General features: G+C 55.4%; 51 protein-coding genes and 6 pseudogenes (1 of these 57 cut by a window edge). 23 read left to right on the top strand and 34 right to left on the bottom strand.

All coding sequences use genetic code 11. From position 1 onward, the window contains the following. Positions 1-182 precede the first annotated feature (182 nt). Genes lptM through WH299_RS11185 form a run of 6 tightly spaced genes read left to right on the top strand, consistent with a single transcriptional unit; the run spans position 183 to position 4,768 of the window. The gene (lptM, locus tag WH299_RS11210) at positions 183-353 is read left to right on the top strand and encodes an LPS translocon maturation chaperone LptM (protein WP_010207449.1); all 171 of its coding nucleotides are present in this window, start codon (positions 183-185) and stop codon (positions 351-353) included. A 9-nt stretch (positions 354-362) separates the two neighbouring features. Then, on the top strand, positions 363-1,610 hold the full coding sequence (gene lysA, locus WH299_RS11205; RefSeq protein ID WP_122687027.1) for a diaminopimelate decarboxylase: 1,248 nt from the start codon (positions 363-365) through the stop codon (positions 1,608-1,610). 3 nt (positions 1,611-1,613) lie between these two features. Continuing rightward, positions 1,614-2,444, top strand: coding sequence for a diaminopimelate epimerase (dapF, locus tag WH299_RS11200; RefSeq protein ID WP_122729838.1), 831 nt, complete (start codon positions 1,614-1,616; stop codon positions 2,442-2,444). Positions 2,445-2,457: 13 nt separating this feature from the next. Beyond that, positions 2,458-3,174 (top strand): DUF484 family protein, encoded by a 717-nt coding sequence (locus tag WH299_RS11195; RefSeq protein WP_122729840.1) that lies wholly within the window; start codon positions 2,458-2,460, stop codon positions 3,172-3,174. 2 nt (positions 3,175-3,176) lie between these two features. After that, complete coding sequence (gene xerC / locus WH299_RS11190; RefSeq protein ID WP_028618449.1) at positions 3,177-4,076, top strand: tyrosine recombinase XerC; 900 nt, start codon at positions 3,177-3,179, stop codon at positions 4,074-4,076. Continuing rightward, positions 4,073-4,768: an HAD family hydrolase gene (locus tag WH299_RS11185; protein ID WP_339550296.1), complete on the top strand. Its 696-nt coding sequence runs from the start codon at positions 4,073-4,075 to the stop codon at positions 4,766-4,768. Before xerC ends, WH299_RS11185 begins: the two co-directional genes overlap by 4 nt. Positions 4,769-4,937: 169 nt before the next feature. Here WH299_RS11185 and sutA read toward each other — a convergent pair whose 3' ends face one another. The 4 genes and pseudogenes from sutA to glnK all read right to left on the bottom strand — a co-directional run bounded on the left by sutA (position 4,938) and on the right by glnK (position 7,363). Further along, positions 4,938-5,264 carry a transcriptional regulator SutA gene (gene sutA, locus WH299_RS11180; RefSeq protein WP_016975879.1) on the bottom strand — a complete coding sequence of 109 codons (327 nt, stop codon included), beginning with the start codon at positions 5,262-5,264 and terminating at the stop codon, positions 4,938-4,940. A 102-nt stretch (positions 5,265-5,366) separates the two neighbouring features. Continuing rightward, positions 5,367-5,441: pseudogene (locus tag WH299_RS11175) on the bottom strand (secondary thiamine-phosphate synthase enzyme YjbQ); the annotation flags it as partial. A gap of 211 nt (positions 5,442-5,652) precedes the next feature. Beyond that, positions 5,653-6,990 (bottom strand): ammonium transporter, encoded by a 1,338-nt coding sequence (locus WH299_RS11170; protein ID WP_016975881.1) that lies wholly within the window; start codon positions 6,988-6,990, stop codon positions 5,653-5,655. Between the two features lie 34 nt (positions 6,991-7,024). Then, entirely contained in the window at positions 7,025-7,363 is a 339-nt protein-coding gene (gene glnK, locus WH299_RS11165) for a P-II family nitrogen regulator (protein WP_002555808.1), read from the bottom strand. Between the two features lie 422 nt (positions 7,364-7,785). Between glnK and WH299_RS11160 the strand changes: the two genes are divergently transcribed. The 3 genes and pseudogenes from WH299_RS11160 to WH299_RS11150 form a co-directional block, all read left to right on the top strand. Then, the gene (locus WH299_RS11160; RefSeq protein ID WP_010207460.1) at positions 7,786-8,046 is read left to right on the top strand and encodes an accessory factor UbiK family protein; all 261 of its coding nucleotides are present in this window, start codon (positions 7,786-7,788) and stop codon (positions 8,044-8,046) included. A gap of 17 nt (positions 8,047-8,063) precedes the next feature. Next, positions 8,064-9,344 carry an MFS transporter gene (locus WH299_RS11155; RefSeq protein WP_339550295.1) on the top strand — a complete coding sequence of 427 codons (1,281 nt, stop codon included), beginning with the start codon at positions 8,064-8,066 and terminating at the stop codon, positions 9,342-9,344. 94 nt (positions 9,345-9,438) lie between these two features. Further along, positions 9,439-9,645 (top strand): annotated as a pseudogene (locus WH299_RS11150) (magnesium chelatase domain-containing protein); the annotation flags it as partial. 579 nt (positions 9,646-10,224) lie between these two features. Here WH299_RS11150 and WH299_RS11145 read toward each other — a convergent pair. Together WH299_RS11145 and WH299_RS11140 are read right to left on the bottom strand one after the other, a co-directional pair. Continuing rightward, positions 10,225-11,133 (bottom strand): hypothetical protein, encoded by a 909-nt coding sequence (locus WH299_RS11145; protein WP_339550294.1) that lies wholly within the window; start codon positions 11,131-11,133, stop codon positions 10,225-10,227. A gap of 254 nt (positions 11,134-11,387) precedes the next feature. Then, complete coding sequence (locus WH299_RS11140) at positions 11,388-13,061, bottom strand: DUF262 domain-containing protein (protein ID WP_339550292.1); 1,674 nt, start codon at positions 13,059-13,061, stop codon at positions 11,388-11,390. 99 nt (positions 13,062-13,160) lie between these two features. Between WH299_RS11140 and WH299_RS11135 the strand changes: the two genes are divergently transcribed. From WH299_RS11135 to WH299_RS11120, 4 genes and pseudogenes are all read left to right on the top strand, one after another. Beyond that, a complete protein-coding gene (locus WH299_RS11135; protein WP_339550290.1) occupies positions 13,161-13,421 on the top strand; it encodes a hypothetical protein in 261 nt (86 codons plus the stop codon). Between the two features lie 88 nt (positions 13,422-13,509). Continuing rightward, positions 13,510-13,997 (top strand): annotated as a pseudogene (locus tag WH299_RS11130) (SIR2 family NAD-dependent protein deacylase); the annotation flags it as partial. 51 nt (positions 13,998-14,048) lie between these two features. Then, a complete protein-coding gene (locus WH299_RS11125; protein ID WP_339550289.1) occupies positions 14,049-15,425 on the top strand; it encodes an ApeA N-terminal domain 1-containing protein in 1,377 nt (458 codons plus the stop codon). Positions 15,426-15,998: 573 nt separating this feature from the next. Further along, positions 15,999-16,772 (top strand): hypothetical protein, encoded by a 774-nt coding sequence (locus WH299_RS11120; RefSeq protein ID WP_339550288.1) that lies wholly within the window; start codon positions 15,999-16,001, stop codon positions 16,770-16,772. A gap of 345 nt (positions 16,773-17,117) precedes the next feature. Here WH299_RS11120 and WH299_RS11115 read toward each other — a convergent pair whose 3' ends face one another. Beyond that, positions 17,118-18,044: a DUF4238 domain-containing protein gene (locus WH299_RS11115; RefSeq protein ID WP_339550287.1), complete on the bottom strand. Its 927-nt coding sequence runs from the start codon at positions 18,042-18,044 to the stop codon at positions 17,118-17,120. A 263-nt stretch (positions 18,045-18,307) separates the two neighbouring features. Continuing rightward, complete coding sequence (locus tag WH299_RS11110; RefSeq protein ID WP_339550286.1) at positions 18,308-18,640, bottom strand: hypothetical protein; 333 nt, start codon at positions 18,638-18,640, stop codon at positions 18,308-18,310. 516 nt (positions 18,641-19,156) lie between these two features. Between WH299_RS11110 and WH299_RS11105 the strand changes: the two are divergent. The 3 genes and pseudogenes from WH299_RS11105 (at position 19,157) to WH299_RS11095 (ending at position 22,181) form a co-directional block, all read left to right on the top strand. After that, positions 19,157-19,553 (top strand): annotated as a pseudogene (locus WH299_RS11105) (hypothetical protein). A gap of 68 nt (positions 19,554-19,621) precedes the next feature. Continuing rightward, the gene (locus WH299_RS11100) at positions 19,622-20,608 is read left to right on the top strand and encodes a hypothetical protein (RefSeq protein WP_339550285.1); all 987 of its coding nucleotides are present in this window, start codon (positions 19,622-19,624) and stop codon (positions 20,606-20,608) included. 91 nt (positions 20,609-20,699) lie between these two features. Beyond that, positions 20,700-22,181 carry a Shedu anti-phage system protein SduA domain-containing protein gene (locus tag WH299_RS11095; protein WP_339550284.1) on the top strand — a complete coding sequence of 494 codons (1,482 nt, stop codon included), beginning with the start codon at positions 20,700-20,702 and terminating at the stop codon, positions 22,179-22,181. 322 nt (positions 22,182-22,503) lie between these two features. Here WH299_RS11095 and WH299_RS11090 read toward each other — a convergent pair whose 3' ends face one another. Genes WH299_RS11090 through WH299_RS11080 form a run of 3 tightly spaced genes read right to left on the bottom strand, consistent with a single transcriptional unit; the run spans position 22,504 to position 23,804 of the window. Then, positions 22,504-22,893 carry a hypothetical protein gene (locus WH299_RS11090; RefSeq protein WP_339550283.1) on the bottom strand — a complete coding sequence of 130 codons (390 nt, stop codon included), beginning with the start codon at positions 22,891-22,893 and terminating at the stop codon, positions 22,504-22,506. Between the two features lie 2 nt (positions 22,894-22,895). Beyond that, a complete protein-coding gene (locus tag WH299_RS11085) occupies positions 22,896-23,366 on the bottom strand; it encodes a hypothetical protein (RefSeq protein WP_339550282.1) in 471 nt (156 codons plus the stop codon). A gap of 42 nt (positions 23,367-23,408) precedes the next feature. Next, positions 23,409-23,804, bottom strand: a complete 396-nt coding sequence (locus WH299_RS11080) for a DUF6957 family protein (protein ID WP_339550281.1) — start codon at positions 23,802-23,804, stop codon at positions 23,409-23,411. Between the two features lie 155 nt (positions 23,805-23,959). Here WH299_RS11080 and WH299_RS11075 point away from each other — a divergent pair, with 155 nt between their 5' ends. Continuing rightward, entirely contained in the window at positions 23,960-24,415 is a 456-nt protein-coding gene (locus WH299_RS11075) for a helix-turn-helix domain-containing protein (protein ID WP_339550280.1), read from the top strand. 277 nt (positions 24,416-24,692) lie between these two features. Here WH299_RS11075 and WH299_RS11070 read toward each other — a convergent pair whose 3' ends face one another. The 7 genes and pseudogenes from WH299_RS11070 to WH299_RS11040 all read right to left on the bottom strand — a co-directional run bounded on the left by WH299_RS11070 (position 24,693) and on the right by WH299_RS11040 (position 31,010). Then, on the bottom strand, positions 24,693-25,727 hold the full coding sequence (locus WH299_RS11070; protein WP_339550279.1) for an AAA family ATPase: 1,035 nt from the start codon (positions 25,725-25,727) through the stop codon (positions 24,693-24,695). Continuing rightward, positions 25,712-27,274: an ATP-dependent nuclease gene (locus tag WH299_RS11065; RefSeq protein WP_339550278.1), complete on the bottom strand. Its 1,563-nt coding sequence runs from the start codon at positions 27,272-27,274 to the stop codon at positions 25,712-25,714. The genes WH299_RS11070 and WH299_RS11065 overlap by 16 nt, the downstream gene beginning before the upstream one ends. A 194-nt stretch (positions 27,275-27,468) precedes the next feature. After that, positions 27,469-28,002, bottom strand: a complete 534-nt coding sequence (locus WH299_RS11060; protein ID WP_339550304.1) for an SH3 domain-containing protein — start codon at positions 28,000-28,002, stop codon at positions 27,469-27,471. Between the two features lie 77 nt (positions 28,003-28,079). Next, a pseudogene (locus tag WH299_RS11055) lies at positions 28,080-28,539 on the bottom strand (hypothetical protein). Beyond that, a complete protein-coding gene (locus tag WH299_RS11050) occupies positions 28,536-28,745 on the bottom strand; it encodes a hypothetical protein (RefSeq protein WP_339550277.1) in 210 nt (69 codons plus the stop codon). The pseudogene WH299_RS11055 and the gene WH299_RS11050 overlap by 4 nt, the downstream one beginning before the upstream one ends. A gap of 103 nt (positions 28,746-28,848) precedes the next feature. Further along, a complete protein-coding gene (locus tag WH299_RS11045; RefSeq protein WP_339550276.1) occupies positions 28,849-29,547 on the bottom strand; it encodes a DUF4365 domain-containing protein in 699 nt (232 codons plus the stop codon). A 254-nt stretch (positions 29,548-29,801) separates the two neighbouring features. Further along, positions 29,802-31,010 (bottom strand): PIN domain-containing protein, encoded by a 1,209-nt coding sequence (locus WH299_RS11040; RefSeq protein WP_339550274.1) that lies wholly within the window; start codon positions 31,008-31,010, stop codon positions 29,802-29,804. A gap of 262 nt (positions 31,011-31,272) precedes the next feature. Here WH299_RS11040 and WH299_RS11035 point away from each other — a divergent pair, with 262 nt between their 5' ends. Continuing rightward, a complete protein-coding gene (locus WH299_RS11035; RefSeq protein WP_339550273.1) occupies positions 31,273-31,449 on the top strand; it encodes a hypothetical protein in 177 nt (58 codons plus the stop codon). Positions 31,450-31,562: 113 nt separating this feature from the next. On the opposite strand, the gene WH299_RS11030 is transcribed toward WH299_RS11035, so the two are convergent. The 6 genes from WH299_RS11030 to WH299_RS11005 all read right to left on the bottom strand — a co-directional run bounded on the left by WH299_RS11030 (position 31,563) and on the right by WH299_RS11005 (position 38,231). Beyond that, positions 31,563-31,913, bottom strand: a complete 351-nt coding sequence (locus WH299_RS11030) for a hypothetical protein (RefSeq protein WP_339550271.1) — start codon at positions 31,911-31,913, stop codon at positions 31,563-31,565. A 146-nt stretch (positions 31,914-32,059) separates the two neighbouring features. After that, the gene (locus tag WH299_RS11025; RefSeq protein ID WP_339550270.1) at positions 32,060-32,599 is read right to left on the bottom strand and encodes a hypothetical protein; all 540 of its coding nucleotides are present in this window, start codon (positions 32,597-32,599) and stop codon (positions 32,060-32,062) included. Positions 32,600-32,820: 221 nt separating this feature from the next. Further along, on the bottom strand, positions 32,821-33,225 hold the full coding sequence (locus WH299_RS11020) for a hypothetical protein (protein WP_339550269.1): 405 nt from the start codon (positions 33,223-33,225) through the stop codon (positions 32,821-32,823). Between the two features lie 2 nt (positions 33,226-33,227). Next, complete coding sequence (locus tag WH299_RS11015; protein WP_339550268.1) at positions 33,228-35,249, bottom strand: hypothetical protein; 2,022 nt, start codon at positions 35,247-35,249, stop codon at positions 33,228-33,230. Beyond that, the gene (locus WH299_RS11010) at positions 35,249-36,898 is read right to left on the bottom strand and encodes a hypothetical protein (protein WP_339550266.1); all 1,650 of its coding nucleotides are present in this window, start codon (positions 36,896-36,898) and stop codon (positions 35,249-35,251) included. Before WH299_RS11010 ends, WH299_RS11015 begins: the two co-directional genes overlap by 1 nt. Then, a complete protein-coding gene (locus WH299_RS11005; RefSeq protein ID WP_339550264.1) occupies positions 36,891-38,231 on the bottom strand; it encodes a tyrosine-type recombinase/integrase in 1,341 nt (446 codons plus the stop codon). Before WH299_RS11005 ends, WH299_RS11010 begins: the two co-directional genes overlap by 8 nt. 243 nt (positions 38,232-38,474) lie before the next feature. Here WH299_RS11005 and WH299_RS11000 point away from each other — a divergent pair. Next, positions 38,475-39,773, top strand: a pseudogene (locus WH299_RS11000) (YifB family Mg chelatase-like AAA ATPase); the annotation flags it as partial. Here the strand turns inward: WH299_RS11000 and WH299_RS10995 are convergent. Continuing rightward, positions 39,770-40,354, bottom strand: coding sequence for a TetR/AcrR family transcriptional regulator (locus WH299_RS10995; protein WP_122730149.1), 585 nt, complete (start codon positions 40,352-40,354; stop codon positions 39,770-39,772). The pseudogene WH299_RS11000 and the gene WH299_RS10995 sit on opposite strands and share 4 nt — an antisense overlap. Before the next feature lie 111 nt (positions 40,355-40,465). On the opposite strand from WH299_RS10995, the gene WH299_RS10990 reads away from it, so the two are divergent. Then, positions 40,466-41,380, top strand: coding sequence for an ABC transporter six-transmembrane domain-containing protein (locus tag WH299_RS10990; protein ID WP_185035847.1), 915 nt, complete (start codon positions 40,466-40,468; stop codon positions 41,378-41,380). 3 nt (positions 41,381-41,383) lie between these two features. Here the strand turns inward: WH299_RS10990 and WH299_RS10985 are convergent, their stop codons facing one another. Both WH299_RS10985 and WH299_RS10980 read right to left on the bottom strand, forming a co-directional pair. Beyond that, positions 41,384-43,360, bottom strand: coding sequence for a methyl-accepting chemotaxis protein (locus WH299_RS10985; RefSeq protein ID WP_016975904.1), 1,977 nt, complete (start codon positions 43,358-43,360; stop codon positions 41,384-41,386). 177 nt (positions 43,361-43,537) lie between these two features. Continuing rightward, on the bottom strand, positions 43,538-44,458 hold the full coding sequence (locus WH299_RS10980) for a LysR substrate-binding domain-containing protein (RefSeq protein WP_028618456.1): 921 nt from the start codon (positions 44,456-44,458) through the stop codon (positions 43,538-43,540). Between the two features lie 152 nt (positions 44,459-44,610). Here WH299_RS10980 and WH299_RS10975 point away from each other — a divergent pair, with 152 nt between their 5' ends. Further along, the gene (locus tag WH299_RS10975) at positions 44,611-46,008 is read left to right on the top strand and encodes a NorM family multidrug efflux MATE transporter (protein ID WP_122729853.1); all 1,398 of its coding nucleotides are present in this window, start codon (positions 44,611-44,613) and stop codon (positions 46,006-46,008) included. Between the two features lie 52 nt (positions 46,009-46,060). On the opposite strand, the gene WH299_RS10970 is transcribed toward WH299_RS10975, so the two are convergent. Beyond that, complete coding sequence (locus WH299_RS10970; protein WP_122729855.1) at positions 46,061-47,725, bottom strand: putative bifunctional diguanylate cyclase/phosphodiesterase; 1,665 nt, start codon at positions 47,723-47,725, stop codon at positions 46,061-46,063. A 255-nt stretch (positions 47,726-47,980) separates the two neighbouring features. Here WH299_RS10970 and rep point away from each other — a divergent pair, with 255 nt between their 5' ends. Continuing rightward, complete coding sequence (rep, locus tag WH299_RS10965; protein ID WP_028618459.1) at positions 47,981-49,990, top strand: DNA helicase Rep; 2,010 nt, start codon at positions 47,981-47,983, stop codon at positions 49,988-49,990. A 58-nt stretch (positions 49,991-50,048) separates the two neighbouring features. Then, positions 50,049-50,621: a xanthine phosphoribosyltransferase gene (locus WH299_RS10960; protein WP_010207474.1), complete on the top strand. Its 573-nt coding sequence runs from the start codon at positions 50,049-50,051 to the stop codon at positions 50,619-50,621. Positions 50,622-50,704: 83 nt separating this feature from the next. Here the strand turns inward: WH299_RS10960 and WH299_RS10955 are convergent, their stop codons facing one another. From WH299_RS10955 to dadA, 6 genes are all read right to left on the bottom strand, one after another. Further along, entirely contained in the window at positions 50,705-52,627 is a 1,923-nt protein-coding gene (locus WH299_RS10955) for an acetyl-CoA hydrolase/transferase C-terminal domain-containing protein (RefSeq protein ID WP_339550263.1), read from the bottom strand. Positions 52,628-52,760: 133 nt separating this feature from the next. Continuing rightward, positions 52,761-53,174 (bottom strand): c-type cytochrome, encoded by a 414-nt coding sequence (locus WH299_RS10950; protein WP_016975909.1) that lies wholly within the window; start codon positions 53,172-53,174, stop codon positions 52,761-52,763. Between the two features lie 181 nt (positions 53,175-53,355). Next, positions 53,356-53,904 carry a cupin domain-containing protein gene (locus WH299_RS10945; protein WP_003176893.1) on the bottom strand — a complete coding sequence of 183 codons (549 nt, stop codon included), beginning with the start codon at positions 53,902-53,904 and terminating at the stop codon, positions 53,356-53,358. Positions 53,905-54,020: 116 nt separating this feature from the next. Then, the gene (gene alr, locus WH299_RS10940; RefSeq protein WP_339550262.1) at positions 54,021-55,094 is read right to left on the bottom strand and encodes an alanine racemase; all 1,074 of its coding nucleotides are present in this window, start codon (positions 55,092-55,094) and stop codon (positions 54,021-54,023) included. A 79-nt stretch (positions 55,095-55,173) separates the two neighbouring features. Then, positions 55,174-55,527: a RidA family protein gene (locus WH299_RS10935; protein WP_028618462.1), complete on the bottom strand. Its 354-nt coding sequence runs from the start codon at positions 55,525-55,527 to the stop codon at positions 55,174-55,176. Then, on the bottom strand, positions 55,499-56,490 hold the 3' portion of the coding sequence (gene dadA, locus WH299_RS10930) for a D-amino acid dehydrogenase (RefSeq protein WP_016975912.1). The gene runs 310 nt beyond the window's last position; the window shows 992 of its 1,302 coding nt (coding positions 311-1,302); the start codon falls outside the window, past its right edge; the stop codon is at positions 55,499-55,501. Before dadA ends, WH299_RS10935 begins: the two co-directional genes overlap by 29 nt.

The raw sequence follows: 56,490 nt of genomic DNA, 5'->3' as shown, positions 1-56,490 counted from the left end.
CCCGCCGATTGCAAAGGATACCGATTTCAACACGATTGACGGCGTGGAAAATCCTCAAGCAGCGTAGTCCGCTTCCCGGCCGTGTCGGCAAACCCCCGCCGGACGGGTATTCCAGCGCATAGGCAAGCTGGCGGGTGGTCGGTATACTCGGGCGCAATTAATGCATATTCAAGGATTTCGCCATGAAGCGCCTGATCTCTTCCCTTGCTGCGCTCGTCGCGGTCGCTTGCCTCGTTAGTGCCTGTGGTCAAAAAGGCCCGCTGTACCTGCCCGATGACAGCAAAGATCCGAATGAACAGGCGCAATCGTCGCAAAAGCCTTCCAAAGCGCATAAGCACGACACCTACGAATAAGGGACTTCCATGGACGCTTTTAACTACCGGGACGGCGAGCTGTTCGCGGAAGGCGTGGCGTTGTCCGCGATTGCCCAGCGCTTTGGCACCCCAACCTATGTGTATTCCCGTGCGCATATCGAAGCCCAGTACCGCTCGTTTACCGATGCCCTCGACGGTGTGCCGCACCTGGTGTGCTACGCGGTCAAGGCCAACTCCAACCTCGGCGTACTGAATGTCCTGGCCCGCCTCGGCGCTGGTTTCGACATCGTGTCGCGTGGCGAGCTGGAACGTGTACTGTCCGCTGGCGGCAAGGCTGACAAGATCGTGTTCTCCGGCGTCGGCAAGACCCGCGATGACATGCGCCGCGCCCTGGAAGTCGGCGTGCATTGCTTCAACATCGAATCCACCGACGAGCTGGAACGCCTGCAGGTCGTGGCCGCCGAAATGGGCGTTCGCGCGCCGATCTCCCTGCGCGTCAACCCGGACGTCGATGCCGGCACCCACCCCTACATTTCCACCGGTCTCAAAGAGAACAAGTTCGGCATCGCCATTGCCGACGCCGAGGACGTATACATCCGCGCCGCGCAACTGCCGAACCTGGAAGTGCTGGGTGTCGACTGCCATATCGGCTCGCAACTGACCACGCTGCCGCCGTTCCTGGATGCGCTCGACCGCCTGCTGGCATTGATCGACCGTCTCGGTGAATGCGGCATCTACCTGCACCACATCGACCTCGGTGGTGGCGTGGGCGTGCGTTATCGCGACGAAGAGCCGCCGCTGATTGCCGACTATATCCAGGCGGTGCGCGAGCGCATCGAAGGCCGCGACCTGACGCTGATGTTCGAGCCTGGCCGCTATATCGTCGCCAATGCCGGCGTGCTGCTGACCCAGGTCGAGTACCTCAAGCACACCGAGCACAAGGATTTCGCCATCGTCGATGCGGCGATGAACGACCTGATCCGCCCGGCGCTGTACCAGGCCTGGATGAATGTCACCGCCGTGACGCCGCGCGCCAGCGAAGCCCGCGCCTACGACATCGTCGGCCCGATCTGCGAGACCGGCGACTTCCTGGCCAAGGACCGTCAGTTGGCCCTGGAAGAAGGCGATCTGCTGGCCGTGCATTCGGCCGGTGCCTACGGGTTTGTCATGAGTTCCAACTACAACACCCGCGGCCGTACCGCCGAGGTGCTGGTGGACGGTGATCAAGCGTTTGAAGTGCGTCGCCGCGAGACGGTAGCCGAGTTGTATGCTGGCGAAAGCCTGCTGCCGGAGTAAGCCATGCTGCTGCGTTTTACCAAGATGCACGGGCTGGGCAATGATTTCATGGTCCTCGACCTGGTCAGCCAGCACGCGCATATTCTGCCCAAGCACGCTAAACAGTGGGGCGACCGTCACACCGGCATTGGTTTCGACCAATTGCTGATCGTCGAAGCGCCGAGCAACCCGGAGGTGGATTTCCGTTACCGGATCTTCAACTCCGACGGTTCCGAAGTGGAACAGTGCGGCAACGGTGCACGCTGCTTTGCCCGCTTTGTGCTGGACAAGCGCCTGACCGCCAAGCGGCAGATCCGCGTCGAGACCAAGAGTGGCGTGATCGAGCTGGATATCCGCAGTGATGGCCAGATCAGTGTCAACATGGGCGCGCCACGCCTGGTGCCGGCGGACATCCCGTTCCAGGCTACCGAGCAAGCTGTCAGCTACGCGCTGGACGTTGATGGCAAGACCGTCGATATCGCCGCCGTGTCCATGGGTAACCCCCATGCGGTGCTGCGGGTCAACGACATCAATAACGCCCCCGTGCATGAATTGGGGCCGAAAATCGAACACCACCCGCGCTTTCCGGCGCGGGTCAACGTGGGCTTCCTGCAGGTGATCGACCGTAACCGCGCGCAATTGCGTGTATGGGAACGCGGCGCCGGCGAAACCCAGGCCTGCGGCACCGGTGCTTGCGCCGCTGCCGTGGCCGCGATCAGCCAGGGGTGGATGGATTCGCCGCTGCTGATCGACCTGCCCGGCGGACGCTTGTCCATCGAGTGGGCAGGCCCTGGCCACCCGGTGCTGATGACCGGGCCGGCCTCGCGCGTATACGAAGGACAGGTCCGTCTATGAGTGAGCCAATCCAATGACCGATAAGCCTCAAGTACCCGCAGAAGCGTTCCCGAGTGAAAGTCTGGAGGCCGCTGCCGTCGCGGCGTACCTTGAGGCTAATCCGGACTTCTTCGTCGAGCATGATGAACTGCTGCCGGCCCTGCGCATCCCCCACCAACGTGGTGACACGGTGTCGCTGGTGGAGCGGCAGATGAAGATCCTGCGCGAGCGTAATATCGAGATGCGCCACAAGCTCTCGCACCTGATGGACGTCGCCCGCGACAACGACCGCCTGTTCGAGAAAACCCGCCGCCTGATCCTGACCCTGATGGACGCTACCAGCCTGGAAGAAACGGTGATCGCCGTGGAAGACAGCCTGCGCCAGGACTTCCAGGTGCCGTTCGTGAGCCTGATCCTGTTCAGCGACAACCCGATGCCGGTGGGACGCTGGGTCAGTGGCAGCGACGCACAAACCGCCATCGGCGGCCTGTTGTCCGAAGGCAAGACCATCAGCGGCACCTTGCGCGAACATGAGCTGGACTTCCTGTTTGGTGCCGAACAGCGCAAGCAGATAGGTTCCACGGCGGTGGTCGCGCTCAGCCATCAAGGCCTGCACGGCGTGCTGGCCATCGCCAGCCGTGATCCACAGCATTACAAAAGCTCAGTGGGCACGCTGTTCCTGACCTACATCGCCGAGGTACTGGGCCGCGTCCTGCCGCGCTTCACCACCGCCCTGCGCGCGGTGCGCTAGCCATGGAACGGCAACTGGACGCTTATTGCGCTCACCTGCGCAACGAGCGCCAGGTGTCGCCCCACACCCTGGAAGCCTACCGGCGGGACTTGAACAAGGTCCTGGCCTACTGCGAAAAACAACAGATCGGCAGCTGGAAGGCCCTGGATATCCAGAGCCTGCGCAGCCTGATCGCGCGCCTGCACCAGGCAGGTCAATCCTCGCGCAGCCTGTCGCGCCTGCTCTCGGCGGTACGCGGGCTCTATCACTATTTGAACCGCGAAGGCCTGTGCGATCACGACCCGGCCAACGGCCTGTCACCACCCAAGGGCGAACGGCGCCTGCCCAAGACCCTGGATACCGACCGCGCCCTGCAATTGCTGGATGGCGCCGTTGAAGATGACTTCCTGGCCCATCGCGACCAGGCCATCCTTGAGCTGTTCTATTCATCGGGCCTGCGCCTGTCGGAGCTGACTGGCTTGAATCTCGACCAGTTGGACTTGGCGGACGGCCTGGTACAGGTACTCGGTAAAGGCAGCAAGACCCGCGTGTTGCCGGTGGGCCGCAAAGCCCGCGAAGCCTTGCTCCTGTGGTTACCGCTGCGCCTGCTGACCAATCCGGCGGATGATGCGGTGTTTGTCAGCCAGCAAGGCCGGCGCCTGGGGCCACGGGCGATTCAAGTGCGGGTCAAGGCGGCCGGCGAGCGCGAGCTGGGCCAGAACCTGCACCCACACATGCTGCGACACTCTTTTGCCAGCCACCTGCTGGAATCATCCCAGGACCTGCGCGCGGTTCAAGAGCTGCTCGGCCACTCCGACATCAAGACCACACAGATCTACACCCATCTGGACTTCCAACACCTGGCAACGGTGTACGACAGCGCCCATCCACGGGCCAAACGAATCAAGGGCGGCGACTCATGAGTATCAAGCTGATCACCTTCGACCTGGACGACACACTCTGGGACAACGTACCCGTCATCATCAGTGCCGAAGCGTCGATGCGAGAATGGCTGGCGCTTAACGCCGCCAAGGTCGGCGACTTGCCGCTGGAGCATTTCGCCAGTCTTCGCCAACAGGTGCTGGAGCGCCATCCCGAGCTGAAACACCGGATCAGCATCCTGCGCCACCGGGTGTTGATGCATGCGTTTGAAGAAGCCGGTTATCCACAGCCCGAGGCTACGGAAATGGCGGATGTGTGCTTCGAAGCGTTCATTCACGCGCGGCACCAACTCACCCCCTTCCCCGAAGCGGAGCCCATGCTCCGGGCGCTGCGCCGGCACTTCCTGCTGGGGGTGATCACCAACGGCAATGCCGACGTGCAGCGTGTTGGCCTGGCGGATTACTTCCACTTTGCCCTGCGCGCTGAAGACATCGGCATTGCCAAGCCGGATGCGCGATTGTTTCAGGAAGCGTTGCAGCGTGGTGGGGTGGATGCCAATGCGGCGGTGCATGTTGGCGATCACCCAGGGGACGACATTGCTGGGGCGCAGCAGGCGGGGCTTCGAGCGGTGTGGTTTAACCCGACGGGCAAGGCGTGGGATGCGGATAAGCGTCCGGATGCCGAGATTCGCAACCTGGCGGAGCTGCCAGAGTTGCTCCGCAGCTGGAACTGACACCGAACCCAATGTGAGAGCTGGCTTGCCTGCGATAGCGGTCTATCAGGCACATTTTCATTGACTGACACTGCGCCATCGCGGGCAAGCCCGCTCCCACAGGGTATTGCGCTAGACATGAAAAAGCCCGCAGCGACGGCGGGCTTTTTCTTACAAGCGGGTGCTGACCTCAGATAGGTCGGCTGCCGTACTTGTTATCCGGCTTCTTCGGTGGATCCGCCACCACGTTGGCCTCGACTTCCTGCACTTTGCCGCCTTTAGCGAGGAACTCTTCCATCGCACGGGCCAGGGCATCACGCTCTTTGTTCTTGGCTTCAACGCTCGGCAATTCATCGACCGACACCGCTGCCTTGGCTTTGCCTTTGGCAGCCGGGGCAGGTGCGTCATCGCCACCGTCGTCGTCAGCAACGTCTTCCGCCGCCGCTTCCAGACCTTCTTCGGTGTCGTCTTCGTCACCTACTTCGAGTTCGTCGTTTTCCAGATCATCGTCGCTCATGTTCTACCTCATGACTTGCGAAAAGCAGATTAGTTATAGCCCAGCTTCACCCTCTGTCGAGGCAGCCGGAAGAAAATCAACATCCACTGGGTAACCAGTGGCTTATGCCCCATCACCGTGCAAGGTGGCGAGGACTTTACGAGCACCGCCATGATCACGGTGCTCGCCCAGATAAATACAGTTCTGCGCCCATCGGCGCGCATTCTAGCGCGCTCTGGGAAAAAACAAAGTGTCGAATACGCCTACATGCCTGTAAGACATTCGCACGCTGAAAAGTGCCGTGTGCATCCCATCACAAACACGGCGTAAAAACCGCTACACATTGGTATGACTGACAAACGCCAGGCAAAAAAATGCCCGGCAAGCCGGGCATCTTTTTTTCACGCTATTACAAGTTGTAGCCGCGCTCGTTGTGTTGCGCCAGGTCGAGGCCGACGGCCTCTTCCTCTTCGGTCACCCGCAGGCCCATGACCATGTCCAGCACCTTGAGGATGATGTAGGTCACGATCGCCGTGTAGATCACAGTGAAGCCAACGCCTTTGCACTGGATCCAGACTTGCGCAGCGATGTCAGTCACCGTGCCGAAGCCGCCCAGCGCAGGGGCTGCGAACACACCGGTGAGGATCGCACCGACGATGCCGCCGATACCGTGCACGCCGAAGGCGTCCAGGGAGTCGTCGTAACCCAGCTTGCGCTTGAGGCTGGTGGCGCAGAAGAAGCAGATCACACCGGCAACCAGGCCGATCACCAGGGCGCCCATCGGGCCCACGGTGCCTGCGGCTGGGGTGATTGCAACCAGGCCAGCGACTACGCCCGAGGCAATGCCCAGTGCGCTTGGCTTACCGTGGGTGATCCACTCGGCGAACATCCAGCCCAGCGCAGCAGCAGCGGTAGCGATCTGGGTGACCAGCATCGCCATGCCGGCAGTGCCGTTGGCCGCAGCCGCGGAGCCGGCGTTGAAGCCGAACCAGCCGATCCACAGCATCGCCGCGCCGATCAGGGTGTAACCGAGGTTGTGCGGAGCCATCGGGGTGGTCGGGAAGCCTTTGCGCTTGCCGAGCACGATGCACGCCACCAGGCCAGCCACACCGGCGTTGATATGCACCACGGTGCCGCCAGCGAAGTCCAGCACGCCCCAGTCCCACATCAGGCCACCGTTGCCGCTCCACACCATGTGCGCGATCGGCGCGTAGACCAGGGTGAACCAGATCGCCATGAAGATCAGCATCGCAGAGAACTTCATACGCTCGGCGAAGGCACCGACGATCAACGCCGGAGTGATGATGGCGAAGGTCATCTGGAAGGTGATGAACACCGCTTCCGGGAACAATGCCGCAGGGCCAGTGATGCTGGCTGGGGTCACGCCCGCCAGGAATGCCTTGCCCATGCCGCCGAAGAAGGAGTTGAAATTGACGACGCCCTGTTCCATACCGGTGGTATCGAACGCGATGCTGTAGCCGTAGACGACCCACAGGATGCTGATCAGGCCGGTGATCGCGAAGCACTGCATCATCACCGACAGAATATTCTTGGAACGGACCATGCCGCCGTAGAACAGCGCCAGGCCAGGGATGGTCATGAACAGCACCAAAGCGGTGGCGGTCAGCATCCAGGCGGTGTCGCCGGAATTGAGGACTGGAGCAGCCACTTCGTCTGCCGCCATGGCCAAGCTTGGCATTACGATGGACAACAGGGCTCCGAGCCCTGCGAATTTACGCAGAGTCATATTGTTTTCTCCTGGGGCGTTGGGGTTTGGCGGCTTAGATTGCGTCGGTATCGGTTTCGCCGGTACGGATGCGAATAGCCTGTTCCAGATTGACCACGAAGATCTTGCCGTCACCGATCTTGCCGGTGTTGGCGGCCTTGGTTATCGCCTCGATAACCCGATCAAGATCCTTGTCGTCAATGGCGACATCAATCTTCACCTTCGGCAGGAAATCGACCACGTATTCCGCGCCGCGATACAGCTCGGTATGACCCTTCTGCCGACCGAAGCCTTTGACCTCAGTAACGGTAATGCCCTGCACGCCGATCTCGGACAACGACTCGCGCACATCGTCCAACTTGAACGGCTTGATGATGGCAGTGACTAGCTTCATGAAAACTCTCTCCCGAATTGGTGGACTTGCCCCAGGAAAACAAACCCGTCTCAAGTCTAAGCGCAGTGCCTGGCTTTGTAACGCGTCGTCGCCTCGGCATTTGCCTTTGCGACGCCAGCGAACCACTGGTGACGAAACCTGTACCCCTGATCCGTCGGCGCACTGCATTCGTCACAGCGACTGCATCAGTGCATGGGTCATGATCGTCTAAGCAGAAACCTTGCCAGCTCCGTAAAAATCACTGAAATCAGTCCTTTGCCCACTTATGCCCACCTGCGGGCCTCTTCGGCGGTTGCAATGCGCACAAAAACAGTGCGCCGCCGCCCGGCCCTCTGCGCGAAAAGCGTGCGCCCGCCGTCGTGAAAAAGACTATAGACGCTGCGTGATACACTGCCGGCCAACTGTTTTCCGGAATATTTCCCATGCTCGCGCCCAAAGACCTCCTCGACGCCCTGAGCGGCCACGCCTCTCGCCTGTTCAGCGGTGACACGCCGTTGCCCCGCAATGAAATCGAAAGCCAATTCAAGGCATTGCTGCAAAGCGGTTTCAGCAAGCTCGACTTGGTGAGCCGGGAAGAGTTTGATAGCCAAATGGTAGTGCTGGCCCGAACGCGTGCGCGGTTGGAGAGCCTGGAGGCCAAAGTGGCCGAGCTGGAAGCGCGGTTGACGCCAGCGGGCGAATAACCGGCATCAATCGGTCCATGTGGGGCTTGCCGGCCCTCGACCGGCGCCTGCTGAAAATACAATTCAGCTTTTTGCTGGTGGTACTCGGTGGCCGCTGCAACCAACTCGCCGTGGCGTGGTGGGCCTTGCAGGAAACCGGTTCCGCCCTCGCCTTCGCCAACATGATCGCCTGCTCCATCGCGGCAGAGGTGCTGGCCCGCCCGCTGCTGGGATGGCTGGGCGACAAGTACAACAAGATCCTGATCCTCAGGCTGGCATCCCTGACCAGCGTGCTGACCGCGCTGTCGATGGTTTTTCTGTCTACGACTCAGCTGTTCAACCCCTGGAGCGTCGGCGCCCTGATGCTAGTCAGCAGTGCCGTCGCAGGTGTGCGTGACCCGTTGCAGTCATCGATCATTCCCTTGTTTGCGCGTGACGATCAGGTCTCACTGGCCATGCGCACCAAAAGCATGCTCTCGTCCGTTTCCAACCTGCTTGGGCCAGTCATGGCCAGCGCATTGATTTTCAGCTTCGGCACCACGCTGGCGTTTACCGTCGACTTCTTTGCGATGCTTGGCGCGGCAGTGCTGATTACCTCGATCCCACTCCGCCTCGGCGCCAGCGCCCCCGATGAACAAAGCCCGGCTGCCAGCGGCTGGCGCATGATTTACTCGGGGTTCAAGGCGGTCTATCAGGTGAAAGTCGAGTTCTACCTGGCCCTTGTGGCGATGCTCGTCAACTTTGCCCTGTTTCCGTTTTTTACCATCCTGCTGCCGCTCTACGTGAAGACGGTTATCCACTTCCCGATCACTTACCTCGGCCTGCTGGATGCGTGCTTCGGCCTGGGCATCCTGGCGGGCAGCTACAAGATCACCGGTTGGTTGACCTATCGGGTGTCCCGCGACCTGTGTGTCGCCGCAGGCTTTGCGCTGTTGGGCGGCAATATGTGGCTGGCCGGCACGCTCTCATCGATAGTCGTCGTGCCCCTGGCGTTTTTCTGCGGTGGGGTGGGCCTGATGCTGATCAACATTCCGACCTCTGCCGTGAGGCTGCTGGCGACCCCCAAGCAACATCGCAACCGGATGTTCGCCACCGTGTCCTTCCTGTCCGCGGCAGCCAGCCCGTTGGGCAGTTTCGCCATGAATGGCTTGATCGCTTACCTCGGCGTCGCCCTGACCATCGCGTCGCTGGGAGCGATGGTGCTGGGGTTGTCACTGCTGGTGTTCCTGATTCCCAATTTCCGCACCTTTATGCGCACCCCAGACACTCAACTCAACGGCGCTTACCTGGATAAGTATCCCGGCGCCTTTGCACGTTGATACGTCCTGTAAAAGTCTGATTCGTTGTACTTCCGTTCCCTCGACTACCTTTGAGAAACCGCAGGAAGCGGTCTCCATTGTTCAAGGAACGAGCATGTCCCTCGCCATCGTCCACAGCCGCGCCCAGATTGGCGTGGAAGCCCCCGCCGTCACCGTCGAAGTGCATATGGCCAATGGTTTGCCATCCCTGACGCTGGTGGGCTTGCCGGAAACGGCGGTCAAGGAAAGCAAGGACCGGGTGCGCAGCGCCATTCTCAATTCTGCGCTGCAATACCCTGCCCGCCGCATCACGCTGAACGTGTAAAGGTGTCTTTCAAGGCATGGACACTGCCAAAGACCACGGCATACAGAGGCATTGACCCCGCCTATGGACGTCCATACTTAAATGGATTCAAGAGACATAACTGCATCCCACCGACACTCTGCCCTAACCCACTCGGGCTTCGTCCATGGCCAATGGGGTGCACTAGGGATAATAACTTCACTCACTGCCTGAAACCCCTGCATCAATTTCGCAGTATTCCACTGCCGATGCACGGCCTGCTGGAGTCCCCCATTCCTGATGCGATGCACTTGGTCAACTCCATCTTGAATTATGTGAGCACGGATTATCCGGGCTTCGATTCCAGATATAAGATCGGGGGCGTAACGGACAATGAGGGGGAGAATTGGAGCCCCTCCGGAACCAGCATAGCCACGAGACTGATACTAAATCTTACACGTAAGACTGCTCCCGAAACGGCACTTTAAATATCAGGACTTGGCGAAGTATGCCGTTTCGGATTCCGTCCCCGAATTCCCCTCCAGGATTTCAGCCAGCAAAGGTAGCGTTGAATTGAATTCACTTTGCGATGTTAGCCAGCCATGGAACAGCTAAAATCTACCTAAGTACCTCTCGCGCCAAGCCCCACACATCAGACGAGCTCAGGGATATATCAGAACCCTCCGCCTTAATCCTTACCAGCGGCCAAACGCTATCAACAAAAAGGTTAAGGGCAGCTGGAGGAATTCTCCATGGAAAATATGTGTTTATTAGTGCGCTCGGGGCTTCACGCCAAATCTGCTCTACAACACCAAAAGTTCTAAGCAGGTCTCCATAATACATCGCACCTTTAGAGGACAAACCTTGCAACGATATCATTCCTGGACTTATGTAGGCATTACCATCGCTCAAAATCAAAGGCATATTGAAATTCTCGTCTCTATATTTTTTAACCTCTTCGATAGAGCTAGCTGAGATATTATGCCCCGTCATCAAAGATCTATACCCGGCAAGCTGATCTGGCCAGTTCTTCAGAATTATATTCATGATGCCAATGTCATACCACAGATCGGGAAATTCCTCCCCGTGGCTACGTACATCGATAAAGTACATAGCTTCTGATGAGATGCAGAGAAGGAGAACACCTTCTGTTCTTGATACATATCCATGTTTCTCTATATCCTCGCCAAGATGTAGATGATATACGCCCCAGTGATTGTATAATTTGTCTAGATTTTTTAGCCTACCCCAACCGCGACTTAGGTGAGGCCAAATATCGCCCCCCTTTTCTGCCTTGCGCTTGATAAAGTCAACTGACTGAAGCTTCTCAGGATCGCCTTTTATTACATCGCTCAAAAATACCTGCCTAGGTTTAGCAGTAGGGATTCTTAAAACTAAATCGTGATAGTAATATGGAATATTTCCATAGCGCACACCTGAAAAATTCACCCCCCAGCTTTTCAAGGTTTTTTTAATTACCTCAATATATTTTACAACCAGTTCGTCTTGGTAGGGCCTTGAATACATTCTTACCATCTCCCTGAACAGTAATAAACCATCGACTCACTATAGCAATAACACTTTAATAAAAAATCGACAATTCGAGATAATCAACAAAGCTACAACTACCAGTCACAGAACAAAATCCTGCAATCTATACACATCAACTCAAACCACCCACGCATTTTATTTACCCTATGGATTAGGAGTATTGCTGAAGATAGCGACCGGCCTTTTTAAGGAAGGACACCAACGAATTGGTGCCCCCATCCTATTTTTACTCAGTCCGCCCATTCAAACCTGATAAAATCTTCGATGCTTTTTGCTCGAGCTAGAACCATATCCTCAGTCCAAGATCCAGCTTCATGAAGCTGCTGGCCAACATGTATCGTGGCAATTAATCCACAGCTTCGGTAGACGTCGTTTTTTTCAACCGGGGGCTTGGCTTTTAGCGAAGAGTTTGTTCCAGGTGGCAGCATCGTCAGATTCCCGAGGTGGTGCATCCACTCAACGCCACTGCTTTGTGGTGCAATATGTTCTATGGAGTTAGCGGCATCCTGCTCCCATATCTTGCTCCACTGACTCTCATTGAGCTTCTGCCCCGCGAGCTTTGCCAGGTGCTCGTCATAACGGTTCAGCACATAGCGGAGCTGATTTTGCCAGCCTTCGTAACTGCTCACCCAATCAATATTGTTCAAAACCTCGTCAATCGAATAACCCTTAGAGAGTTTTTCTAGTCCACTCAGAATTTGATCTTTATCCAGGTTGCTCCGGTAGATTTCATAACCAAGACGGATGTATTCCCCAACCTTGTGACGGCTATCCCGGCCCGCCAGCTCGTAGATTCTGAACGTTGCGCGCTCCCATTTACCCAGCAGCTTTTGCTCTGTCTTCTTGTCGAATTTCCTCAGGAGGATCGCTGCTGCAACAAACCGAGCATGCACAATCCGCGTTACGGCCCGAAGGCGTGGGTCTCGGAACAAGCGTAGGTTCGCTTGCACTACTGCCTCGAGCTCATGACCAATCTCTGCAATCGTTCTTAACTGCGTGCCCGCCTTAAGGGTGAGCAGTGCGGTCGAGTCTGCTTCACTGGGAATCCGATTTGGTCGCGCGTCAGAGGCCCATGCTCCTGCGAAGCGGAGAGCTTCATCCCCGATTCGTGTACTGTCTTCCAGCGAGCGGTAAATACCCCGCCAGACGTCTTGCATCTCAGACACTGCCTCATCGCGAGTACCACCCTCAACGTGCTCGAAAATGAGTGCCATCAGCTGGCTTTTAAGCTTATCGATCCATTTGACATCCAGCCCACGACTGTTAAGAACCTCGAAGACTCGGTAAACCGTAGCCTCTTCAGAGATCTCATGGTAAATGATCGTTAGCTTATTCCTGACGGTCACCAACAGCTCAAAGATCGTATCTCCACGAGCCAACCATTTGCTCACAAAGAGCTCGCAGTCACGGGCAGCATCCACCAAATTCTGATCTGCAGCAGTTTTTGCTGAGCCTTCCTCCACCACCCCCTTGCGGACGTAGTTGGTGAAAACCTGACTTGCGTCATGGTTTGTCTGGAGCAGAATCAGGGAATGGTCGTCTCCCTTTACAAGGAGCTCACCTAGCTCCCGTCGCACCTTGGCTTGCGTAGCATCATCGTTGTCTAAAGCCTTCTCAATCGCCTTCATAAGGATGATGAGGGTCGTTACACGTTGTTGGCCATCCACCAACTCGACAGTCTTAAACTCGTCGACGCCGATAAGGCGGGTTTCTTTCTCCTTGGCCAAGGCGACCAAAGTAGCCATGAAATGCTCCCGACCAGATCGAAATGCCTCCTCGATGTCGCCGAATAGGTCTTTACGCTGGCGAGATTTCCAAGAGTAGGCGCGTTGGTATTCTGGGATTCGAAAAAGCCTGCCCTCAAGCAAACCAGCAATCTTGAGGTGTAGTGGATTGAGCTTCATGCGCGTTCCTTGCTGTAGAAATGATGAGAGAATAGCCATTGGCCATCAAAAATAGCTAGAGCTCATCCTCCCAGCTCTACCTGACAGAAGGAACACGACATGAGTCTACGTAACAATGTATTGGATGCTGTAATCGACGGTCACCTTGGCAAAGGCCTCGTTGTTACGAGGCAAGCTGTAATCCAGTTTTTCAGCGACGTTACTGAATCCTACACAGGCGTCTTCCTATCCAATTCAGAGATGACCACTGGCGTTAGCAGCCCAACCTATGACCACTTCACGCAACGGGTTGGGGTAGGCACTTACCGCATTCATCCTCAAGCGCTTTTGGATCGTATGATTGAACGAGGATTGGCTTAGAATTTCCTGGTTTGGATGACGACATCAGCTACCGATTCATAGCCCATAGTGCCGGCACCTCAACTGAAATCCACCTCAAGGAATGCTCATGATCACCAGTGCCCTAGCTCAGCAATTGAGGGAGGCTCAGCACGTCGTAGTCTTCACTGGGGCGGGTGCATCAGCGGAGAGTGGCATCCCTACATTTAGAGACGCACTGACGGGTCGATGGGAGCGCTTCGATCCTGCCCAACTTGCGACAAGCGAAGCATTTAGAATTGACCCAGCGCTTTGTTGGGATGGTATGAATGGCATCGCAGTAAGGTCATCCAGGCCCAGCCAAATGAGGCACATCGCGCTATCGCTGAGCTTGCCAGCTATGTGCCCAAGCTGACTGTCGTCACGCAGAATGTTGATGACCTTCATGAGCGAGCCGGCAACCTTGATGTAATTCATCTGCATGGAAGCCTGCATTCACCCCGCTGTATCGATTGTGGGCAGTCGTATACCTTGCCTGTCACGTCTGACCCCCTGCCTGAAGATGGAAGTCGGATTGAGCCGCCGAGATGCAGTGCGTGCAATGAGTATATTCGGCCATGCTCATTCATTGCCTCAACGCACCGTTAAAAGACTCCCAGGAGTAACCTGATGCGCGTTTCTGAACCCACCGTAAAAAATGGATTTTTCTTTACTCCCGCCGAACCTGATAAACGCTATCCAGGGACTCTTAAGATCCTGGATGGTGGACGAATTGAGCTCCATCTGACGTCAGATGAAAATGCGTTCGTATCACTCGATGAGATGTTTATCGGTCGTCTGATAGGGAAAATCGAAGGTGGGTACACCACTCTCGAAGACTGCTCCTATGAAACCATGAATTTGTCGCTCGGCGGCGGTGCCGCTACATCTCTGATCACCGCTCGGATCGCTTACATCGGGATGGGGATGCCTGAAGAGTGCGAGTTCGACCAGTTTGAGTTTGCCGTGGATGAGCTGAGCGAATGGTATGGAAAATCCGCCTTCAGACCGATCCTAGGGATGAAACCTTCTGACTGCGTAATAGACTTTGGCATGCCGTCGATTGTCACATGCACCCTGCAGGAGGGTGTCTTACTTGAGATCGGGATGAAGGCTACCTTCCCAGGTAGGGTCAAATACCCAGTTACCGAGCTTCGACAGCAAGCGTGCCTTACCGTCAAAGCCGACTCCCGCAAGCCGCTATCTTTCTTCGTATCTCTCTCGCACAAGATCACCCGCTTCCTAGCTCTATGCATCGGGCACCCAGTCGCGATCCATTCGCTTCGCGTAAGCTCTAAAGAAGAAGGAGAGGAGATACCTCGCTGGCAGGACGTCTACTTCCAGAGCTTGAACAATGGGACGACCGCCAAGAAAAAGCGTGCTCGGGCGATGCTACTTCCTTACTCGCAAATTGCCGAGCAGTTCAGCGCAATGATTCAAGTATGGTTGGACGAATACGACACGCTGATGCCAGCTCTTCATCATTATTTCGCCGTCCAAGATGAAGGCTTGGCCTATAACGATACAAAGTTTCTGGCCATCGCCCAGGCACTTGAAGCCTTTCATCGCAGGACGCTACCAGGGAATAGGTGGTCGAAAGCGGAGTTCAGCAAAAAACTTGCAGGCATCGTGGAAGCAGTGCCCGAGGCTGAGCGGGAATGGGTCAAGCAACGCCTATGCTTCGCGAATGAGCTGACATTAGGTGAGCGGCTGGCCGCACTACTTGAGCCCTTCGTTGAAGTATTTGGAGGAAAGACGACCGTTGAGTTAATGGTAAAGGACACCAAAAACACTAGAAACTATCACGCCCACTACGATGAAAAAGGTGAGAAGAAGGCTCTGAAGGGAGCCGCGTTGGTAGCATTGGTGCTTCGGCTTCAAGTTCTGTTCACACTTTGTCTACTCGGACGCCTTGGCATGCCTCCAGAGCTAGCTATAAACCTGGTAAAGCAGCCAAATCTCGCCCGTCTCCTAGGGAATGCCAAACACATCCTAGCTGAGGAATAATCCATGCTCTATGGGGCGCAGGTCTGGACGGTGCAGGTATCCGATGTGCTACTTTCGATTGGTACGTCCTGGATTGTTAACGCGGCTGCAAAGCTTTCACCGGCGACTGTCGCTCTCATCAATCCTGTGCGCTTCAATATCTGTAGCCAGGAGCAGCTTCTCCAAGGGCGTGCCTAGGTCATGATGGAGAGTATGCTTCGCGAGACGTTCGGCGACCATCCTGCCTTGTAGTTGGTTGTGGTTCACATCGCTTTTGCTTTGGGCTTGGCATTCCGGGCACGGCTGTCGTGAACCAAACCCTGGCTGCACCAGGTTTTGGCCCCCTAGGCGTCCATCCTCAAGCCTTCGGCCCATAGTGGGCCGGCGCACTCCGCTTGCGCTCGACGCTTATCTTCCAAGAAACCAGGACACTCTTTTCCTCTAGGTCTGCGCCACCTCACCATAACCATCTCGCACCTATAATCGAGACAGCGTGAATTAGGTCGTAGATGAAAATGCAAGGTTCGAGGAGACCTTGCTCCGGCTCGTCTTCCCCTCCATCATTGATGGCTCTAAGGATTAGCGAGTAGGGACATGAGCATTACTGATAGCCGAGCGTTCATTCGGGAAGTCAAAAAAGCTCCTCAAAACTTCTTCACCATCCACTATTCCTGCCAAAGCCTGTACGACGACAACGAGGGGCTCTCACCTCGAATTACGTCAATCGCCATCACCCACTACGCAACGGGTCAAGCGGTCAGTTTCTCTACGCACTCCATAGCTGAGGAGCTGCGAATTGGGCGGGACGATGTAATGGCTAGCTTCGATGCAATTGAGCTAGAGCTTCTGACCGGCTTTTACCGATTTGTGCGTGACCGTCGCGACAAATTCTGGATTCACTGGAATATGCGAAATCTGACCTACGGGTTTGAACATCTGGAACACAGATACCGAGCTTTAGGCGGCAGAGACGCTCCAATTATCCCTGTTGAACGTCGGCTGAATTTGAACGACCTACTAGCAGACCGCTATGGTTCCGGCTATGCCAGCCACCCCAAGATGAAATCACTGATAGAGCTGAATGGTGACATTCCTCGGCATTTCCTGGAGGGGAAAGAAGAGATTCAAGCCTTTGAAAACAAAGAATTCATCCGGATGCACAACTCGACTTTGTCGAAAGTTGGCTTCCTGAACTCTACAATCCGAAAAATGGTAACAGGTAAGCTCAGAACCGCGTCAAAGGGTATCGGGGTCGCCCTTGATCGGCTTTTCGAGGCCCGGTTCGTCAAAGGGGCTGCTCTTGTCGCCACTGTTATGGGGATCGGCGTTGGAGTCTGGCAGACATACCTTTGGGTAACTGGAGGGTAGCTGCAGCCATTACGGCTCCGCTAGAGCCGCTACAAGCTCACCCTTTACTTAAGAGCTGGTTCATTTGGGTCGTGCTGGTTTGGCTAATCATTTCCCTCCGCATCCCCCTGAGAGATCAAGTGGCACAATGGCTAGGCGCATAGTGCCGCGTCCAAGCGGGTATTTATGGTGTACAAGCCCCGATAAGCTTTTCGCTTGAATAGATCGCCTGTGATCGCCCCGCGCAGGCTCAGGTCGAGCAGCACCTCCCTTGCTGTACGGTAAACGCGCTTTACGCCCTCAAGGGCGGCTTTGGTCAGCAGGCAGCTGACCAGTGCGACTAACGCGAAGAAGCTATTGGAGTTGTTACACCAACATATTACCTAATTGCATAGCTCCACCCTTAGCTATGTAATTGAAATTACAATTTGACGCAATGACGCGCTGATAGCTATTTGCGATTAGCTTGCTATTCAGCATTGCCACCAAATATTTACTCGCTGCCTGCACACCGTCCTTTCCACCAAACTCACCCACTAGAGCCAAGCTCTTTGAAACCGGAAAATAAACCATTGTTTCAGGTAGGCCAAAGCCCGGCGAAACAAAAGCAGAGGTCGCTGGTTTGTTGAAGGTCAAACTCACAGGGTTATCAGTAGTGATAAATTCTCCAGCTTCATCGCCTGCTTTTAATAAAACCCAATTTCTTCGATGGAGAAGCTTGGTTATTTCCTGCATACCAACCAGCTCCATGTGTATCTGGTGCTCCTTGGATACGGACACCTCAAATGCACCCCGTTCAAATAATTTTTTCATTTCTTCGAAGGTTGCACCACTTGAAACATCCTTTCCTGTACTTTTTTTGATTTGAGCGACCTGGGACTCCCATCTCTCTTTTGACTCCAAAGTCATAGCCATCATCAGGTGTGCGATCTGGACTTGCGGCCCGCTCAAATGTCTTCGCATTTCTGGAGACTTGATTGCCAACATACCAATCAGCTCTAGAATAGTACATTTCGTTTTACCAGAAAAATCTGACGACTCTCCAAGCTTTTTGAGTGCTGATGCTACTTCACCTTCAAAATTAGACTGTGTTTTCTCAATAATTTCGGGATCTACGCCATCAATTTCTACACGATTGAAATCACGCATGCCGCCAACATTTCTTGGAATTGTTTCAAACTTACTTTTGTTTTTTAAGTCTAGTACAGTAAGCTTTGAATTCTTAGCACTTCCTTGTGTAAAACCCTTTAGGTAACACTGGGATAGATAATGATGATGTCTTGATCCACTCAAGGTCTTACTCCCTAGTATAAACAATTAAAAAGCCTGATTCTATATCACGCGCTTTTAACAATGTCGATTGGCAGCCGTGACTCATGTCCTTGAAGATTGATTTACGCAGTCAGGAACGGCTTATAAAGGCTGGATCGATTGCGGTCATAAACCCAGCTCTGGGTACGAGTAGGAATAATCAAGCGCATCATTTCGGCAGATTCTGAAACGCGTGGACAGTGAGACTCCTCCCCCTCAAATGACATCTGTTCACCCTTATGCTTTTACATCGACTTGACCGAGACGACTTCAACGTATTTGTACTTCTTCTTGGCAGCTTTCACAGCCTCCTGCTCAGCCAGCAAAGAGCTCAATGTGTCAGCTTCATGGATCAGTTCGTACGTTTCCCCCTCGAATTCGTTTCCGACCCGTAGCGTAACCTTGAGCCGAAGGGTAAACGCTTTTGCAGGCTTCTTCTTGGCTGCGGGCGCCGTCACCGGTTTGGTGGGCACAATTTCCGGCACAGGATCCCGTGCCGGAGACGCAAGAAGCTCTTCGAGCTTAGACGTCCCAAACAAGGCACGACGCATTTCTTCTTCAGTTAAATCAGCGCTCATAAACGTCTCAATTGGGGGCAATAAGCTCAAAAAGTTTACTGGGACGGCTGCGGCAAGGGGCAGTCTGGGGCATAAGTGAAGTCAAACACCCAGGTCAATTTCAAGACAGGAATCTCACCAAGTCCGCGAAAGCAGCTCCTTTGGCAACCGAGTCATGAGCCCGTCCGCTAAGTCAATGGCGTGACGAGCGTGCAACGTCATGACGCGTCTTAAACTGGTGTTCGGCCCTGTATGAAAGCCCCGACTAGCTCTTGGGCAATTTTCAGTATATTCAGCACATCCTGGCCCACCTGCTTGGTGGACAGATGCTCAACTATTGGTTTTTTGGGAGCGTGGTATTGCTCCACAAGCCTACGACCACCTGGCTCGGCCCGTCTGAGCCCAAGTGGTAGAGAGCCATATCCCATAGCTGACGCTCCTCAGCTATATCCAGGCGACATCTAGTCATTACGGAGTTCTGAGCGCATGAGGCTCTTTCTTGATTGCGAATTTACCCAGCTCTAATCTGCAGCGAAGCTGATCTATGGCACTGGTAGGTGAGAATGTGTGCGAATTCTACGTTGAATTGCAGGATACGTGGCAGGCTAGTGATTGCAGTGATTTCGTAAAGGAGATCGTCCTTCCGCAACTGCGGGGTGCCAGCTATTCGCTGCCCACAGCTGAAGCCAGGATTTCGCTGCTCGGGTTTCTGACGTCGTTCGAAAAGGAGGTCGAGATCGTCACGGATGCTCCTCAGTACGATTGGGAGCTTTTTTGCGACTTGGTTTATGAGAGAGGTCACTGGCCCAGGATCGTTCGTAATTTTCCTACCGACCCAACGACGCTTGCTCCGCCTAGCGAGGGTGAAGAGCTACCTCACCACGCATTGCTCGACGCCCGGATTATCGCCGGTATGTTCGCGTCAGTGAGCTGAGGGAACGGAGTATCCTGATCACATGCACGGATCAAAAGTCTAGATTTGGCTAACGGGTGGGGCGAAATATGAAATGGAAGGCACGCACTACGGAGCAGGTCGGAGAGCTCATCTGCGGGGAAAACACAGAGGGGTATTTCCACTACCTCACCGGCCCAAACCTTACTCGCTTTTTCAGGGATGCAGATACCGAGTTTGTCCATGACGGCTCAACACGCCGATTCTGGGTGGCGGATGTTCTGCAGAAAATCCTGGATCTCCCAAGTTCAAATCCGCTAATGCCGCCTGACGCTATGCTCCGGGTGATCCGCCTTCTCATGGACAGTGAGGATGCCTTCAACGAAAAACCACCCCGCCTGAATGCACTCAAAGCGCTGAACGCAGCGATCAAACGAGAGGGCTTCGAAGCGTTCTACGGAGAGGACGATCAGTGCTATCTGCGTCACTGCACCACCGGCACAGTAGGGAACGAATCCGCGAGTCCTCACCGTCCACTTTCTGCCGTGGAAATTGAAAAGAAGCACCAGTTGGTTGCCTACCTTGATCAGTGTTCAGAGGATGATCTGATAGAGCATGTTCTGCTTCCATTGTTTAGGCAGCTGGGTTTTGCTCGGATTACCTCTGCCGGACACAAAGACAAAGCCTTGGAGTATGGGAAAGACATCTGGATGAAGTTCACGCTTCCCACCCAGCACGTCATCTACTTCGGCATTCAGGTGAAAAAGGGAAAGCTCGACTCCTCGGGAGTAACGAAGGGAGGGCAAGCCAACGTCGCCGAGATCCACAACCAAGTGCTTATGATGTTGGGCCACGAGATCTTTGACTCAGAGCTCAGCAAACGCGTTTTGGTTGATCACGCTTTCATCGTCGCGGGTGGAGAAATCACCAAGGCTGCCAGAAACTGGATTGGTGGCAAGCTTGACCAATCCAAACGGAGTCAGATCCTCTTCATGGACAGGGAGGACATCGTCAACCTATTCGTCGTATCACCTCTGACTGTGCCTCAAATGCCGAAAATCTCTAGCGACCCATTCGACGACCCAATCCCTTTCTAGCAGTATGCGCCAACCTAAGCCCTTGGCTGGCTTGCGAGCACCAACGCCAAGCCCCAGTAATGTACCGCACACCTAACATCAGGGATGACAAATGTCTTCAATGCGCCCGTCTCAATATGCCATACAGCAGCGCACCGATGGCGGCCCATTTCTTCGTTTTGACAATGGCGAAGCGAGAGGGCTGAGCGAACAAGAGCTCGAAGCAATTGAGTCGGGAGAGTACAACGAAAATGACTTCCGGGGCTCCGCGCACGTTTACTACAGCGACATCCCCCTTCCGAACAATGGGCCGGGCTGGCATCTCATTTTGATGGTCACCCCGGACTATTTAACCATTTACCCCATCAACGCCCGCTCGGGGAACGCTGAGTACGGCAAGCCTAAATACGACAACATTAAGTCGATAGTGATCACCCGCCCTGTTTACCAAGAATATACGTATCCTAGTAACCAAGATGAGCTTGATGCCTTGCTAGGACTTCTTCCTGTCGGGCTCACCAAAGACTGGCGCTACGGTCTTGGCTTCCACTACGAATACCGATACATCATCCAAGCATTGAATGATCTGGAGGGGGTCGACACACTAATCCTGCATGGTGGGCCTGGAAACTCTGATGCGAAAATTAAATACGGTGAGTTTTACTTAGGCGTTGAACGACTTGAGCAACTGAAGAGAAGCTTAGACCGTCTAACTCAGCGGCATCAGCGAGAAACTGCTGCAGACAAAAAGCTTGTTTGTTACACGAGCCTTCTGCACAAAGCGGATCCAGCGCTCTATCCTCCCCGTCAACGTAAACTACCGCCAGATCTGCTTGCCAACTTGGTAGCGCTGGGATCAATGGCACCTCGGCTATCACCCAAAGATCAAAAGCAAGCCGCCAAGCTCGCTCAGCAGAGTGTCCCATCGCTGGCGAAATCTGCACCAGAGACTTTGTATCAGCTCAAGTGTGAGATCGAGCTCATCACCCTCGGCGAACTCATCGAAGTCTATCGAAGAATGATGGACAGCAAAGTCACAGAGCCTCGGTGGCAAAAGTTTCTCAGCGAGCACCCCTTTGTTCTAGATATGGCATTCGGGTATCCCGTCAAAAAAATCGCGGATCAGCCCTACGTAGGTGGCAAAGGTTTCAGCGGACGCGGTGGTCAGTATTCAGATTTTCTCATGGCGGCCAGGGCAACAGGAAACCTCGCCCTAATTGAGATCAAACACCCACAACATGAACTGCTTGGCAAGTCCTACCGCCAAACATTCGTACCGTCCTACGAGCTCAGCGGTGCCGTAGGTCAGATCGTAAGCCAACGCAGTGTGGTTCAGAGAGAGATCTTCAGCCTCTCCCACGAACTCAACGAACGCGTCCATGCCCATGCGATTGCGGCCATCATAATCATTGGTCAAACGCCCGCAGACGAAAAGCGGCAACAGGCTTTCGAGCAGTACCGTAGCGGCCTGAAGGATGTGTTGGTGGTGACATTCGATGAGTTGCTGGTAAGGCTTGAAAGTATTCATCAAGCACTTACGCCCAAAGCTCCACCCAAACCGGTGCCAATTCCGGACGAAGATTTACCGTTCTGAATCGCCATCCCTATCAGGAAGTTCTTCCAGCCGGGGTCACAGTAGATCTGGTCGACTCCAGAGTCGGAGAGCATTTTGGATAACGATCCCGGAACTCTTGGGCGTCGGTCTCAGGCAGAGCTTCGGAGGGCTGATTCATCGTGTTCAGGCTCATCAGGGGTTGAGAGCCACCGCGTGAACCTGAAGATCAAGATGGCAAGCGGAGCGCGCAGGCCCTGGATGGGCCAGAGGCTTGAGGGTGGAAGCCCGCCAGGGCCGAAACTCGGCTTGTCCGGGGTTTGCCGCCACCGAAGCGGGGCAAGCCCAAAACACCGATCAGCGACTACTGGAGGCGATCAGGCGTTGGCAGATACCTGTCTCCCGCTATGCGCATGAACTCACGCAAGCTACGCCGTCCGACGTCCCGCCTGAAGGTCGCAATGACGTACTTCGAGTTGACCGTATTGATCACCCAAAACCTGCCTTCCTTCGTTACGGACTGAATGTCGGATGTCCGAATCAGCCGACCATCTGCTAATCGTTGGTACGGCCCAGGGCAAATGTGACCGAACACCACACCAACAGCACTGCACGCATGAATATGGACATTCACCAGGTAGGCCGTGACCAGCCCGTTGTAGTCTTGATTCACTGCTTTGGCGATGCGAAGAAGGTCGAAGTCCGAGTAGCGCTTTTCGTGTAAATCAACTGCGACGGTATTGATGTCGTCCATAGCTACAGAGCCTCCGACGCTGAGGCTACGCCGGCGGTTGCAGCACTGCGTCGATATAGCTCCCTGACCCCAACCAAGGCATCGACATCCAGGTCGCGTTGATGGGTATTGACGTACACATCACCACTCTCGACCTGCACAACGCAGATTGGCACTTCTGCCTGGTTGAACCCCATGGAAAGTGATTTCAGCTTTTCCATCTTCCAGCCTGACCCTTTGTTCATCCATGCCGGGGTAACGACCTGGACGTCTTGAATGACCAAGCTCTCGTCTTGGGATACCAGCAGTTCCACCAAGCGAGGCTCATCGTTCAGCATCTCTTCATAAGCTACGAACCGTCCCTCATGCCGGCGCTTGAGGCTTACGTGATACCAATGGGTCGCGAGGGTTCGTGACATCGCGTGAAAATGAGCGAGGCCGTCGCCGAACATTCCAACAGGGCCAGCTTGGTCTTGCATGCAAATCCGGAACATCGTGTATCTCGTATAGAGCAAGCCCGCATAGCGCACCTGCGATTAACATAAGCCGAATATTGTCTTCAGTGACGCAGTCATTTCGCGCCCCTCACCCACCAATACGTAGACCGTGTTACGCGTCTCGAACAAGCAAACGCCATCGAATGATTTGCACAGGGTCGAGCGCACCCACCCTCCAGGCGGAAACCGTCCATGCCCGTCATAGATAACGCAGTGGGCATACATGAACATTGGCTCCAGACCGGACGCTCGTACTTTCGCAAGTGACTCGGGGGATTCGTCTACGTGAAAGATGAGCCAATCCTCGACGGTGCAATACGCCTTGCCAGGGAAGCGTTCGGCTACTAATGCCTCTACCTCCGCGTGAGACAGCGACGTGCCTGCTGAGGAGATCCGCCCGTTCTGGAGCAACTCGTGCTCAGGAGAATTAGGCATAAATTGATGATCCTGTTGGCGACAAAGAAAATAAGGTTATACGCACGCACAGATGGCTAAGTGGCACACCAAAAGTCCCATCGCAATGACTATATACATTTGTGTGGGACACATCAAACGCGGCATACCGTCTCCTTTTGGGAGAGGTGAGCTGGATGTCCTTGCGGAAGGCATATGCGGCAACGCTACAGTGGCTGAGGGTTCGACGTGGCTTATCGCAAGCAGACCTCCAGCATCAGACTGACCAAGGTCACATAAGCCGGCTGGAGGCATCGACGACGTCAGTAAGCGTCGACCTCAGTGCCGACATCGCTAAAGCGCTAGGCTTAATGCCACTGTCCTTTCTCACGCTCGTGGCCGCTGCCGATGAGGGCAAGACCGCGCGCTCAGTTTTGGATGACACAATGAAAGAACTCATGCAGCTTGGAGTTCTAGATGAAAAGCTACCTGCCGAACCCCAAAAGCTCACTACACCCCAGAGAATCGCTGCCGCAGAAAGACTCAAAGCGGTGCGCGATCTTAAGGCGGCAGGCCTTTCTCAAGCGGAGGTTTGCCGGCAATTAGAACTGCCCAAGAGCACAGTTAACCGGCTGTGGTACGTTAGCGGTTGACCGTGTTCAGGTCTCAAACTCAAGAATATCAGCGGCCTGCCTTGCAACGGGAACAACGTTCCGATCAATAGGTTCTGATCCCTGATCGGGTCGCTCAAGATATGGAGACTCAGGAATCTCCCGTCGGTGAACGGCACATACAGCTGCATTGGGGAGGTGGAGCAGGGAAAGCCTGGCGACTGATCACGCTAGGTGTGATGCCAGGCAGTTACCCTTCATGCTGATCATGTTTGCCGGGCAAGGTCTTAGGCCAGAGATCATCACCTATGGCTCCGACCTAATATGTTTTAAATCGTTTGAAAAGTTTTTCGGGCGCCAGATACAACCTCCCGCGTGTCCGTGAGAAGGCAACATAGAGTTTGTTTTTTGTCTGTGGAGAGAGCTCGGCAAGCGAGGATTTTTCGTAGACCTTCCAGTGAGTAGCACCCAGCACAACGCATACATCATTGTAGTGATCCAGACCTTTACTGGCACCCCAGTTGTTAGACAGACACCCGTATTTATAATGTTCCTGGTAGAACAGCTTCACCACGCTGGCGTCCGCGTGCACGGCGTCAGCATCAACTTGATTGGCCAGAGGAATGATTTCGGTTTCATAAGTATGCTGGGACTGCATATCAATGTGCAGATGTGTACGAATAAAATCACATACGGTGATGCCACACCTCCAACTTCGACTCAATGTCTCCTTGTCGACGGTCACACCCGCCTTTTGAAAAAGCTTTTCGTATTTGCCGATGTCAGCGTGTAGCGAGCTATTCACGTTTCCATCACGACTGGTGTCGAACGTATGTTGGTGGAAGTCACCTACAAACAACATCTCAAGTTTGGCTTTCGCTAATGCCATTAGCAGGTTGAAGTCATGGCCTGCTAGATCTTGAACTTCGTCGACATAAAACTCATCGTAAAAGCGCTCCATTCGCGCCATCACGTCAGGAATTGCATCAGCGGTCTCTAGGAGCTTTGCGAGGCGGTTGTGGTAAAGGCTGCCGCTTGTAGTGGCGTAATATGCCATATTGTCCCGCTTGAGCTTTAGCGTACGGGCGTGCGGAGCTCGAAAGCTGATTCCTCGTGTCTGCATATGCACCTGCAGCAGAGGGCGATAGCAGAAGCTATAAAGGAACGTGAAATAGCTCAGCAGGTTGATGTTTTTTGGCACATGGCCAAACCGTTTGATAATGCTATCGCGCAAGTGGCGATAGTTGTTCTCCGTGTAGGTGATTATCAGTGCGCGCTTTTCTAGGCTCAGACGCTTCACTAGCAAGGTGGTCTTTCCTGACCCTGCTACAGCGAACATCACTCGTTTATCCATTGGATTGCCTCCGCGATGTAGGCCGGAACGGTCAGTTCACCAGGCTTCCCTTTGAGCAGCTCAAACGCGGCTTCTGCCTTGTTGGCCAGCATGTATTCCAAGGGGGAAAGGGTTTTCCGTCCTGGCCCAAAAGCGGTCTTGCAGGTTTCCACGTTGTCGTTGTGCAACCCGATTTCGAAGGTTGAACGCTCATTGTCTTCGTCGGCAAAGACTTTGGCATTGTCCGAAGCGAAGTCGATGTAGTTTTCTACGCAGTTTTTCTGATAATCCTTATCATTGTCTCTTATGGCTGCGACTCGAATTCCAAGCAGGTTAGCGAGCTCCATGTACCTTTTGAAACTGGTGCCACCAATGGAGATTATGTGAACGTCATCGACATGCGGCAGACGCCCATTTGTGCGTTGCTTATAGAACTCTTCCACCAGGATGAATTCAGCATCACCTTCAACCAATATCACCTTCTTCGAGAGCGCGAACTCCAAGACATTGTTGTCCGGTGCCTTCATGAAGAATTCTGCGGTGTCAGTTGACAGGGCTTTAAGTGAGCCAGCAGCTGCATTCGGGCCGATCAAAAGGGCATGCCGAAGATCAAGCCTTGAGCAAATATGGCTGCTGTGGGTTGCGATGAAAAGCTGTGTGCTCTTGTTCTCCGCTAGCTTAGCGACGAGTGCTTTCATGGAGGAATGACTGAGATGGTTTTCAGGCTCCTCCAATAGCATTACATCTAATCCTCCTTGCTTGTGCTTGCTCAGCGCAAATTCGGTCTTGATGAAGCACTGCCTTCCTTTCCCATGGTTCTCAAGCGGGATATTGTCTTCCGTGATGATTAGGTCAGTTTCCAGGTTCGACCGGACGCTACTCCGTACGTCAAATTGATACGCGGGTAGGTCAGCGTTGAGCGCTGCTAGATGTTGTCCTGTAAACGCCTGCTTTCCTTGGCGATACAGGTTTTCAAGCTTGTACCGGTCTTCTACGGGTGCGTTGAAAGCGTATACGGCTCGGGTGTATTCACGAGATGCGTGGTCGCCATCAATGCGTGAACCGTCTAGCATCATGTGCTTAATGGGACGATTGAATGCTGCGTAGGGCCTGCCTGCGAACGTTTCAAACCGCACCGAGTAATATTCGAATGGGAAGTTCGGTTGATCATCAGCCAAGATGGCTTGTACTGCTTCGCCATACTCGGCCATCACCGCAAGGATCATGCGCACACCGTCAGTCTGGCGCTGGTGGGCATTGTTGGTTCCATAGAGTATTTCGTCGTCACCTTCCTCAAGGAAAACGTCGACTATCAGTTCAGGTAGTTTCTCTAGGCTCTTCTCCCCCGCAAGGAAGGTCGTCACCGAATCCTTGTTGAGCAGAGCTTCAGCCCCCAAAGCTTCGATTCGATTGCGACTTCCACCGAGCGCCAGGTCTAAAGCGAGCAAAATGCTGCTTTTTCCTGCCTCATTGTTGCCAATCAGCACGGTCTTCCCAGGCTCGAAATCGAGCGTGAGCGATTTGAATTTTTTGAAGTTCTGGATTACCACTTTCCTTATGGTGTGCATGTCTAGCCCTGAGCTGAAAAAGTCAAAAAAAGGAGGATGAACCACCTGAAATGTAGAGTCAGGCTGGTCACGAGTTCATCACCAATACTTAGCTACCTACAATGAAACTAATCGAACCGAGATGGCCTCGTGCTTGATGCCTCCAAAGCACTTGCAAAACAGTAATCCTCGGTAAGACATCATCTGCTAATCGCTCATACGCCGTAGCGCTTGTTTCCACCTGATGTAATGCAGTACCGACCACCCCTAGGCCCGATACACACGTTTCCAGAGGAACACAGGCACGATAAACCGTAAGCTGGTGTTTGTTGGCGAGCAGGCTGTGCTGGCTGGGTCACTGGTTTGAGTTTCGACGGGACGTAGCAGCCCGATCCGCTGCACAGGCTTTTGGACGAAAGCCATTTCGAAGTTTGACCATCAATGCTGATGCGCGCCCATTCATTACGGGTCTCAAAGACCTGAACCTTTTCACCACGCTTCAGCTTTGAGACGACCTTACCGGCTGGTTGATCCCGGACATTGAGATTATCAGCACTCACAAAGTGCTCAGTAGCAGAGACAGGGGGCGGCGCTGATGGTGAGGCTGGAGAAGCCGACGCTAACGTACTCGGCGCGCTCAGAACGCCTGACTGTGCGGGGGCTGGAGACGTGTCCTTCTTCCCCACTGCCCACAGGACGGCAAAAAGAATAAGGAGCGGGACAAACCATGATTGGGACTTCTTGCGCATATCCATTGCTCTCATTCGCAAGTATTACACGGCTGTCTTCCTGACCAACCTGACGTCATAACCTATTGCGAGCTTAGCTAAGCTTCCACTTTTTGCAGCCTGTGCAGCTCCGAAAGCTCGGGCCTGCCAAGATCCATTACCCCAAACAGCCGACTCCTTGCCTCAGGGGAAGGGAACCACTCCGCAACTTCCACATTGCAGTGTCTTGAATCGCTCAATGCCCATTTCAACACCATGTCCGCTGCGGCTCTGTAGTGATCAGCCATGAAAAACCTCCTGTCCTCGACGGGCCAGCCACACTCCCTTAGTTGCTCAGTCACATCAGTGATGCCCGTTTCACAAAAAAACGCGTCTGTATCAGGGTACTGAATCTTTGCAAGCGAGACTTTTGCGACCCCTGCCTCTCGGTCAAAGTACGACAGGAAGTGCCACCCACCGGTGCTGCATCCTGGGAGGGGGAAGTTGATTTCGGCTTTGCCAGTTATGTAGTGCTCGCGTGAGACCCGTTTAAGATAAGTCAAATAGCGGCTGGGTCATGGAAGCTTTTTGAGACGGGCAAGACCTTGCTTGATGTAGCCGGCGTTCTCGCCGATTGTGTAAAGCGCTCCACGGACGTTATCCCCCACATCCGCTTGGCCTCGCGCTTCTACCTGGAGGGTTAGCTCCATCAGGGCCGCCTCAAGGGCAAGTTGGTTTTCGTACATCCTTTCCAGCACATCTGATAGCGAATATTCACTCTGCACTTGATCACCTCCATTGTAAGAGCCGGCAGAATAGAAAGAACGAAAGCATGTCGTTGATTGATATTTAACATGAGTTTCTGAGGGCCATACCGTAGTTCAACAGTCAAAGGGCCTGTCTATGTAGCTCAACGTCAATCATGTTCCATCGTTTGTCCAGAGCAGCAGTAACGTTTTCTAGAACTTGAGCATTTGAGCGATTACTGAGCCCAATCATTTTATACGCCATACTGATCATTTCTCGATTGAGCTCATGCCTCTCACAGGCTTCTACATCATTTATTGAGATAGTGCAGTTGCCGGATGCATCAAAAAAGCTATTGATAGAATGTTTAACTGAATTCAACATTTGAATAACTGGATCAAACCCTTCAACTGCAATTTTTTCAATTGCGCGTCTAGAGTTTACATTCAGAGCGTCAGATGCTCGATCAAAATCCACCCGAGCACCTTTATTGGTGAGATAGTTAACATTTGGGTTGATAAGCTTCCAAAGGATTTCATTGGAGCTTAAACTAACAGCACAAAGTAAAACTGGTACAGAAAACTCTTTCCAGTAGTTGACATGCTTCACAGTAGGATAAATGGTGTTGGTGCCATTTTTAAAACTACGCATAGTGGCTTTAACTTGAACCTTGATAACTTTCCCGCTCGCCACTCCTTGATTGTTAGTTGTTTCAACTTCCGCATCTATTCCTACATCCATATTTTGAAGCCGGCAAGGCCAGCGAAAATTCCTGATAAATGCTGCTGCTACAACGAGTTCCCCCAAATCACCGATTCTTTTATTCGCGTCGTACTTCATACTAATTCCTTGTATTTAATTTCATATGGGATCACGCATATAAAAAAGACATCCTTACCCCCTTACCCGTCAGAGGATTTAAACCTGCATCCACTTACTGTGCTAGGGTGAAAATTTACCACTGTTAACTGAATATGCGGGCTTTTCAAGGTGCGAATCATGCCTTTCACTGTCATACCCATCGTCCTAGCGGAGTCATTCACCGAAACACACGGTCGCCTAAAGCCTAGCAGAACAATGCCGCCTTAGCGGCTTCACCGCCAGCGCTCCAAGTCCTCATCTCGACGCCTTTGATACTCCTGTTCCTGTTCCCATGCCAACTGGATCTCGTCATCCCTATCGTTCGAATAATCTGGCCCGATGTCTCCAAAATGTATCTGTTGCATCGCTCCGACGATCTCGATCTTGATAGGCTTTAGGCCTTGATCTAGATGTTTCCAATCGCCTCGAAAATGAATAAGAACATCGGCCTCATAACTTACTGGACGCTCCTCGATTGTGCCGCCTAGTGAGACATAATCCTTATCTATAGAGTCGTACTGACTGAACGAGAAGGTTGCAATCACCTCGGTCGCCACCAGCGCAGACAGGCTGAGCACCACAAGGTCGTCTTTAATGAGCACGATCCTGATTCTTGGTTTCTCGCCTACTTCAGGCTTCGCAAACTTGTGCGAAAGATAAAAGACTTGGAAGTCATCATATTCATAGTTGAATACGGCATTCGCCTCGATCCCTGGCATTTGTTCGGTGGTGTGGATTGCAATCGCATTAGTTATGCTTTCAAAGAGGTGACTATCGTGCTCTAGCATTCCTTCAGCCTGCAACAGGCTTATCAGCCTTGCGACCTTTGTATGGGGCTGAAACAGAGCCAATGCCTCTGCTAAATCACCTACGACATGGAGGTGTTTCAAATTTTGGGCGAACGCATGCCATCCTTTGTCCTTACTGACAACCACCGTTCGTTTGTTCTCACTAACGGCCCAAGCTTTGAGTGCTAACAACGCTATCGCATCAGGGAATTCATACTTTTTATCGCTTTCGAAAGGAGGCTCAGCGTTGAAATACATCTTCATCAGATCTTGTATCTGAACTGATGAACTTGAAATAACGCGAGCGTTGATCCGCTGGTAGAAAGAATTTAGCTTCGCTTCAGCCAGTGCAGATGCGCTCAAGGCGGGGCTGAGCGAGTTTTCGGTAAAACTCTGGATGTTTTCAGATAGGGCATATTTAGCCAGAGTTCGGAGGTTGCTCCTCGCTGCCCTTAGCGCATCAGTGATTTCAGACGCCAGGTGCTTGATGCCCTCTGAGTGAATAACGTCTGGCTGAAGAATCTGTACAGGGCTTCCGTTAAACTGTTCAAGCTGCTTGAGAATACCGCCGTCAAAGTTGTAACGCTGACCGCGCAAAATATTGCTGTCGATGGAAAGCGCTGCAAAGTCCAGTGAGGGCTCCTGAGTCGTCATTCGAAACTCCGTTCTCGATTATTTGATGCGACATCTAGGAAAGATCATCTGCCATGGCTGGAGACTAAGGTGTCGAGCAGGACGCTGTCTAGTCGTTATCCATGCTGAGTAGACATGGCAATCGGAGCGCGCAGACGTGCGGGAGGAAAGCCCGGAGGGCCGAGACGCAGACTCGGTTCACGACAGACCATCCCCGAAGGAGCACGCCCCAATGACAAGCCGGATAAGCTAGGAACGGAGACCATGCTACGAGGATTTTTCGATGGGAATGACTAACGATGACGGCACCGTGTATTGCGACGTTCAGATGCCTTCGGCACAAGGCAAAGAGCTACTGCAACTGGTGACCGCACTGAGAGAGTCAAATGCCCACCCGGCCCTCAACAGGGTGTTTGAACGCATGCACTACGAGCTCAGCACTTCCATCGATATCATGTAGTCCCCACCCTCTTGGGGCTCATAGTATCGGTAAGCTCCATGCTTCTCTCTTGTCACAACACTCTAGCTCAAAGCATACCGACGCATGACAGCGTTTTAGAGGAAGGTGCGCCGTCAGTATCCCAACGTGTCCTTGGCCTGCTTGCAGCTTCCCAGCCGACCTCGTACCTGCCCTGTCAGCATACGTGTCTGCATGGACTGGTAGGCTTTGGTCGAGCCGTATTGCTTCTTCACATCATTGAGCTTGTTCTTCGCTTCGGTCATCTGAAGCACGCAGTCATTGATGTCACTCTTCGACAGGGTTCTCGTGCCCGCCTGATTGGGCGTGCCCTGGGGACGATTCTCGTACAGTTTCTGCACCTCGTTCAGACTAGCCAGCGCAGCCGCCTCATCCTCATTGCTCGCTGCCCATACCGCGCAACACATAACCATTGCGACCAGTCCTGCTACACATTGCTTGATCAACGGAACCACCCTTTGTCATTGATAGAGCTCTGCTCTAGTGCTTGCGCAGTCAGCGAGTAGCTGACTCCACAGACATTATCCTCACTCGAGGAGGCCTTGAGAACGTTGGTTTTGTAAAGCTCAAGGAAAGCAACCCTTCACTTCTGTCAGAACTCTGCATCCCAAGCATCCATCGCCTGACCTATAGTAGGGTGCCAGTGGAGTTCACCTCTCTTTAGGGCGCATGCGACCTGCCTTTGAGCATCGCTGTCGATACAACGCGAAAGGATCTCAGCATCTCCTGAGAACAGGCTGGCTACAGCAACAATGAATCGACCCGTACTGACGTGCTGGAGGCACGTGTAGCGCACAGCACCGCCACTGAGCAAACTACGCCAAGCCACGACCTCGATACAGTCCATGGCTCCGCCTGGAGCCTCTGCGATGGGGCTCGCTTCCTGGCCTGGCATGGGACTGGATGGCCCGCTAGGTGCATCTGATTTGTGGACAAGATGCTTCAACTGCTCGCGTGCCGCGACGATCTGATCGCGAAGCTCTTCTGGATCAATGGACATGCCGCCTTCCGGTGTCACCCTGAGGGTCTTGAGCTTGTTTGCTGCTAGGATAAATTGGCGCTCACGCGCTTTCTCCCTCTCCGAGCGGCGGTCGGTGCTGATGATATTCCAAAGACTTGAAATAATTTTCACAACTGTCTCTCAACTGAAGCGTTGACGACGCCGGTTTTGGTTGCATAGGCGTGGATAACCGCCAAAGGAACCTAGTAAGCCCTCAAAGCTTTATATCTGGCGAACCCCATAGAACCTAGATTACTTGCCTCAAACACTGTGCTACCTGTCACTGCTAGGTACACGAAACAGTACCATGATCGAGGCAAAGTCCAAGTTGTGACGATAACGGCGTATGGATGTCACAGCCTGCGTTGCATTAGCCTTTCTTGTTCTGCTACCTCGTAATCCGCTAGTGTTTTCGTAAGCTCAATAATTTTCACTTGAGCAAGCATCAGTTTTGACATGACAAGGTCGCGCTCAGCGTTAGCACTCTGTACCTGCTCATCTGCGCACGGTCGGGATGGCAGGGGTTTAGGTTTAGTAGGACGGTCTGTAACCCCAACCGCTAGCTGTGCGATGTACTGCTGAACCTCATCAACCAAGAGAGGGTATCGAGATTTCTTGAACGCAGACGGTTCCATACCTGTTTCTCTCGCGATATTGTTTTGACTTACTGGGGTTCCTTTTGGAACTCTCAATACATCGCCGGACTTCATCCGTTCAAAACCAGCGCGGAGATCAGCCTCACGGGATCTTTTGACCATGATCATGGCTCCAAAAAATTGATTGCAGAACTGAGGATAGTGATTTGCACATTTAGTGACTCATACAATTTGCTACCCGGCGCAACACCCTGTAGTTGAGATGCTACTTGGGCACGTACGGCCTTAAGTGCAGGAGTCTTAGTCTTGTCGCCAAGCCCCTCTGCACAAGAAGGGCAGTCGGCGACAAAGGAAATACCTCCTGATGGGCAATGTCCTTTCTTGAAGCATAACCCGTAAAATGTCTGACGAATGGAGTAGCTTCCGTTCACCGCACCTTCAAATAATGCTTTTGACTGAGTGACATCAACGAACTCAATCAATCGAGCTTTATGCGCACGTCCATATTTAGAAACATACTTATCTTCGCTTAATTCCTTCGCCAAACCGGCAGTGGAAGCGTATACAGCATCCATAAAATCGGCTTTCATCTGCTTACTCAAACGCTTGCCAACATGATTCCTGGCGTACACCTGAGTCATGATTAAACTCTGATGCTTTGCTTGATACTGCGTAGAAAATATGCTGACGCCACCCTCGACCGCGTTGACGATAAGCGTACGGCGTAATTGATGCATGGCTAGCGGCCAAGGATTCCCAATCGAAAACTTAACTGGATTCAGCGTCGGGGTATATTTCTTCGCCTCTAAAAAATCATCCTTAGTTATGACTAGAGTTTCTATGTCAAACAGGTTCGGGACATAGGTAGGCCACGCTCCGTACCTAAGCACTTTCGTAAGACTCACAGGCATATTCAAAGCCTGCCCCCTTGCTAACCCCCAAGGTTCATAGGCCCGCATAAATAAATGAGGATTAAGCGCTTCATCGTCGTCAACGATCCCCCGCCCAAATTCCGCCGCACACGCAATGCGCATCAGTGATATCTGGGCAAGCACGTCCACAACTTTTTCACTAAATGAAGTGGTAACCCATAGCGCCTCCTTATCGACGACAGTTTTCGTCGTACCGCCTTGGAGAAAATAGATAGTGCCGAAGTCTTTATCCTCCTCCGTAATCACGCTGTTCTTTGCGAGGGACAACAGTTCATCGCTTCGCATCCCTGAAAAGTTTGCAAGGTAGAGGAGACCGACATATGTGACCGCAGTCAAATACGAAGAGATAATCCTAGGCCCACTCTGTCCACAGATGGTATCAAAACTTCTCCCAGGCGCTACCATCCATTTCTCTACAACTTTATCAATATCGAAGGCGCGTGCAATCTCTGCAAATGGCCCTACATATTGCTCTTTGTTGGACTGATTGAAGGGTGAGACATTCCTAGACCGATCTGACTTTCTAGCATCTGCATAACCGCAATTCCGATATATCTCAACCAGATGATCATTGAGAGCCTGGAACTGTCCTAAAGCGGCAATGAAATCGTTTATAAACTCGGTTAGCCTAAGGGCTTGGTAATTCCAGATCCTAACAGGGATGTATGGAGTTTGCTCGAACTCCTTACCTGGGAGTAATTTAGAAATTTCGTATAGAGCCTGAGGATTTAAAATAAAAAATCCAAGGTTCTCACGATTTGCAAAGAGTTCAGCTAAAAGCCTAATGACTATTTGTGCCTGCTTACCAGTTATGCTTTCGAAGATTTCGGACGCTATTTTGGGGTATTGGAAAAGATCAGTCGCGACGATTCCCCGCTTTGAACATTCCGCTAAGAATACCCGAAGCGGTTTTGCCATATGCACCAGTGTCGAGACCGTGATTTGTTGTCTGTCAGATAACCAAAAATAGCCAAGAGCATCTCGAAAAATCTGAACATTTTTTTGCGAAAGACGGTTTTTTTTGTTCCATTTACTGTTTTGGATGTAAATACGGCAAATTTTCGCTTCCGTCTCAGTGAAATCCCAAATGTCATCGCCGTTACGGCTGACAACTTTATATGTTCCGTCGCCAAGGCGCACCGAGACTATTGGGTAGTCTGACGGCAAAGGGAATTTCAGAGCATCGTCTACTCCACACCATGCATATGGATCACTTGGTGTTTCAGAGATCGCATTAATCATAGAAACAGGCATCAAGTCCACCTGACCTGTAGTATGTCAAAGAAACCGGCCCACTTTGGATGGTGGTTACCTAGAGCAACCTGTTTTTCAGCTTTGTCCGACCAGGCTGCGCACGCCGCTCCCTGGCCGCTAAACTGATCCTGGATCTCGTTGATTCTCGCAATCAGGTCGCTCGGCTCGGCAGTTGGACACTTGTTACAAAGTTGCTCGTATCGCTTCAGTTTCGCATAAGTTAGAATAGACCAGATATAATCGTACGCGCGAATACCCTTGTAGTTTTCGCAGAAAAAGCAAGAAGCTGGATTTATGCAATCGGGCACGCCCAAGCGCTGGGGAGCTGACGTAATGAGACGTGGCTCGTTTCCACCACATGTACCATCCATCACCGCCGCTCGCGATGCATCAAGATTTTTAAAGTACCGGCTGAACTCAACTGCAGCAGTCTGATGATGCGGTCTGGAGTAATACCTGGTATAGGTTTTTAAATCATGCTGGCCCATTTCCGCAGCCATTTCGGGATCGCCCATCTTTCTAGCAAGCCAGTTCTGCCGAGTGCGCCTGAAAGTGGATGCTGGTACATGGGAAAGACCGATTCGCTTCAGAAAGCCAATCAGGGAGCGTGGATTTGGGTTCGTGCTCAAAACGTGTCCAGGTTGACAAATTTTTCCGAATAAAAAAACCGTATCCTTATCTAGACCAATACAGCTCCTAAACTTTAAGTAGTTAATGAAGTATGGTTTGTATTCGTTGTAGATCGTAAATAATACTTCACCCTTTTTCCTGCCTTTGTAGCCCCAAACCTCCGTAAAAGCACCAGCAGCCTTATACTTAAAATTTTGCATCTTAATTTTTGCAGCTTCACCAAGGTTCATTGATGTCTGACTTATGAAAATCATCATTTCAGCCTCCACTCTAAGATTATAAAGTGGATACCTAACAGACGTTGATGTGTCGCTCAGCTGATGAGCAGTTGAGGGCATCTTTGCCGCATGTTGGTTAAGCGCCGCGTAGTGACCTGTTTCGATGCCGTTACGGAATTTAATTTGAATAGGCAAGACTGAGTGGCACGCCTCGCTTGACAAACAGCGCATGATGTCGATTAAATTTTCTGCAAAGCTCCTAGCTTGCTCTATGTCTTGCCTGTCAACCTTTGCGCCTAAGGCCCTGGTTGTTTTTCTTGGTGCTCTTAATTTAGAAGGCTTAACAAACGAATCTCGCCCTAAGCTAGTGGCCTCTCCTAGCAAAGTAGCAAGGCCAGAAGCCGCTCCGTAATCGCCGCTGGTGACTTCCTTTTCACCAGCAGCCGCACATACTCTATATAGCTCGCGAACCCAGGATACATATATGCCCACGACATTTTTCCTGGTTATTTCTAAATGGCGCGAGTCAGCGAACGCGTAGAAGCTTCTTAGACGATCAACCCGCGATCTTAGCGTTGTTAAGCTACCACCCATTGACACAATGTTTGACAGGATCCTAAAGAGCAACACTACTAAAGAAAACCTGTGAACTGAAGGAGAACCGAATTCTCTACGGCGCATTTTTCCCCAGAACTCTCGCATGTCACAGCCGGCACCGCCACAGTAAAGCAGCGGGGTCAGGGTCAGAGGTATTTGCCTATCGTTGTAGTCAATACCTCTGAACTGGAACTCATCATCCATTGCTCATACTCTCGGCAAATCTGCCAATCAGCATGCGAGTGTACTCGTCTGCAAATGCAGACTTTATCGCACGATTCTCGATGAACCTTACATACGTCATAGTGACAGATTCATGTTTATGCAACATCAGATCCCTTGTGAAACAGATTGTGGAAATCAGCTGAACCTCCGGCATCAGAGACATACCTGCCATCACGACGTAAGTTCCAAATGATGCTCTCGCTCGATGGATGTGAAAATCAGAAATATCGAGACCCGCCGCAACCGCCTTCACTTTAAGTTTAGAAAGCAGCCCACATACCTGACTGCTTTGCATTCCGCCCTCTCTGCCATAGCTCTTACCATTCTTGTTCAAGAATACTAGCTGATTGTCGCTGTCCAATGCTTTAGCTTCTCGCATCAACCGCCTTACGGACTTAACATAGGTTTTTAATTCGTCCAACAAATCTTTGCTTATTAAAACCCGTCCATTAACCGAAAACTTCGTTTTAACAGGCGCTCCTTTCACCCCAGGCCCTACGTGCATCCAAAAAAGCCTTTCGTCAGCGTCCGCATACGCCCACTCTAATGTGTTGAGTTTCAAGTCGCATATTGACCCGACTCTAAGCCCAGTCGCGAACGCAACTTTCAGCATCAAAAGCAGTTCGATTGAAGCGTGATGATTAGCAAAATTAAGGAGATCGTCACGTTCAGATACTTCAAGAGGTACCAGCCCTCCCTCAACCACATCACCGCCTCGGCTTTTATTTGGGATCGAAAGGTTCGAAAAATTCTGAGGTATTCGCGCTAGTGGCCCGAGCCTATTTCGGATGTTAATTACGCCAGGAGTGATGATCTCGAAGCAATCCTGGTGAAGTAGTCCGGCTCGTTGCGCCCAACGATAAAACCTCAGCGCCACTCCCATACGCGATGACGTGGTGGACGGAGTAATATGGCCTTCTGTTCTTTCTGAAATCAAATGTCCCCGGTACTTATTGATAGCGCGCTCAGCATCAATAATAGGGAGATAGTTCCAAGCCAGATTTGAGGCCTCTAGAAAGCGCATGAAGGCTAAAAGCGCATAGCCGTTAGAGTGCAGTGTGCTTATTGAAAGCTCACCTAGAGGAATGTTCGGTGCCTGGCTTACGAACCATGCGTTCGCTTCATGCCAAGGCATGCCATTTGACCAACGAAGAACAGGAAACTCTTTAATTACGTATCTATGTCTTCGGTGCACATCATGCTCGAAAGGGAGATCGAAAAGTACCTCTCCTTGTTCGACTGTAAGCCGCATCAGGCTGAGGGTCATCTTGCCCATTTTAGGAGTGCTTACCTCAACCTCACGGAGCTTCATTACGCCTCACCAAACATTATCTATATATTGACAGCCGCTTCTGCGTCAGGTAATGTTACAAGCCTACCGGCCACGCCGGTATCTAATATCGCCCAAAGAAAACATAAATGTGACGTGCGTCACATTTATTGCCTAGTTTTCATTCTTTTCGCAGGGATTTTGAATCTCGCTTCGGTTTGCGAAAGCTATCAGTCGTCCATATGGCCAACAGAACTCTTCGCGCCCATACCAGACTAGACGCCTGTAAACCTGGCGCCCGCCGACCTGCCCAAGGACGGCGGGCGTTTTGACCTGGCGATTGCCCTAGGAATCCTGGCGGCCAGCGCGCAGGTGCCGGCGTTGACGCTCGACGACGTGGAATGCCTGGGAGAACTGGCACTGTCCGGCGAAGTGCGGGCAGTGAAAGGCGTGCTGCCGGCGGCCTTGGCGGCACGCAAGGCCGGACGCACCGTGATAGTGCCGCGGGCGAATGCCGAGGAAGCTTGCCTGGCGTCGGGGTTGAAAGTGATCGCCGTGGATCATTTGCTGCAGGTGGTGGCGCACCTGAACGGACATCAGACTATCGAGCCCTACAAATCCGACGGTTTGCTGTACCTGAACAAGCCTTACCCGGACTTGAGCGAAGTACAGGGTCAGCTCGCTGCCAAGCGCGCACTGCTGATTGCCGCGGCGGGGGCGCATAACCTGCTGTTCAGCGGCCCGCCCGGCACCGGCAAGACATTGCTCGCCAGTCGGCTGCCGGGTTTATTGCCACCGTTGAGTGAGCAGGAAGCGTTGGAAGTGGCGGCGATTCAGTCGGTCGTCAGCCTGGCGCCGCTGAGCCATTGGCCGCACCGACCGTTTCGCCAGCCGCATCACTCAGCGTCGGGCCCGGCGCTGGTGGGAGGCGGGTCAAAGCCGCAACCGGGAGAGATCACCCTGGCCCATCACGGCGTGCTGTTCCTGGATGAGCTGCCAGAGTTCGACCGCAAAGTGTTGGAGGTACTGCGCGAACCACTGGAATCAGGGCATATCGTAATTTCCCGCGCCCGCGACCGCGTAAGTTTCCCGGCGCGCTTCCAACTGGTGGCCGCCATGAACCCCTGCCCGTGCGGGTACCTGGGTGAACCCAGCGGACGCTGCCGCTGCACGCCGGAGCAGATCCAGCGCTATCGCAACAAGCTCTCCGGGCCACTGCTGGACCGCATCGACTTGCACCTCACTGTGGCGCGAGAAACCACCGCGTTGAATCCTACCCGGCAGGCGGGCGATAACACGGCCGAGGCGTCGGCACGGGTCGCCCAGGCCCGCGATCGACAACAGCAACGCCAAGGCTGTGCGAATGCCTTCCTTGATCTGCCGGGGCTACGCAAGCACTGCACGCTGGCGAAGGTCGACGAATGCTGGCTGGAAAACGCCTGTGAACGGCTGACGCTTTCCCTGCGCGCAGCCCATCGGCTGCTCAAAGTGGCGCGTACCTTAGCCGACCTTGAGCACGCCGATAGCATCACCCGGGCAAATCTGGCGGAAGCGTTGCAGTATCGGCCTGCAGCTGTTGGCTAGGGTGACGCGGGGAAGTCCAGCAGCAACCGCGCCACTTCCATCACTTCATCCAAGGCCGCCTCGGCCGATTCCGTGGAGGGTTTGAGCATCAAGTCGTCGGCGTATCCCATCGCCACGGCAAAGATCTGGCGGGCAGCGCGTTGTGGCGAGTCACAACGCAGGACATTGGCAGCGACACCTCGCTCGATCACTTCGGCGAGCATGCCTTGCCATTGAGCATTGATTATCAGGTAAGCCTGGGCCATTTGCGGGTCTTGCATCGCTTCGTCCCAGGCATCCAGCCACAGCGCCCAGCCTGCATCCGCCGTGCTCGGAAGGCAGTCACGCAGAAAACCCACGAAGGCTTCCAGAGGTGGTGCTTCTGCCAGAGGCGCCCGCACTTCGTCCAACTGTTCGTTGGCAAACCGCACAAAGGCTTCGCGGCGCAGCTCCTTCCAATCACTGAAGTAGTGATAAACGTGGCTACGGGACAGCCCGGCATGTTCGGCCAGGTCGCGGGTGGACACATCGGCAAACCCCTTGCTGCGAAACAGCTCCAGGGCGGCGGCGATGATCTGGTCTTTACGGTCGATACGCGACATGGCAATTCCTTTCGGCACCGGCAGATAAGCGGCGCTTGCTTTTTGAGCGATCGCTCAAGGATACTTGAGCAGTCGCTCAATAATAGCGTCTATCATCCCTTTGGTGCACCCATGACATCCGTCACTCCTCAAATCCTGATCGAAGAAAGCAAGAAAATCGGCCAGCAATCCGCCGGCCAGACCCTCAAGGCGATCGCCAAAGCCTATCCCGGCAAGCTGTTCGGCACGCTGTCATTGGTCGCACTGGAAAATGCCCTGCTGCTGGCATACCCGTTGTTTGCCGGGTTTGCGGTGGATGCAATCATCCGTGGCGATGCCAGCAACGCTCTGTTCTATGCCGCCGTGGTCCTGGCGTTCTGGGTCGTCGGTGCGGCACGCCGGGCGCTGGACACACGAACCTTCACCCGGATCTACGCCGACCTGGCGGTGCCGGTGATTCTGAACCAGCGCCTGCAGAACCACAGCACCTCCAAGTCAGCGGCACGGGTGGTGCTCGCACGGGAATTCGTCGACTTCTTTGAGAAGCACGTGCCGATCATCGCCACGGCGCTGGTATCGATTATTGGCGCGGCGGTGATGCTGATCGTGATCGAGCCCTGGGTCGGCCTCGCGTGCTTGGGCGCACTGGTGCTGTGCATCACGCTGTTGCCGCGCTTTGCCCTACGTAACCAAGAGCTGCATGAGCGCCTGAACAATCGCTTGGAAAAGGAAATCGGCCTGGTGGAAAAAGTCGGTGCACCGACCTTGCGACGCCATTACCAGGTGCTGTCGCGCCTGCGGATCTGGCTGTCAGACCGCGAGGCGGCTGCGTACCTGTTTCTCGGCACGCTGGCCGCCTTGCTCTTTGTGGTCGCCATCAGCCAACTGGCCTTGTCCCCCGCCGTCAAGGCCGGTCACGTGTACGCGGTCATGACTTACCTGTGGACCTTCGTCACCAGCATGGACGAAGCCCCAGGCATGGTCGACCAACTGGCGCGCCTCAAGGACATCGGCAAGCGCGTGGACCCAGGGCTGGGCGACCGCTAGGTCTCAACGAAACCGATCCACCTCATGTCGCAAGCCTGCCGCCAGGGTCTCCAGTTCCTTGGCGGTGATCGCCAGGTTCGACACCACTTCGCGCTGCTCGCTGTTGGCCAGCGCGATGCTCTGCAGGTTGCTGCTGAGCAAGGTTGCGGTGCTGCTCTGTTCTTGGGTGGCAGTGGTGATCGCCGCGAATTGCTGACCGGCCGAGCGGCTTTGCTCGTCGATGCGCGCCAGGGCCGACGCCACGTCGGCGTTACGCGAAAGGCCTTCCTGCATCAACACATTGCCGCGCTCCATGGTGCTGATGGCGTTGCCGGTTTCCTGCTGGATGCTCTGGATCATCCCGGAGATCTCGTCGGTGGCCTCTCGGGTACGCGACGCCAGGTTGCGTACTTCATCGGCGACCACGGCAAAGCCTCGGCCTTGCTCACCCGCGCGTGCGGCTTCGATGGCGGCGTTGAGTGCCAGCAGGTTGGTTTGTTCAGCAATCGAGGTGATCACACCGACGATCCCGCCGATTTCCTGGGAGCGCTGGCCGAGAGTGTTGATCACCGTGGCGGTGCTGTTCAGGGCGGTGGCGATGTGTTCCAGGGACGACGAAGCCTCTTGCATCGAGTTGCGCCCGATACGGGTTTGCTGGGCGTTTTCCTGGGCCAACCGTTCGGTGCTGCCCATATTGTCGGCGATGTTCAGCGAGGTGGCGCTGAACTCTTCTACCGCGCCGGCCATGCTGGTGATCTCGCCGGACTGCTGCTCCATGCCTTCATACGCGCCACCGGACAACCCGGATAACGCCTGGGCGCGGCTGTTGACCTCTTCGGCCGCCTTGCGAATATGCGAGACCATGGTCGACAGCGCTTCACCCATCTGGTTGAAGCTGCGCGCCAGTTGGCCGATTTCGTCATGGCTGGACACATTCAGGCGTGCGCTCAAGTCACCCGCACCCAAGGCTTCGGCCTGGCGCACCAGGTCGCCCAACGGCGCTAATTTGCTACGCAGCAGCCAAACCGTTGCGCCGACCGCCAGCAACATGGCCAGGACGCTACCGATCACCAGGCGGATGCCGACGTCCCACGTCACCGAGCGAATCTCAGCCTTGGGCATGCTCGCGACGACTGCCCATGGCCCGCCTTCGAAGGGCACCGAGACGCTGTAGAAATCTTCGTTCTTGTCCGCCCAGAAGCGGCCCGAACCCGGCGCCTTGGCCAGGTCCAGCATCACTGGGATCGCCTGGTCCAGCGCCTGCACACCAGCCGGCGGCACCAGCCAGCGCTTCTGCTCGTCCAGCAACGCCAGGGAGCCGGTCTGGCCAATACGGAAGCGCTTGAGATTCTCGAACTGGGCATTCTGCGCATCGGTGTAGTCAAACCCGATGAACAACACGGCGATGACCTGGCCGCTGCTGTCACGCACCGGGCTGTACTGGGTCATGTAGGAGCGGTCGAACAACACCGCACGGCCGATGTAGGTCTGGCCGCTGAGCACGCGCTGATAGGCTGGCCCCTGACGATCCAGCACCGTACCGATGGCACGGTTGCCGTCCTGCTTGGTCAAGGAGGTGCTGATGCGGATGAAGTCTTCGCCGCTGCGCACAAACACCGTGGCCACGCCACCGGACATCTGTTTGAACTCATCCACTTCATCGAAGTTGTTGTTCAGCACTTCACTGCCCAGGTACAGGCTAGGGGTCTGTACCCCAGCCACAGTCACCGGCTGGTCTGCATGCACACTCAAGCCCGCGCCGAAGCGCTTTTCAAACAGCCCGCTCAAACGCTGGGTACTTTCGCGCAAGGTGCTGTGGAAGGTATTGAGTTGGTCGGCGAGCAAGCGCGCCTCACTGGCCAGGTGCTCCTCACGAGTCGCGAGGTTGGCGGAGTCGAGAGAACGCAAGGCAAACACCGTACTGCCGCTGATGACGACAGCCAGAATCACGGCTAACGCGAGGCCTAACTGGGAGGCAATCCGAGCACGAGGTTGAGACATGACAGCTCCTGGCCGAGGCCAGGATCATCCTGATCTCATAGCGCTGCTCGGCAAATTATCTAGTGGGAAGCGTTGGTGCACGATGGTTCCAACACACCTACTTCGGCGGGCCGAGACAATACTTGAGCGAATCACAGGGGTATCGCGCAAACGATTGCACGAACGGTCTGCGAGCACTCAATCGAGGCGTTCGACTGGCGGCAGTTCCATCGCCTTGACCTCGGCCTGCAGAAACTCCGCCAAACGCCTCAATCGCTCGCCGCCTGGGCGGGTTTTCGGCCACACCAGGTAATAATTTTCGCCACTGGCGACCGCCGTCGGCCAGGGCAGGCTCAGCCGCCCCTGCGCCACATCTTCGGCCACCATCAGCAAGTCGCCCATGGAGACGCCGTAACCTCGCGCGGCGGCGATCATGCCCAGTTCGAGGGTGTCGAACACCTGTCCGCCCTTGAGCGACACCTGGGATGACAAGCCCATGCGCTCCAGCCAGTTGCGCCAATCGCGACGGTCAGGCGTGGGGTGCAGCAGTTCGGCGGTGGCCAGGCGCGCCGCATCCCAGGGCCCATCCTCCAGCAGATTTGGCGCACCTACGGGGATCAGCAATTCCGGGAAAAGATAACTGGCCTCCCAATCCGCCGGAAAATGCCCGTAGCTCAGCAGCACCGCACAGTCGAACGGCTCCTGGTTGAAATCCACCTCGTCCACACTCATCCAGGCGCTGGTCAGTTGCACTTCGTTGCCTGGCTGCAACGCCCGGAAACGGCTGAGCCGCGCCAACAGCCAACGCATGGTCAGGGTGGACGGCGCCTTCATGCGCAGGATGTCGTCTTCGGCATTCAAGGTATGGCAGGCCCGCTCCAGCGCGGCGAAACCTTCGCGCACGCCGGGCAATAGCAGGCGCGCCGCTTCGGTGAGCTGCAAGGTGCGGCCACTGCGCTGGAACAGGCGGCAGGCGAAGTGCTCTTCCAACGTGCGGATATGTCGGCTCACCGCACTTTGCGTGATCGACAACTCCTCCGCCGCGCGGGTGAAGGAGTTGTGCCGGGAAGCGGCCTCAAAAGCCCGCAAAGCGTAAAGAGGAGGAAGACGACGGGACATAGGGAAGGCTCCGACAGCGCAATGCGCAAACCCTACCAGAATCGAACAGGTATGAGTTTTAATCATGTGAACGATCGCATTTATCCCTTTGTGCAATGTGCTGAGAGCGCCGAGAATCAACCCTTCCCCAATCCTCCGATTTCTCGAGTGTGATGATCATGCAACATCCGGCACGTACCGAACTCTGGGCCATTCTGCGGTTGTCAGGGCCGTTGATTGCCTCGCAGTTGGCGCACATGCTGATGGTGCTGACCGACACCCTGATGATGGCGCGCCTGAGCCCCGAAGCCCTGGCCGGTGGTGGCCTGGGCGCAGCGAGCTATTCGTTCGTGTCAATTTTCTGCATCGGCGTGATTGCCGCCGTGGGCACGCTTGTCGCCATCCGTCACGGCGCCGGTGATATCGAAGGGGCTACCCGCCTTACCCAGGCCGGACTGTGGCTCGCCTGGCTGATGGCCTTGGCGGCTGGCTTGCTGCTGTGGAACCTCAAGCCGCTGCTGCTGATGTTCGGCCAGACGGAAACCAACGTGCAGTCGGCCGGGCAATTCCTGACGATCCTGCCGTTCGCGCTGCCCGGTTACTTGAGCTTCATGGCCTTGCGCGGCTTTACCAGCGCCATCGGCAAAGCCACTCCGGTGATGGTCATCAGCCTCGGCGGCACAGTACTGAATTATCTGCTCAACCACGCACTGATCGAGGGCATGTTCGGCCTGCCCAAGCTCGGCCTGATGGGCATCGGCTTGGTCACCGCCATCGTCGCGAACGGCATGGCACTGGCGCTGATGTGGTACATCCGCAGCAACCGCGCCTATGCCGCCTACCCACTGGCCCCCGGCCTGATGCGCCTCAATACCCAGTACTTGCGCGAGTTGTGGCGCCTGGGCCTGCCGATTGGTGGCACCTATGCGGTGGAGGTCGGGTTGTTTGCCTTTGCGGCGCTGTGCATGGGCACCATGGGTAGCACGCAGTTGGCGGCGCACCAGATCGCGCTGCAGATTGTGTCGGTGGCGTTTATGGTGCCGGCGGGGATGTCTTACGCGGTGACCATGCGCATCGGCCAGCATTACGGCGCCGGGCAGTTGCTGCAGGCACGCCTGGCCGGGCGTGTCGGCATAGGATTTGGCGCAGCGGTGATGTTGGGATTTGCCGCCATGCTGTGGCTTTATTCCGACCCATTGATCGGACTGCTCATCGACCATAACGACCCGGCGTTCCACGACGTGATCGTCCTGGCCGTCAGCCTGCTGGCCGTGGCGGCGTGGTTCGAGTTGTTCGACGGCGTGCAAACCATCGCCATGGGCTGCATTCGCGGACTCAAGGACGCCAAGACCACCTTCCTGATCGGGGCGGGCTGCTATTGGCTGATTGGGGCACCGTCGGCCTGGCTGATGGCCTTCACCCTGGGCTGGGGGCCGACCGGCGTATGGTGGGGCTTGGCCCTGGGCCTGGCGTGCGCGGCAGTCAGCCTGACCTGGGCGTTTGAAGCGAAAATGAAGCGGATGATTCGTCAGGAGCCGGAACCTCACCAGGCACTCCACACCGCGCATTAACCTGTAGGAGCCGGCTTGCCAGCTCCTACAGTTGACTGGGTTCGCAACCCGTTCACCCCAGCAAGGCCTGCTGGCTTTTCCCGAACGTCAGGTACTCCACCAACTCCGGCAACGGCAGCGGCTTGCTGATGAGGTAACCCTGGGCCTGGTCGCAGCCAAACAACCTCAACAACGCCAACTGCTCCGGCGTTTCCACGCCTTCGGCGACCACTTCCAGATTGAGGTTGTGCGCCAGATTGATCATCGCGTGCACCAACTTGCGGTTCTCTTCACGCTCTTCCATGCCACCGACAAAGCTCTTGTCGATCTTCAACAGAGCAATCGGCAGGCTGTTGAGGTGCACGAACGATGAGAAGCCGGTGCCAAAGTCATCCAGGGAAAACCGCACGCCGAGGCGGCCGAGGGCGTCCATGGTCTGCTTGACCAGGTCGCTGCGGCGCATCACGGCGGTTTCGGTGAGTTCAAACTCCAGCCACTGCGCCTCCACGCCCCGCTCGGCAATCAGCCGACTGAGGGTGGAGAGCAACTGGCTGTCCTGGAACTGGCGGAACGACAGGTTGACCGCCATGTGCAGCGGCGGCAGGCCACGTTCGCGCAGGTCCTGCATATCGCGCAGGGCGCGGGAGATGACCCAGTAGCCCAACGGCACGATCAGGCCGCTTTGCTCGGCCAGGGGCACGAACTCACTCGGCGGCAACAGGCCGCGCTCGCCATGCCGCCAGCGCACCAGGGCTTCAAGGCCGACGATGTGCCCGTCGTCCAGATCCAGGCGCGGTTGGTAATGCAGCTCCAGTTCGTCACGCCGCAAGGCGCGGCGCAATTCACTTTCCAGGTCGGCCAGGCTGCGCGCGTTGCGGTTGATGCGTTCGTTGAAAATATGAAAGGTGCAGCCCTGGGTGCTCTTGGCCTGTTGCATGGCGATATGCGCGTGCCACATCAGCGGGTCGGCACCGGCGCGGGCGCGGGCATGGGCCACGCCCAGGCTGCAGCCGATCAGCAGGCTCTCGCCATCCACCCAATAAGGTTCGGCCATGACTTCGGTGATGCGCTCGGCCATCCACTCGGCACGCTGGGGCGCGCGGCGGGTGTCGATCAATAGGGCGAATTCGTCGCTACCCAGGCGCGCCAGTTGGTCCCCGACCTCAAGCTGGCTTTTGAGCCGCGAAACCACTTGCAGGATCAACCGGTCGCCGGCCTGGTGGCCGAGGGCGTCGTTGGCGTGGCGAAAATTGTCGAGGTCCAGATGACCAAGGGCCAGGCCACGGCCTTCGTTCTCGGCCAGCCGCGCGGCGAGCAAGGTCTGGAAACCCTGGCGGTTGGCGATGCCGGTCAGCGGGTCCTGTTCGGCCAGGCGTTGCAGGGTGTTTTCCAGCACACCGCGCTCGCGGACGTGGCGCAGGCAGCGGCGCACTGTATCGGCATCCAATACATCCCGTACCAGCCAATCACTGACGCCAAGCGGCGAAACCAACGGTTCCTGCTCCAGCAGCAATACGCACGGCAGGCTGCAGCGACCAGGGCCGGGTTGGAGGCTGGGCGTGGTCAACAGCACGGCGCTGTGGTCGTCATCGAACAGACGGCTCACGGACTCCCAACTTGGTGCGCTGATCAGCACAGCCCCATCGCCCATCGGCGCCAGGCACTCGCGCAACAACGCTGCCCACGCCGGCTCATCGGCCAGCAGCAGCAAACGCAAGGGTTCGACAGGCGTAGACAAGCTAGCTCCCTAGACTCTGCAAAATTTCGTGGCGGCGGGCATTATGACGCGCGGCCGGATAATCACCAATGATAGGGGTTATCAAACACGCGAACTGTAAACATTAGTCGCAAACAACCCCGACATCCTGCGGCAAAGTATCAAAACCGGCAAATTTAGATCGAGCGGTACGTCACACTGTCGTTCTGACAGAGCAGAATCCTGCGAGCCTGTTAAAATGCCCGCCCTTTTGAACAACGACTCCTGAAATTCCGTATGTCCCGACTCAATCCCCGGCAGCAAGAAGCCGTGAACTACGTCGGCGGCCCTCTATTGGTGCTCGCCGGTGCAGGCTCCGGCAAGACCAGCGTGATCACCCGCAAGATCGCGCACTTGATCCAGCAGTGCGGCATCCGCGCCCAGTACATCGTCGCCATGACCTTTACCAACAAGGCGGCGCGGGAAATGAAAGAGCGCGTCGGCACCCTGCTCAAGGGTGGCGAAGGCCGTGGCCTCACTGTGTGCACCTTCCACAACCTGGGGCTGAACATCATCCGCAAGGAGCATGTGCGGTTGGGCTACAAGCCGGGCTTCTCGATCTTTGACGAGACCGACGTGAAGTCGCTGATGACCGACATCATGCAAAAAGAGTACGCAGGCGACGACGGCGTGGACGAGATCAAGAACATGATCGGCGCCTGGAAAAACGACCTGATCCTACCCGCCCAGGCGCTGGAAAACGCACGCAACCCCAAGGAACAGACCGCCGCCATCGTCTACACCCACTACCAGCGCACGCTCAAGGCGTTCAACGCGGTGGACTTCGACGACCTGATCCTGCTGCCGGTGAAGCTGTTCGAAGAACACGCCGACATCCTCGAAAAATGGCAGAACAAGGTGCGCTACCTGTTGGTGGACGAATATCAGGACACCAACGCCAGCCAATACCTGCTGGTGAAAATGCTGATCGGCAAGCGCAACCAATTCACCGTGGTCGGCGACGATGACCAGTCGATCTACGCCTGGCGCGGCGCCCGCCCGGAAAACCTGATGCTGCTCAAGGACGATTACCCGTCCCTGAAAGTGGTGATGCTGGAGCAGAACTACCGCTCCACCAGCCGCATCCTGCGCTGCGCCAACGTGTTGATTTCGAACAACCCCCACGAGTTTGAAAAACAACTGTGGAGTGAGATGGGCCACGGCGACGAGATCCGCGTGATCCGCTGCCGCAACGAAGACGCCGAAGCCGAGCGCGTGGCCGTGGAAATCCTCAGCCTGCACTTGCGCACCGACCGGCCCTACAGCGATTTCGCGATCCTGTACCGCGGCAACTACCAGGCCAAGCTGATCGAGCTGAAATTACAGCATCACCAGGTGCCGTATCGCCTGTCGGGCGGCAACAGCTTTTTCGGACGCCAGGAAGTGAAAGACCTGATGGCCTACTTCCGCCTGATCGTAAACCCGGACGACGACAACGCCTTCCTGCGCGTGATCAACGTGCCGCGCCGTGAGATAGGTTCCACCACCCTGGAAAAACTCGGTAACTACGCCACCGAACGCAAGATCTCGATGTACGCCGCCACCGACGAAATCGGCCTGGGCGAACACCTGGACACGCGCTTCACCGATCGCCTGTCGCGCTTCAAGCGCTTCATGGACAAGGTGCGCGAGCAGTGCGCCGGCGAAGACCCGATCAGCGCCCTGCGCAGCATGGTCATGGACATCGACTACGAAAACTGGCTGCGCACCAACAGCTCCAGCGACAAGGCCGCGGATTACCGCATGAGCAACGTCTGGTTCCTGATCGAAGCACTGAAGAACACCCTGGAAAAAGACGAAGACGGCGAAATGACCGTCGAGGACGCCATCGGCAAGCTGGTGCTGCGCGACATGCTCGAGCGCCAGCAGGAAGAGGAAGACGGCGCCGAAGGCGTGCAGATGATGACCTTGCATGCGTCCAAGGGTCTGGAATTCCCCTACGTGTTCATCATGGGCATGGAAGAGGAAATCCTCCCGCACCGTTCCAGCATCGAAGCCGACACCATCGAAGAAGAACGCCGCCTGGCCTACGTGGGCATTACCCGCGCGCGTCAGACGCTGGCCTTCACCTTTGCCGCCAAGCGCAAGCAATACGGCGAAATCATCGATTGTGCCCCCAGCCGGTTCCTGGACGAACTGCCGCCGGACGACCTGGCCTGGGAAGGCAATGACGACACCCCGACTGAGGTGAAGGCCGTTCGCGGCAACACCGCCTTGGCGGATATACGCGCGATGTTAAAGCGCTAGAATCGACTACTTTTTAATCTACTTTCGGCGCGCACCGCGCCATTAGAGGAAGCTTTCCGTGGAAGCACTGCACAAGAAAATTCGCGAAGAAGGCATCGTGCTTTCCGATCAGGTACTCAAGGTCGACGCCTTTCTGAACCACCAGATCGACCCGGCACTGATGAAACTGATCGGCGACGAATTCGCCGCACTGTTCAAGGATTCGGGCATCACCAAGATCGTCACCATCGAAGCCTCCGGCATCGCCCCGGCGATCATGACGGGCCTGAACCTGGGCGTACCGGTGATTTTCGCACGCAAGCAGCAATCCCTGACCCTCACGGAAAACCTGCTGTCGGCGACGGTGTATTCCTTCACCAAGAAGGTCGAAAGCACCGTGGCGATTTCCCCTCGCCACCTGACCAGCAGCGACCGCGTGCTGGTGATCGATGATTTCTTGGCCAATGGCAAGGCGTCCCAGGCGCTGATCTCGATCATCAAGCAGGCCGGCGCGACCGTCGCCGGTTTGGGGATTGTGATCGAGAAGTCGTTCCAGGGTGGTCGTGCGGAGTTGGACGCGCAGGGATACCGAGTGGAATCCCTGGCACGGGTCAAATCCCTGGCCGGTGGCGTAGTGACCTTCATCGAATAATCACGCCTGGCGGTATTTTTGTAGTGAGCGAGCTTGCCTCGCGCGGGGCAAGCCCGCTCACCACAAAAGCCCGGCGCTGCTGGCTAATTCGCGGTGGCCTGCAGGCCAGCGAGCAACAGCCGCTGATACAAATCTTCTTTTAGCCCATCGGGCTTATCCAATCGCATCCGCTCCAGATGCTTGGGAAACACCTCCGGCTCCGGCGCATCCAACGCCGCCTTGCCCAACTCCAAAATCTCCGTCAGCTTGAATTTGCTCTTGAGCCAGTTCAGCGCGCGCAACAAATCCCGCTCTTCATCCGTAAAATCGCTGCCCAGCGGATACTCCGGAAACAGCCGACGATGGCGCGCTTGAATCGCCTGTAGCCGCTCGGGCGTGTTATCGGCAAAACGCGGGTCCAGCTTGAAATCCTTGGGCAACTTGCCGGCCTTCTGCGCCTGTTCGATCAAATCATCCTGGAAGCGTGAGTCGGTGATATTGAGCAACGCCTCGATCACCTTGGCATCTGTCTGCCCGCGCAAGTCAGCAATGCCGTACTCGGTGATAACAATGTCCCGCAGATGCCGAGGAATCGTGCAGTGGCCATAGTCCCAGACGATATTGGAGCTGACCTCCCCCGCCGACTCCCGCCAGCTGCGCAGGATCAGGATCGAACGCGCACCTTCCAGCGCATGGCCTTGGGCAACGAAGTTGTACTGCCCGCCCACGCCGCTGAGTACACGGCCATCCTCTAACTGATCGGCCACGCCTGAGCCGAGCAACGTCACCATGATCGCGCTGTTGATAAAGCGCGCATCCACGCGCTGCAGGCGCTTGAGTTCTTCCTGGCCGTACAGTTCGTTGATGTAGCTGATGCGGGTCATGTTGAATTCGAGGCGTTTGGCATGAGTCATTTCCTGCAGGCGCTGATAGAAACTTCTCGGGCCGAGGAAAAAACCACCGTGGATCGAAATGCCATCCGGCTGTGCGGCGTCATTCAGTAAGCCGGCATTGGCCTGTTCCTGTGTCGCCACGTCGGGGTAGACCTTGCGGCGGATAATCCCTGCGTCCGCCAGCACCAGCAGGCCGTTGACGAACATTTCGCTGCAACCGTAAAGGCCACGGGCGAACGGGTCGACGCCGCCTTCGTGACTGATCAGCGGCGCCCACTGGTAGACGTCCAAGTCAGTCAGCAACAACCGATAGGCTTCGTTATCCGCCTGGCGCGCGAGCAGCGCGGCGGTCAGCGCATCGCCCATGGAGCCAATGCCAATCTGCAAGGTGCCGCCATCACGCACCAGGGTGCTGGCATGCAGGCCGATAAAATGGTCCTGGAAGCCGACGGGCATGTTCGGCGTGGAGAACAATGTGGTGCTGTCTTTTTCATCGATCAGGTAATCGAAAGCATCCATGCCCAGCTCGGAGTCCCCAGGCATATAGGGTAAATCGCTGTGGACCTGGCCGACGATCAGCACGGTTTCACCGGCATCACGGCGCTTGGCGATCATCGGCAACAGGTCAAGGGTGATATCCGGGTTGCAGCTCAGGCTCAGGCGATCCGGGTGTTCGCTGCTGCTGGCGACTAGCTGCGCGACCAGGTTCAGGCCCGCTGCGTTGATGTCGCGGGCAGCGTGGCTGTAGTTGCTGCTCACGTAATCCTGCTGCGCCGACTCGCTGTGCAGCAAGCTGCCCGGCTGCATGAAGAACTGCTGCACATGGATATTTTTCGGAAGGCTGTCTTTGTGCAGATCGGCCAGGAAATCCAGCTCGGGATAATCGCCAAACACCCGCTCGATAAAGGGTTCGAGAAAGCGCTTCTGCAAACCATCGCCCATCGTCGGCCGGCCCAGGCTCAGCGCGGTGTAGATTGTCAGTGCCCGCTCCGGCAACTTGGCGACGCGCCGGTACAGCGCGTTGGCAAACAGGTTCGGCTTGCCCAAGCCCAACGGCATGCCCATATGGATATGCGCCGGCAACCGTTTCAGTACATCGTCAACTGCTTGCTCGATTGAACACAACTGCACCATCCGACCCTCCTGAACATTCCATGATTAGGGGTTGGACCGAGCTTGCCGGGTCTTTGCTGCAAAGAACAGCGCTGAAACACAAATCACGGGTACAAAAAAGCCGCTCGAAAGCGGCTTTTTGGCGAAGATCGGTTTATTTCAAGCCGGACATCTTCTCGATCGCACCTTTGAGGTCGTCATCTGAGCAGTCGGAGCAGGTGCCTTTGGGTGGCATGGCATTGATGCCCGTAATCGCCTTGGCCAGGATGCCATCCAGGCCGCCTTGATGGTCGGCGCGTTCTTTCCAGGCAGCGGTGTCGCCGATTTTTGGCGCACCTAACAGGCCGGTGCCGTGGCAAGCGTTGCAATGCTTGGCGATGATCTCATCCGGCGTCTTCGCAGCGCCGCCGCCTGCGGCGACCGCCACTTCCATGCCCTTGCACTCCTGGCCCTGGACACACACCTGGCCGACAGGCTCCAGGCGCTTGGCAATGTCATCATTGGTCGCAGCTTGAGCGCTGACAGCCCATAGGGCCAGTACGGTTGCTGGTGCAGCCAGCATTTTCATAATTAGGTTCACGCGTTCACCCTCAATGGTGGCTATTCACGCCTGCGGCCACGGTTTCGCAGGCGGCGAAAGTATAACGGTTAGCCCGCCCGGCCGAAACAACCCTATTAAATAAAGGGAGATTCGGCTTCACGGATACAACTACGGGAGTCTCTGCAACGCTGGCAGGACGCCTCTTTTCTTAAAAGTTCGCGGGTGTGGCTGCGCTGATTAGTCGCGCCGGCACGTCGAACGGATTGCGAAAACGATGGGGCTTGGTACTTTCAAAGTAGTAGCTATCGCCCGCTTCAAGCACAAAAGTTTCAAGACCGACCACTAACTCCAGGCGACCTTCCACCAGAATCCCGGTTTCTTCGCCTTCGTGAGTGAGCATTTCTTCGCCCGTGTCGGCGCCCGGTGGGTAGATTTCGTTGAGAAACGCAATCGCCCGGCTGGGGTGAGCCCGGCCTACCAGTTTCATGGTGACGGCGCCGTCAGAGATGTCGATCAGCTCATTGGCTTTATAGACGATCTGAGTCGGTATTTCCTGGAGGATCTCCTCGGAAAAGAACTCGACCATGGACATGGGGATGCCGCCCAGCACCTTGCGCAAGGAGCTGATCGAGGGGCTGACGCTGTTTTTTTCGATCATCGAAATGGTGCTGTTGGTGACACCCGCACGCTTGGCGAGCTCGCGCTGGGAAAGACCCTTCAGTTTACGGATGGATTGCAGTCGTTCGCCGACGTCCAATGCAGGAGCCTCCTAGGATTCAGGCTTTGTTGTAATTGAGCGTTATCATGGCGACAGCGTTCAGTATTTACAACACTTGGGCCTAAATCCCGGGCGGTTGTGTTCGTACCGGACGATCAAGCCCCGGAATAGAGCCTTGGCACTCGGCGCAGGTTGCAAAACAGCTGGTAAGGAATGGTCTCGGCGGCGACCGCGACGTCACTGGCGAGGATGTTTTTACCCCACAGCTCCACCGTGGAACCGAGCCCCGCCTGAGGCACGTCCGTCAAGTCGATGCACAGCATGTCCATGGACACGCGGCCCAGCAAATGGCTGCGCTGCCCCGCCACCAATACCGGCGTACCGGTCGGCGCGTGACGCGGGTAGCCATCGGCATAACCCATGGCAACCACGCCGACGCGCATCGGCTTGGGCGTGATGAATTTGGCGCCGTAACCCACCGGCTCACCAGCCGGCAGTTCACGCACGCAGATCACCTTGGACTCCAAGGTCATCACCGGCTGCAAACGCGCGGCCACGGCCTGGTCTTCGCCAAACGGCGTGGCGCCGTAAAGCATGATGCCGGGGCGCACCCAGTCGCTGGACACATTCGGCCAGCCCATCACCGATGGCGAATTGCGCAGGCTGACCTCAGCCGACAAGCCCTGTCGCGCCGCCTCGAACACCGCTACCTGTTCATCGCTGCGCACACAGTCGAGTTCATCGGCGCGCGCGAAGTGGCTCATCAAAACGATCTTGGCGACTTTGCCACTGGCCAGCAGGCGTTGGTAAGCCTCCTGATAATCCTTCGGATGCAGGCCAACACGGTGCATGCCGGAATCGAGTTTGAGCCAGATAGTCAGCGGTTTGCTCAGCTTGGCCTGTTCGATCGCATCCAACTGCCACAGCGAATGCACCACGCACCAGAAGTCATGCTCGATGATCAGTGGCAGTTCGTCGGCCTCGAAAAAACCTTCCAGCAACAGCACCGGCGCACGAATCCCGGCGGCACGCAGCTCCAGGGCTTCCTCGATACACGCCACCGCAAACCCATCCGCTTCGCCTTCCAGCGCCTGGGCCACGCGCACGGCACCGTGCCCGTAGGCATCGGCCTTGACCACGGCAAGGGCTTTGGCCGCCGTGACTTCACGGGCCAATTGATAGTTGTGGCGCAGGGCTTGGAGGTCGATCAGGGCACGGGCAGGACGCATGGCGGCAGGCTTCTAGGCGGCAAAGTGAAGAAAAACCGGCACCGACCGACAACGTCGGCACCGGGAGAGGGATCTGGGTTTAAGGCAAGGCCGCCACGACGGACAGCTCTACCAGGATTTCCGGTTCGCACAGCTTGGCTTCAACGGTGGCGCGGGCGGGCGCAACACCCTTGGGCAGCCACTTGTCCCACACCGCATTCATGCCGGCGAAATCCGCGTCGATGTCTTTCAGGTAGATCGTCACCGACAGCAGCTTGCTCTTGTCAGTGCCAGCCAGGTCGAGCAAACGCTCGATATTGGCCAGGGTTTCACGGGTCTGCTGCTCAATCCCGGCGTTCATGTCGTCGCCGACTTGCCCGGCCAGATACACGGTACCGCTGTGGACAACGATCTGGCTCATGCGCTCATTGGTGAGCTGGCGCTGGATTGACATGTTGTGCGGACTCCTGGTGGTTGCCATAACGGGAAATATCGAGGCCTTCGGCACTGATCTGCGGGGTTTTCTTCGCCATCAGGTCGGCCAGCAAGCGACCGGAACCACAGGCCATGGTCCAGCCGAGGGTGCCGTGGCCGGTATTCAGGAACAGGTTCTTGAACGGGGTGGCACCGACAATCGGCGTGCCGTCGGGCGTGGTCGGACGCAGACCGGTCCAGAAACTGGCTTCGGTCAAATCGCCGCCCTGAGGATAAAGGTCGTTGACGATCATCTCCAGGGTTTCGCGCCGACGTGGATTCAACGACAGGTCAAAACCGGCTATTTCAGCCATGCCACCGACGCGGATGCGGTTGTCGAAACGGGTGATCGCGACCTTGTAGGTCTCGTCGAGAATGGTCGAAGTCGGCGCCATCGCCGGGTTGGTGATCGGCACGGTCAGCGAGTAACCCTTGAGTGGGTACACCGGCGCCTTGATCCCCAGCGGCTTGAGCAATTTCGGCGAGTAACTGCCGAGGGCCAGCACGTAGCGGTCGGCGGTTTCCAGCTTGCCATCGATCCACACGCCGTTGATGCGGTCACCGGCATAGTCGAGGCGCTGGATGTCCTGTTCAAAACGGAATTCAACGCCCAGCTGCTTGCACATGTCGACCAGGCGGGTGGTGAACATCTGGCAGTCGCCGGTCTGGTCGTTCGGAAGGCGCAAGGCGCCCGCGAGGATATCGGTGACGCTGGCCAGGGCCGGCTCGACGCGGGCAATGCCCGCGCGGTCGAGGACTTCGAACGGCACGCCGGACTCCTTCAGCACAGCGATGTCCTTGGCCGCACCATCCAGCTGCGCCTGGGTGCGGAACAGTTGGGTCGTCCCGAGGCTGCGGCCTTCGTAGGCAATGCCGGTTTCTGCGCGCAGTTCGTCGAGGCAGTCGCGGCTGTACTCGGACAGACGCACCATGCGCTCCTTGT

It is taken from the genome of Pseudomonas sp. MYb541, from assembly GCF_037479595.1.
Lineage (GTDB): Bacteria > Pseudomonadota > Gammaproteobacteria > Pseudomonadales > Pseudomonadaceae > Aquipseudomonas > Aquipseudomonas canadensis.
Note: the sequence above shows the minus strand (reverse complement) of the source record. Positions and strands in the feature narration are given on the sequence as shown.

What these genes read in the sequence shown, in the direction of transcription:
- WH299_RS10950 (WP_016975909.1), bottom strand. Translation starts at nt 53,174, where the DNA reads ATGAAAATGCTGGCTGCACCAGCAACCGTACTGGCCCTATGGGCTGTC.
- WH299_RS11060 (WP_339550304.1), bottom strand. Translation starts at nt 28,002, where the DNA reads ATGCGCAAGAAGTCCCAATCATGGTTTGTCCCGCTCCTTATTCTTTTT.
- lptM (WP_010207449.1), top strand. Translation starts at nt 183, where the DNA reads ATGAAGCGCCTGATCTCTTCCCTTGCTGCGCTCGTCGCGGTCGCTTGC.
- WH299_RS11035 (WP_339550273.1), top strand. Translation starts at nt 31,273, where the DNA reads ATGGGAATGACTAACGATGACGGCACCGTGTATTGCGACGTTCAGATG.
- WH299_RS11160 (WP_010207460.1), top strand. Translation starts at nt 7,786, where the DNA reads ATGCTCGCGCCCAAAGACCTCCTCGACGCCCTGAGCGGCCACGCCTCT.
- WH299_RS11085 (WP_339550282.1), bottom strand. Translation starts at nt 23,366, where the DNA reads ATGTTCCGGATTTGCATGCAAGACCAAGCTGGCCCTGTTGGAATGTTC.
- WH299_RS10980 (WP_028618456.1), bottom strand. Translation starts at nt 44,458, where the DNA reads ATGTCCCGTCGTCTTCCTCCTCTTTACGCTTTGCGGGCTTTTGAGGCC.
- WH299_RS11195 (WP_122729840.1), top strand. Translation starts at nt 2,458, where the DNA reads ATGACCGATAAGCCTCAAGTACCCGCAGAAGCGTTCCCGAGTGAAAGT.
- WH299_RS11120 (WP_339550288.1), top strand. Translation starts at nt 15,999, where the DNA reads ATGAGCATTACTGATAGCCGAGCGTTCATTCGGGAAGTCAAAAAAGCT.
- WH299_RS11045 (WP_339550276.1), bottom strand. Translation starts at nt 29,547, where the DNA reads ATGAAGTACGACGCGAATAAAAGAATCGGTGATTTGGGGGAACTCGTT.
- WH299_RS11080 (WP_339550281.1), bottom strand. Translation starts at nt 23,804, where the DNA reads ATGCCTAATTCTCCTGAGCACGAGTTGCTCCAGAACGGGCGGATCTCC.
- WH299_RS11170 (WP_016975881.1), bottom strand. Translation starts at nt 6,990, where the DNA reads ATGACTCTGCGTAAATTCGCAGGGCTCGGAGCCCTGTTGTCCATCGTA.
- WH299_RS11015 (WP_339550268.1), bottom strand. Translation starts at nt 35,249, where the DNA reads ATGCCTGTTTCTATGATTAATGCGATCTCTGAAACACCAAGTGATCCA.
- WH299_RS11075 (WP_339550280.1), top strand. Translation starts at nt 23,960, where the DNA reads ATGTCCTTGCGGAAGGCATATGCGGCAACGCTACAGTGGCTGAGGGTT.
- alr (WP_339550262.1), bottom strand. Translation starts at nt 55,094, where the DNA reads ATGCGTCCTGCCCGTGCCCTGATCGACCTCCAAGCCCTGCGCCACAAC.
- WH299_RS11100 (WP_339550285.1), top strand. Translation starts at nt 19,622, where the DNA reads ATGAAATGGAAGGCACGCACTACGGAGCAGGTCGGAGAGCTCATCTGC.
- rep (WP_028618459.1), top strand. Translation starts at nt 47,981, where the DNA reads ATGTCCCGACTCAATCCCCGGCAGCAAGAAGCCGTGAACTACGTCGGC.
- WH299_RS11135 (WP_339550290.1), top strand. Translation starts at nt 13,161, where the DNA reads ATGAGTCTACGTAACAATGTATTGGATGCTGTAATCGACGGTCACCTT.
- WH299_RS11145 (WP_339550294.1), bottom strand. Translation starts at nt 11,133, where the DNA reads ATGTATTCAAGGCCCTACCAAGACGAACTGGTTGTAAAATATATTGAG.
- WH299_RS11140 (WP_339550292.1), bottom strand. Translation starts at nt 13,061, where the DNA reads ATGAAGCTCAATCCACTACACCTCAAGATTGCTGGTTTGCTTGAGGGC.
- WH299_RS10955 (WP_339550263.1), bottom strand. Translation starts at nt 52,627, where the DNA reads ATGGTGCAGTTGTGTTCAATCGAGCAAGCAGTTGACGATGTACTGAAA.
- xerC (WP_028618449.1), top strand. Translation starts at nt 3,177, where the DNA reads ATGGAACGGCAACTGGACGCTTATTGCGCTCACCTGCGCAACGAGCGC.
- WH299_RS10935 (WP_028618462.1), bottom strand. Translation starts at nt 55,527, where the DNA reads ATGTCAATCCAGCGCCAGCTCACCAATGAGCGCATGAGCCAGATCGTT.
- lysA (WP_122687027.1), top strand. Translation starts at nt 363, where the DNA reads ATGGACGCTTTTAACTACCGGGACGGCGAGCTGTTCGCGGAAGGCGTG.
- sutA (WP_016975879.1), bottom strand. Translation starts at nt 5,264, where the DNA reads ATGAGCGACGATGATCTGGAAAACGACGAACTCGAAGTAGGTGACGAA.
- WH299_RS10975 (WP_122729853.1), top strand. Translation starts at nt 44,611, where the DNA reads ATGATCATGCAACATCCGGCACGTACCGAACTCTGGGCCATTCTGCGG.
- WH299_RS11110 (WP_339550286.1), bottom strand. Translation starts at nt 18,640, where the DNA reads ATGAGCGCTGATTTAACTGAAGAAGAAATGCGTCGTGCCTTGTTTGGG.
- dapF (WP_122729838.1), top strand. Translation starts at nt 1,614, where the DNA reads ATGCTGCTGCGTTTTACCAAGATGCACGGGCTGGGCAATGATTTCATG.
- WH299_RS11185 (WP_339550296.1), top strand. Translation starts at nt 4,073, where the DNA reads ATGAGTATCAAGCTGATCACCTTCGACCTGGACGACACACTCTGGGAC.
- WH299_RS11155 (WP_339550295.1), top strand. Translation starts at nt 8,064, where the DNA reads ATGTGGGGCTTGCCGGCCCTCGACCGGCGCCTGCTGAAAATACAATTC.
- WH299_RS11065 (WP_339550278.1), bottom strand. Translation starts at nt 27,274, where the DNA reads ATGCACACCATAAGGAAAGTGGTAATCCAGAACTTCAAAAAATTCAAA.
- WH299_RS11095 (WP_339550284.1), top strand. Translation starts at nt 20,700, where the DNA reads ATGTCTTCAATGCGCCCGTCTCAATATGCCATACAGCAGCGCACCGAT.
- WH299_RS11090 (WP_339550283.1), bottom strand. Translation starts at nt 22,893, where the DNA reads ATGGACGACATCAATACCGTCGCAGTTGATTTACACGAAAAGCGCTAC.
- glnK (WP_002555808.1), bottom strand. Translation starts at nt 7,363, where the DNA reads ATGAAGCTAGTCACTGCCATCATCAAGCCGTTCAAGTTGGACGATGTG.
- WH299_RS11125 (WP_339550289.1), top strand. Translation starts at nt 14,049, where the DNA reads ATGCGCGTTTCTGAACCCACCGTAAAAAATGGATTTTTCTTTACTCCC.
- WH299_RS11040 (WP_339550274.1), bottom strand. Translation starts at nt 31,010, where the DNA reads ATGACGACTCAGGAGCCCTCACTGGACTTTGCAGCGCTTTCCATCGAC.
- WH299_RS11005 (WP_339550264.1), bottom strand. Translation starts at nt 38,231, where the DNA reads ATGAAGCTCCGTGAGGTTGAGGTAAGCACTCCTAAAATGGGCAAGATG.
- WH299_RS10985 (WP_016975904.1), bottom strand. Translation starts at nt 43,360, where the DNA reads ATGTCTCAACCTCGTGCTCGGATTGCCTCCCAGTTAGGCCTCGCGTTA.
- WH299_RS10995 (WP_122730149.1), bottom strand. Translation starts at nt 40,354, where the DNA reads ATGTCGCGTATCGACCGTAAAGACCAGATCATCGCCGCCGCCCTGGAG.
- WH299_RS11010 (WP_339550266.1), bottom strand. Translation starts at nt 36,898, where the DNA reads ATGGATGATGAGTTCCAGTTCAGAGGTATTGACTACAACGATAGGCAA.
- WH299_RS10990 (WP_185035847.1), top strand. Translation starts at nt 40,466, where the DNA reads ATGACATCCGTCACTCCTCAAATCCTGATCGAAGAAAGCAAGAAAATC.
- WH299_RS11070 (WP_339550279.1), bottom strand. Translation starts at nt 25,727, where the DNA reads ATGGATAAACGAGTGATGTTCGCTGTAGCAGGGTCAGGAAAGACCACC.
- WH299_RS11020 (WP_339550269.1), bottom strand. Translation starts at nt 33,225, where the DNA reads ATGGTCAAAAGATCCCGTGAGGCTGATCTCCGCGCTGGTTTTGAACGG.